At 48.6% G+C, this 57671-nt stretch carries 38 protein-coding genes and 4 tRNA genes (2 of these 42 running past the window's edge); 19 read left to right on the forward strand and 23 right to left on the reverse strand.

Features of this window, described 5'->3' with window-relative positions; genetic code table 11:
* Nucleotides 1-664: the 3' portion of an MFS transporter gene (locus JYB87_RS02020; RefSeq protein WP_207355258.1), read on the forward strand. 485 nt of this gene lie to the left of the window's left edge; 664 of the gene's 1149 nt are visible here — the last part of the coding sequence; its start codon lies beyond the left edge, outside the window; its stop codon occupies nt 662-664.
* Nucleotides 665-748: 84 nt separating this feature from the next.
* Here JYB87_RS02020 and ubiK read toward each other — a convergent pair whose 3' ends face one another.
* Complete coding sequence (gene ubiK / locus JYB87_RS02025; protein WP_207355259.1) at nt 749-1003, reverse strand: ubiquinone biosynthesis accessory factor UbiK; 255 nt, start codon at nt 1001-1003, stop codon at nt 749-751.
* Between the two features lie 207 nt (nt 1004-1210).
* Here ubiK and rep point away from each other — a divergent pair, with 207 nt between their 5' ends.
* On the forward strand, nt 1211-3226 hold the full coding sequence (gene rep / locus JYB87_RS02030) for a DNA helicase Rep (RefSeq protein ID WP_207356571.1): 2016 nt from the start codon (nt 1211-1213) through the stop codon (nt 3224-3226).
* Nucleotides 3227-3250: 24 nt separating this feature from the next.
* Here rep and JYB87_RS02035 read toward each other — a convergent pair whose 3' ends face one another.
* Entirely contained in the window at nt 3251-5791 is a 2541-nt protein-coding gene (locus JYB87_RS02035; protein WP_207355260.1) for a bifunctional diguanylate cyclase/phosphodiesterase, read from the reverse strand.
* A 304-nt stretch (nt 5792-6095) separates the two neighbouring features.
* Here JYB87_RS02035 and JYB87_RS02040 point away from each other — a divergent pair.
* From JYB87_RS02040 to JYB87_RS02055, 4 genes are all read left to right on the forward strand, one after another.
* Nucleotides 6096-6172, forward strand: a tRNA-Arg gene (locus JYB87_RS02040).
* A 42-nt stretch (nt 6173-6214) separates the two neighbouring features.
* A tRNA-His gene (locus tag JYB87_RS02045) sits at nt 6215-6290 on the forward strand.
* A 52-nt stretch (nt 6291-6342) separates the two neighbouring features.
* A tRNA-Pro gene (locus JYB87_RS02050) sits at nt 6343-6419 on the forward strand.
* 56 nt (nt 6420-6475) lie between these two features.
* A tRNA-Pro gene (locus JYB87_RS02055) sits at nt 6476-6552 on the forward strand.
* 168 nt (nt 6553-6720) lie between these two features.
* On the opposite strand, the gene JYB87_RS02060 is transcribed toward JYB87_RS02055, so the two are convergent.
* From JYB87_RS02060 to hemC, 11 genes are all read right to left on the reverse strand, one after another.
* Nucleotides 6721-8640, reverse strand: coding sequence for a bifunctional diguanylate cyclase/phosphodiesterase (locus tag JYB87_RS02060; RefSeq protein WP_207355261.1), 1920 nt, complete (start codon nt 8638-8640; stop codon nt 6721-6723).
* An 8-nt stretch (nt 8641-8648) separates the two neighbouring features.
* Entirely contained in the window at nt 8649-9293 is a 645-nt protein-coding gene (locus JYB87_RS02065) for a transglutaminase-like cysteine peptidase (protein ID WP_207356572.1), read from the reverse strand.
* 83 nt (nt 9294-9376) lie between these two features.
* Nucleotides 9377-9994, reverse strand: a complete 618-nt coding sequence (locus JYB87_RS02070; protein WP_207355262.1) for an OmpA family protein — start codon at nt 9992-9994, stop codon at nt 9377-9379.
* The gene (locus JYB87_RS02075; protein ID WP_207355263.1) at nt 9994-11385 is read right to left on the reverse strand and encodes a TolC family outer membrane protein; all 1392 of its coding nucleotides are present in this window, start codon (nt 11383-11385) and stop codon (nt 9994-9996) included. Before JYB87_RS02075 ends, JYB87_RS02070 begins: the two co-directional genes overlap by 1 nt.
* 32 nt (nt 11386-11417) lie before the next feature.
* Nucleotides 11418-12800: an HlyD family type I secretion periplasmic adaptor subunit gene (locus JYB87_RS02080; protein ID WP_207355264.1), complete on the reverse strand. Its 1383-nt coding sequence runs from the start codon at nt 12798-12800 to the stop codon at nt 11418-11420.
* On the reverse strand, nt 12793-14973 hold the full coding sequence (locus JYB87_RS02085) for a type I secretion system permease/ATPase (protein ID WP_228729927.1): 2181 nt from the start codon (nt 14971-14973) through the stop codon (nt 12793-12795). The genes JYB87_RS02080 and JYB87_RS02085 overlap by 8 nt, the downstream gene beginning before the upstream one ends.
* 108 nt (nt 14974-15081) lie before the next feature.
* The gene (locus JYB87_RS02090) at nt 15082-33417 is read right to left on the reverse strand and encodes a VCBS domain-containing protein (protein ID WP_207355265.1); all 18336 of its coding nucleotides are present in this window, start codon (nt 33415-33417) and stop codon (nt 15082-15084) included.
* A gap of 362 nt (nt 33418-33779) precedes the next feature.
* A complete protein-coding gene (locus JYB87_RS02095; protein ID WP_207355266.1) occupies nt 33780-34943 on the reverse strand; it encodes a heme biosynthesis HemY N-terminal domain-containing protein in 1164 nt (387 codons plus the stop codon).
* On the reverse strand, nt 34940-36103 hold the full coding sequence (locus JYB87_RS02100; protein WP_207355267.1) for a uroporphyrinogen-III C-methyltransferase: 1164 nt from the start codon (nt 36101-36103) through the stop codon (nt 34940-34942). Before JYB87_RS02100 ends, JYB87_RS02095 begins: the two co-directional genes overlap by 4 nt.
* A gap of 40 nt (nt 36104-36143) precedes the next feature.
* A complete protein-coding gene (locus JYB87_RS02105) occupies nt 36144-36863 on the reverse strand; it encodes a uroporphyrinogen-III synthase (RefSeq protein ID WP_207355268.1) in 720 nt (239 codons plus the stop codon).
* 12 nt (nt 36864-36875) lie between these two features.
* Nucleotides 36876-37805 (reverse strand): hydroxymethylbilane synthase, encoded by a 930-nt coding sequence (hemC, locus tag JYB87_RS02110; protein ID WP_207355269.1) that lies wholly within the window; start codon nt 37803-37805, stop codon nt 36876-36878.
* A 212-nt stretch (nt 37806-38017) separates the two neighbouring features.
* Between hemC and JYB87_RS02115 the strand changes: the two genes are divergently transcribed.
* A complete protein-coding gene (locus JYB87_RS02115) occupies nt 38018-40441 on the forward strand; it encodes a class I adenylate cyclase (RefSeq protein WP_207356574.1) in 2424 nt (807 codons plus the stop codon).
* A gap of 17 nt (nt 40442-40458) precedes the next feature.
* On the opposite strand, the gene cyaY is transcribed toward JYB87_RS02115, so the two are convergent.
* Complete coding sequence (gene cyaY, locus JYB87_RS02120; RefSeq protein WP_207355270.1) at nt 40459-40788, reverse strand: iron donor protein CyaY; 330 nt, start codon at nt 40786-40788, stop codon at nt 40459-40461.
* Nucleotides 40789-40868: 80 nt separating this feature from the next.
* Between cyaY and lptM the strand changes: the two genes are divergently transcribed.
* The 9 genes from lptM to JYB87_RS02165 all read left to right on the forward strand — a co-directional run bounded on the left by lptM (nt 40869) and on the right by JYB87_RS02165 (nt 49974).
* Complete coding sequence (gene lptM / locus JYB87_RS18855) at nt 40869-41009, forward strand: LPS translocon maturation chaperone LptM (protein ID WP_207355271.1); 141 nt, start codon at nt 40869-40871, stop codon at nt 41007-41009.
* A 10-nt stretch (nt 41010-41019) separates the two neighbouring features.
* Nucleotides 41020-42264: a diaminopimelate decarboxylase gene (lysA, locus tag JYB87_RS02130; RefSeq protein ID WP_207355272.1), complete on the forward strand. Its 1245-nt coding sequence runs from the start codon at nt 41020-41022 to the stop codon at nt 42262-42264.
* Between the two features lie 38 nt (nt 42265-42302).
* The gene (dapF, locus tag JYB87_RS02135) at nt 42303-43130 is read left to right on the forward strand and encodes a diaminopimelate epimerase (RefSeq protein WP_207355273.1); all 828 of its coding nucleotides are present in this window, start codon (nt 42303-42305) and stop codon (nt 43128-43130) included.
* The gene (locus JYB87_RS02140; protein WP_407695828.1) at nt 43127-43762 is read left to right on the forward strand and encodes a DUF484 family protein; all 636 of its coding nucleotides are present in this window, start codon (nt 43127-43129) and stop codon (nt 43760-43762) included. Before dapF ends, JYB87_RS02140 begins: the two co-directional genes overlap by 4 nt.
* Before the next feature lie 2 nt (nt 43763-43764).
* Nucleotides 43765-44667: a tyrosine recombinase XerC gene (gene xerC / locus JYB87_RS02145; RefSeq protein WP_324032431.1), complete on the forward strand. Its 903-nt coding sequence runs from the start codon at nt 43765-43767 to the stop codon at nt 44665-44667.
* The gene (locus JYB87_RS02150) at nt 44667-45386 is read left to right on the forward strand and encodes an HAD-IA family hydrolase (RefSeq protein ID WP_207355274.1); all 720 of its coding nucleotides are present in this window, start codon (nt 44667-44669) and stop codon (nt 45384-45386) included. The genes xerC and JYB87_RS02150 overlap by 1 nt, the downstream gene beginning before the upstream one ends.
* A 170-nt stretch (nt 45387-45556) precedes the next feature.
* Entirely contained in the window at nt 45557-46144 is a 588-nt protein-coding gene (locus tag JYB87_RS02155; protein ID WP_207355275.1) for a HupE/UreJ family protein, read from the forward strand.
* Nucleotides 46145-46438: 294 nt separating this feature from the next.
* Complete coding sequence (locus tag JYB87_RS02160; protein WP_207355276.1) at nt 46439-47086, forward strand: GntR family transcriptional regulator; 648 nt, start codon at nt 46439-46441, stop codon at nt 47084-47086.
* A gap of 164 nt (nt 47087-47250) precedes the next feature.
* Nucleotides 47251-49974 (forward strand): DUF5695 domain-containing protein, encoded by a 2724-nt coding sequence (locus tag JYB87_RS02165; RefSeq protein ID WP_207355277.1) that lies wholly within the window; start codon nt 47251-47253, stop codon nt 49972-49974.
* Nucleotides 49975-50057: 83 nt separating this feature from the next.
* Here the strand turns inward: JYB87_RS02165 and JYB87_RS02170 are convergent, their stop codons facing one another.
* Nucleotides 50058-50660 (reverse strand): class I SAM-dependent DNA methyltransferase, encoded by a 603-nt coding sequence (locus JYB87_RS02170; RefSeq protein ID WP_207355278.1) that lies wholly within the window; start codon nt 50658-50660, stop codon nt 50058-50060.
* Nucleotides 50661-50740: 80 nt separating this feature from the next.
* Complete coding sequence (locus JYB87_RS02175) at nt 50741-50923, reverse strand: hypothetical protein (protein WP_207355279.1); 183 nt, start codon at nt 50921-50923, stop codon at nt 50741-50743.
* A 253-nt stretch (nt 50924-51176) separates the two neighbouring features.
* On the opposite strand from JYB87_RS02175, the gene JYB87_RS02180 reads away from it, so the two are divergent.
* A complete protein-coding gene (locus tag JYB87_RS02180; RefSeq protein WP_207355280.1) occupies nt 51177-52322 on the forward strand; it encodes a 5-methyltetrahydropteroyltriglutamate--homocysteine S-methyltransferase in 1146 nt (381 codons plus the stop codon).
* 100 nt (nt 52323-52422) lie between these two features.
* Here JYB87_RS02180 and JYB87_RS02185 read toward each other — a convergent pair whose 3' ends face one another.
* On the reverse strand, nt 52423-52923 hold the full coding sequence (locus JYB87_RS02185; protein WP_207355281.1) for a phenolic acid decarboxylase: 501 nt from the start codon (nt 52921-52923) through the stop codon (nt 52423-52425).
* A gap of 106 nt (nt 52924-53029) precedes the next feature.
* On the opposite strand from JYB87_RS02185, the gene JYB87_RS02190 reads away from it, so the two are divergent.
* Nucleotides 53030-53911 (forward strand): LysR family transcriptional regulator, encoded by an 882-nt coding sequence (locus JYB87_RS02190; RefSeq protein ID WP_207355282.1) that lies wholly within the window; start codon nt 53030-53032, stop codon nt 53909-53911.
* A gap of 112 nt (nt 53912-54023) precedes the next feature.
* Here JYB87_RS02190 and rplI read toward each other — a convergent pair whose 3' ends face one another.
* The 4 genes from rplI to rpsF are packed head-to-tail and all read right to left on the reverse strand — an operon-like array spanning nt 54024 to nt 55471.
* Nucleotides 54024-54476, reverse strand: coding sequence for a 50S ribosomal protein L9 (rplI, locus tag JYB87_RS02195; RefSeq protein WP_207355283.1), 453 nt, complete (start codon nt 54474-54476; stop codon nt 54024-54026).
* A gap of 36 nt (nt 54477-54512) precedes the next feature.
* The gene (rpsR, locus tag JYB87_RS02200) at nt 54513-54740 is read right to left on the reverse strand and encodes a 30S ribosomal protein S18 (RefSeq protein WP_025009344.1); all 228 of its coding nucleotides are present in this window, start codon (nt 54738-54740) and stop codon (nt 54513-54515) included.
* A 12-nt stretch (nt 54741-54752) separates the two neighbouring features.
* Nucleotides 54753-55058, reverse strand: a complete 306-nt coding sequence (gene priB / locus JYB87_RS02205; RefSeq protein WP_207355284.1) for a primosomal replication protein N — start codon at nt 55056-55058, stop codon at nt 54753-54755.
* A gap of 8 nt (nt 55059-55066) precedes the next feature.
* Nucleotides 55067-55471, reverse strand: coding sequence for a 30S ribosomal protein S6 (gene rpsF / locus JYB87_RS02210; protein ID WP_207355285.1), 405 nt, complete (start codon nt 55469-55471; stop codon nt 55067-55069).
* A 200-nt stretch (nt 55472-55671) separates the two neighbouring features.
* On the opposite strand from rpsF, the gene JYB87_RS02215 reads away from it, so the two are divergent.
* Nucleotides 55672-56415 (forward strand): DUF481 domain-containing protein, encoded by a 744-nt coding sequence (locus JYB87_RS02215; protein ID WP_207355286.1) that lies wholly within the window; start codon nt 55672-55674, stop codon nt 56413-56415.
* Between the two features lie 59 nt (nt 56416-56474).
* Here JYB87_RS02215 and rlmB read toward each other — a convergent pair whose 3' ends face one another.
* Nucleotides 56475-57215: a 23S rRNA (guanosine(2251)-2'-O)-methyltransferase RlmB gene (gene rlmB / locus JYB87_RS02220; protein WP_207355287.1), complete on the reverse strand. Its 741-nt coding sequence runs from the start codon at nt 57213-57215 to the stop codon at nt 56475-56477.
* Between the two features lie 3 nt (nt 57216-57218).
* On the reverse strand, nt 57219-57671 hold the 3' portion of the coding sequence (gene rnr / locus JYB87_RS02225) for a ribonuclease R (protein ID WP_207355288.1). 1935 nt of this gene lie beyond the right edge of the window; only the last 453 of its 2388 coding nucleotides appear in the window; its start codon lies off the right edge, out of view — the gene reads right to left on this strand; it ends in the stop codon at nt 57219-57221.

Here is a 57671-nt window from a genome sequence, read left to right on the forward strand (position 1 = left end):
GTGGGCAGTAGCCTTGGTGCTGAGTTCTATGCTGCCACTGCTGTTTACTCGCATCGTCAACAATGAACCTGCAGCAGAGCAGCAAACCCACTTATGGTCGATGTTGCGCCTTCGCAAGGCGCGTTTAGGGGTTCATGGCTGTGTGATTTCGGGCATTGTGCTCGGGTCGATGTATGGTTTGATGCCGCTGTACCTCAATCATTTGCAAAAGGATGATGCAACAGTGGGGTTTTGGATGGCCTTGCTGGTCAGTGCTGGCATTTTTGGTCAGTGGCCTGTGGGTAAGCTGGCGGATCGCTTTGGTCGCTTGCTGGTACTGCGGGTGCAGGTGTTTATCGTTATTTTGGGATGTATCGCGATGTTGTCACATGTCGCGTTAACACCCGCGTTATTTGTTCTCGGTGCAGCTGGTTTTACGCTGTATCCGGTGGCGATGGCTTGGGCCTGTGAGAAGGTGGCGCAACATCAATTGGTGGCAATGAACCAAGCCTTGCTGTTGAGCTATACCGTAGGCAGTTTGGTTGGGCCAACATTAACTGGCGCGCTGATGGAAACCTTCTCTGATGGTTTGCTGTTTATCATGATTGCCAGCGTGTCAGTGGTGTATCTGTTGATGTTAATGCGTAACGCCGAGCAGCATCCGACGCCGGTGGCTCACGTCTAACTGAAATTCGCATATCAAAAAGGCCGCAATGGTAGTTAATCGTTGCGGCCTTTAGTTTTTCTAGAGCGTAAATCGCTGTGTCAATTACGCATCTTGGCTCAGCTTGGCTTCAAGTTCAGCGACTTTCGCTTGCAATGCTTCGAGCTTCTCGCGGGTTTTTAACAGTACATGTTGCTGTACTTCGAACTCTTCGCGAGAGACTAAATCCAGCTTCATCAGCTGTTGTTGCAGAATGCTTTTGCTGCGTTCTTCAAACTCACCGGCAAACTGTTTTACAGGAGCAGGCAGGTTGTCACTCAGTTGCTGAGCCAGTTCTTCAATCTTTTTTGCGTTAATCATTGTGATACTTCCATCGGTTACGCCATTGAGTGAATTGTAACCCAAGCCATAGGGTTATCCCAATAATTGCGCTGCTTTTGTGTTGGCGAAGTTATGCTGGTGCACTCTTGTGCGGCAGTGATGGATTCGATGCCGCGCCAATCTCGCCCATCGCGGCGGTTGTCTGCTATGATTGCGCGTCTGTTTAGTTGCTACCTAGTGTTATTGATGAAGTTAAATCCCGCGCAGAACGATGCCGTTCATTACATCTCTGGTCCCTGTTTAGTCCTTGCCGGCGCAGGCAGTGGTAAGACGCGCGTGATCGTCAATAAAATTGGCTATCTCATCCAAACCTGTGGTTATAAGGCGCGCCATATTGCTGCTGTGACCTTTACCAACAAAGCCGCGCGAGAGATGAAAGAGCGGGTGTCACAGTCGATTGGTCGCAAAGAAGCCCGTGGCTTGTGGATCTCGACTTTCCACACACTGGGCTTAGAAATCATCAAACGTGAACACAAAGCGCTGGGGTTAAAACCGGGGTTTTCCCTGTTTGATGATCAGGACTCGATGGCGCTGCTGAAAGAGCTGACTGAGAAAGAGCTACAAGAAGACAAAGATTTACTGCGCTTGTTGGCAACGACAATTTCAAACTGGAAAGGCGGACTGATCATTCCCGACCGCGCCCGCAAGATCGCCAAAGGCGAGCAAGAACAGCTGTTTGCATTGCTATACCAGCGTTATGCGCAGCACATGAAAGCCTACAATGCGCTCGATTTTGATGACCTGATCCTGTTGCCCACCTTGCTGCTGCAGTTCAACGAAGAGGTGCGCAAGCGGTGGCAGAAACGGATTCAATATCTGCTGGTGGACGAATATCAAGACACCAATACTAGCCAATACGAGTTGGTCAAACTGCTGGTGGGTGAGCGAGCACGTTTTACCGTGGTGGGCGATGACGACCAATCTATCTACTCATGGCGTGGCGCTAAGCCGCAAAACCTGGTGCTACTTGGCAAAGACTTCCCCGAGTTGAAGCTGATTAAACTGGAGCAGAATTATCGCTCCAGTCAACGGATTTTGCGTGCCGCTAACATATTGATTGCCAACAACCCGCACGTGTACGACAAGTCGCTGTTTAGTGAGTTGCCCTATGGCGAGCCGCTGCGGGTGCTCAATGCGGCCAACGAAGAGCAAGAAGCGGAGCGCGTTGTCGCAGAGATTATTCGGCACAAGTTTATGGGCAAAACCAACTTTGGTGATTATGCGGTGCTATATCGCGGTAATCACCAGTCGCGCTTGCTGGAGCGGGCGTTGATGACCAACCGTATTCCGTATCGATTAAGTGGCGGCACCTCATTTTTCTCGCGCGCAGAAATCAAAGACATCATGGCGTACCTGCGTTTGGTGGTGAACCCTGACGATGACAATGCCTTTTTGCGGGTAGTGAACTTGCCCAAACGTGGCATTGGCCCTGCAACCTTGGAAAAACTCGGCAATTTTGCCAACAGCAAACATATCTCTATGTTTGAGGCAATTTTTGATGCCGGCCTGCATCAGCATTTGAGTGCTGGCGCGATCGAGAGCTTATTTAAGTTTGGTCGATTTATTGTTGATACCGGCGAAATTGCTGAGCGTGGCGAAGGTGTGGATGCCATCAAGCAATTGATCCGCAATATTAACTACGAAGATTATCTTTACGAAACCAGCCCCAGCGCTAAAGCCGCTGAGATGCGGATGAAGAATATCTCTGAGTTGTATCGCTGGGTGACTGAGATGTTAGCTGGCGATGATCTTGATGAGCCAATGACCTTACCCGAAGTGGTTACGCGGCTGACGTTGCGCGACATGATGGAACGCAATAACGAAGATGAAGCGGGTGACCAAGTGCAGTTGATGACACTGCATGCTTCCAAAGGCTTGGAATTCCCCTACGTGTTTATCGTGGGTATGGAAGAAGGGTTACTGCCACACCAAAGCAGTATCGATGAAGATAACATCGAAGAGGAACGTCGCTTAGCCTATGTGGGGATCACGCGGGCGCAGCAGGAACTGTTCTTTGTGGTCACCCGTGAACGACGCCAGTTTGGCGAAACGATTCAAAGCCAAATCAGCCGGTTTATCGACGAGTTACCGCAAGACGATTTACATTGGGATAACCGCAAACCGGAAAAGAAAACCGAGCAGGAGCGGATGCAGACTGGCAAAGCCAATATTGCCAATTTACGCGAGATGTTTAAGAAATAGCGCATGCACCACGCCATGCAATGGTTAGGCTAATGCGATGCTTTCGCCGTTGTCGCTGGTCTGCGCGTATTGCACTGTGCTAAATCCCATTTGCCGTAAACAATCCAGTTGGGCTTGGCTATGAATGCCATCGACAATCAGGTTGATTTGCATCGATTCAGCACTGAGGCGAATCGCATTTAACAGCCGTTGATGGCGTTTGCTGCGGATCCCTTGCGCCAATTCTGGTTCCAACTTCAACTGACTAATGGGCAAGAAGCTCAAGGTAACCATCGAACTGTAGCCACTGCCATAGTGGCTAATGCCCAGATTAATATCCAGTTCCCTCAGTTCTTCGAAGCCGCTGGCGTGGCTTTCATTATCACGCGCCATGGCCAACTCACTAAAGAATAGACACAGGTGGTCAAGTGGGAATTGGCAATTCCGTAAGCAGTTTTTCAGATTGCGTAGAGCGTGTTTGTGGGTCAAATGTTGACTCGACACCGTCAAGTGTAGACTCGATACTCCCGACAGATTAAGCGCGGTGTAACTGCTGCTAATCATTTCAATCGTATAGCGGTCTAGATCAAGCAACATATTGGCTTGCTCGGCCAGTTGCTGTAGTTGCTCGTGGTTAATAATGCCATGTTCAGCATGATGCCACACCAGTCGGACATCGCGGGCAATCTCTTGCCTATCGGCTAACGACTCAACTCGAGCGAAGCTCAATTGGATTTGGCATTGTTCGATCGCGGCGCGTAACTCGTTTTCGAGGGTAATATTGCGTAGCAATTGCTCGTGGGAATGTTCATCAAACACCACATAGCAGCCTTTACCACGGGTTTTTGCCATATACATTGCAGTATCAGCATCGCGCAGCAGTGACTCGCTGGTTTCATTCTTATGGCGGCCATTCATCGCAATACCGATACTGGCACCAGAGTTGAACATCTTTCCGCTTAGATTAAAGGGTTTGGCTAACTCCGCCAAAATCCGCTCAGCAACGTCTTTTGCGTCTTCTATTTGATGAATGTGCGCCAGCAGAATCACAAACTCGTCACCACCGAGGCGTGCCAAGGTATCTTGCTCGCGAATACAAAGACCTAACCGGTGCGCTGTTTCGATCAGGAAATGATCACCTTCAAGGTGACCTAAGGTGTCGTTAACTAACTTAAAGCGGTCAAGGTCGATAAATAGCAGTGCGAATTGGCCGTTGTTAGCTGCGTGGTGAATATTAAAGGCGTCTTTGAGGCACGCCATAAACATCATCCGGTTGGGCAGGTCGGTTAATGCATCATGGCTAGCATCATGTTTAAGCTGAAGCTCCACCTTGCGCCGTTGCGAGATTTCGCGCTGTAAATCTTTGTTGGCTTGTGCCAGTTCGCGAGTACGTTCAACGACTTTTTCTTCTAACTCTTCTTTTGAGCGTTTTAGTGTGTCATTGGCGTACTTTCGTTCAATCGCAGTAGCGATGTGTTGCGAGACAAAAGTCAGCAAGTCCATATCTTTAAACTGATATTTTTGCTCATGACTAAAGGAGTAAACCGCCAGCGCACCACAAATCCTTCCTTGAAGCATCAACGGAATACCAATCCACTGTTTCATCAATTGGGTATGATTGAGATCGGGCGCGCGGTTGTAAATTTCCCCTTGGCTAATGAGCTTCTTCATTGCATTTTGGTCTAACAGCATCGGCCTTTGAGTGCGAAGCAGGTATTCCACTAAGCCATCTTTTAATGGACGCGTCTTCGGCGGTACATTGTTTTGCTGCGATACATAAAACGGAAATTCGAGTTGACTGCGATCGGATGTTAATAAGGCGATATAGCAGTTTTGTGCCGGCAACAAATGGCTTATGACTCGGTGTAATTCTGCATAAAACTCACCGTCTTCCAGATTCGAGGTGGCTAGATCGGCGATTTCAAATAGCGAGCGTTGCAACCGTTCGGCACGACGTCGTTCATACACTTCGAGTTTGAGCTTCTCGTAGGCCTGGCTAAGTTCTTGGGTGCGCTGCTCGATTGCCAATTCGAGCTGTTGCTGATGCCTTAATCGCTCAAGTACGCCAGCAATATGTTGGCTGATAAATTCCATCAACTCTTGATCACGGCGGTTATAGCAGATCTCAGGGCGGTAACTTTGCACGACCAAGACGCCAATCACCAAGCCATGATGTTTGATCGGCACACCAAACCATTGATGCGAGGGTGAACCGAGATCGTCGATCTCACCCAGTTCGGTGAGTTCTTGCGCCATATGTTCATCACACAATAGTGGTGTTTGATTACGTAAGACGTAACCAGTCAAACCGCGCTTAAGTGTGTCTGATAAATGTTCGTCAGAGTAGACTTCTGAAGGATGGGCGTCCTTTTCATCCGCAAAAAAGGGTAGCTCGATACGGTCTTGCTGTTTTAACGCAATATAGAAGTTATCTGCGGGGATAAGTTGCTTGAGATGCCGATGCAGACCAAAGTAAAACTCCTGCATCGTATTAACAGTATTGGCGAGTTCAGAGACACCAAGGAGTGCTTGTTGCGCCACTGTGATTCGCTTAAATTCAACTGCTAATGTGTCGTTGCTATTCAATTTATCGCCCGAGCCTAACGTTGGAACGTCACTCTAACGCGGATTTTTGAGTGGCATTTTGCACTGCCGTCGCGCTCGTTGTTAGTAACGTCTTGTAAATAAATTGTTGAATTATTAACTAAACTGCTTAGTAATATCATTAATGCATCTTAGTGCCAAGCCAAATTATTGGCGACTGTCATTTACCTGATTGCTGTCATATTGTGCTATTAAGCTAAAACTTGAACAACTAAACAAAAAATGCAAAATAACCGTAGACGCGGCGATGAAATACTCCTACTATATGCGGCGCTGACACGGCAGGGCGCCCATAGCTCAGTTGGATAGAGCGCACCCCTCCGGAGGGTGAGGCCGAGGGTTCGAATCCTTCTGGGCGCACCATCTAGGTAAGGGTAGCTCAGTCAAAGTTAGCAAAATTCAGTGGTGGCTGTAGCTCAGTTGGTAGAGCCCTGGATTGTGATTCCAGTTGTCGTGGGTTCGAGCCCCATCAGCCACCCCATTCTTTCTACTGTTTTAGGATGGTAGCAAGGTGTAAGAAAGTCAAAGTATGTCGGTGATTAGCGCAGCCCGGTAGCGCATCTGGTTTGGGACCAGAGGGTCAAAGGTTCGAATCCTTTATCACCGACCAATTTGATGATTTCAACGTTGGCAACGTATAAAGCCGTGTCGAGAGACAAAACCTTTCGGTGATTAGCGCAGCCCGGTAGCGCATCTGGTTTGGGACCAGAGGGTCAAAGGTTCGAATCCTTTATCACCGACCAAATTCTAAAAAAGCCTCTGCAATGCAGAGGCTTTTTGCTTTCTAGAGTCCCATCCTGAAGCCGCGAAGCTATCAGCAATAAGGCAACGCCAACGCTAGTAAGCTTTTGCACCCAACACGCAATGTTGTGCGGGCATCACTATCAAAGCTGATGCCTGCAGTTAGCTGTTTAGGCGATATTTTCTGGTGGCGCAATAAAGCCTTGGTAACCCTGAACTTTAAGGCTATCAAAGCGGGCTAATTGCGGCTCTTCCTGAATACCTGTGACAATAACGGTGATATCTAAGCCTTTGGCTACATTCACTAATGCGCGACACAATTCGACATTGTGTTGGTTATCTTCAAACTGGGCAAATGACTGATCAAGTTTCACATAGCTAGGGCGGAAACTTTGCAGATAGGTCATCGAGCCAAATTGACGTCCAAAGTGGTCAATCCCAAACGTAGCTCCATATTCCTTAATAATGTGGCATAAGGCTTCACAGGCTTTGTGGTCACCATAAATACTGGCTTCTTGGATTTCAAAGGTGAGTAGTCCTTGATGATTCACATCTTTTAAGAACTTAGCTAACCAATCATGGAATTTCGGATCGGTGATACTTTGATGGGTGATGTTGACCGCCAACGGTTGTTCAACTCGGTCGAGAATACCGTCTTCAAAAATCTTCTCGATAATACAGCGGTCCATCAAGCTACCTAACGACAATAACTCAACGTAAGGCATAAATTGGCCAGCGTGAACCACTTTGTCTTCAATCTGCAACTGACAGAAAAGTTCACGTTGCAGCAGTTTACTCTTACCTAACTGCTGAATAGGCTGCCAACGGAACATAAATTTCTTGTTGTTGATGGTTTCCGTCAGTTTGAACCGCCACTGTTCACGGGTAAACAGCTGTTGTTGCTTCGATTCATACCAATGGAAAATGCGGCTCTCTTTGAGTGCTTGCTGTAAGGCATTATCGGCTTGTGCCAGAATACTGGACACCGACGATTGGCCAATACGCTCTGCAATCCCTATTGCATAGCCCTCATTGGGTTTGCTACCAGCTTTGACCATCTCTTGGTTGATGGTGCGAATCAAGGTTTGCAGATATTTACTGGTTTGTTCACGTTCAACATTGGTGATCAAGAAAGCAAATTCATAGGCCGAAATACGGGCAATCACCGAATCAGTCACCTCTCTTAATTGGGTTTGCAGTGTTTCCGCCAATAGCTTGATGGTTTCATCGCGCACTTGATAGCCATATTTACTGTGAACATCTTCCAACCAAGCTAAGTTGGCCAGCAGCAAGGCACCACTGTCGGGCTCACTTAACCAACTATTGAGGCGACTGGTCATATATTGGCGATTGGGCAGGTTAGATACTGCATCAACCAAGTTCTTCTTACGCAGATCAGACACTTCTTGGTCGAGCGAATTAAACAGATGTTTTAACTGCGAAGACATGCTGTTGAAGGCCTCCACCACATCTTTCAGTTCGCGAGTTTTCGGAGGTACCATGTCGGGGCCAAATTCCCTTTTGGCGACGCTTTTGGCATGCTCTGCGATATCGTGCAGTGGTTTTAAAATCCAGCTTAATCCGACTCTAGCGGTTAGAATGGCGATCAAAAATAAGATGGAAAACACTATGATAGTATTACTCATAATGCGCCAAAGCTCGTTATAACCGTAACCTGGATGGGCGGTGATTTTCAGGTTTGCAAGTTGGATCCAGCCTGAGGTAATGGTGCTTTCTCTCGCCACGGTTGGGAACAGATTAAGATCGATAAACCACTGCGGCACACCTTTAACGCGAATGGCGTTATTCCATGTTTGCTGTTTTCCATCAACCATCCAAGTCAGTTGTACTTGTTGATAGTAGCCGCCTTCAAAAATCACGTTGACCATTGTTTCTACTGTGGCCATGTCACCCGCTTCTAGTGCGGGGACTAGCATCAACCCCAGCGAATGACTGGTGTTGTTAAGATCAGATTCCATTTGTGTCGATAGAAAGTTGCGGGTCTCGTTAAACTGCACGTAACCCAAGCTTGCTACCACTAACAAAAATAGCCCAAAGAGCAATGAATATAACTGTCTGAACAAGGTCATTGTTATAGCTACTCCAGTACCATTAGTGGCTGACGTAAGCGGTCAACCCCTAATCTGTATTTAAGATCATTCCATTTTTCGAGACGTGATGAGGAACCTGCTAGTTCACCCCGTCCTCTTTCTTTGTTCAGCCACAACTGTTTACCGTTAAAGCTGTAAACAGGGATCAAGTCGTTACGTTGCGTTGCAGGCTTTAGCATGGGGTCGAGATTATCCAAGATCAGCGGAATGGAGGAGGGCTTTTCGTAATAGGCTAATACCATATGGTATTGGTTTACGCTGGTGGCCTTTACCATGGTGATCCGCATCTTTTCATCCGCTACGCCTAGCTGTAGCAAAGTAAAGTATTTGGCGATTGAAAAGTCTTCGCAATCGCCACCGTTGGCGCCAATAAACTCTAACGGCGTGGCCCAGTAGTTACTGTCGCCCCAGAGTTTGATGTCATCAACAAATCTAAATAGGTTAAAAAAACTATTGACTGCTTTAAGCTTGTCTAACTCACTAAGTTGTTGGCTTTTATCCAAAATTTTGAACCAAGCTTGAGCTCGAAGCCCCGCGCGTTGGCCATATTTATCAGATAGCACTGAAACAATGCGCCCTTCATCCAGTGGTTTTACATCGTCTGCTTGGGGAGCTATAACGATGACCAACATAGCAACAATGGCGCAATGGCAAACCCGCCTAAAAAAGGCGTAAAGCGACAGTTTGCCAAAAGCCAATGTGGTCAATGCGTTTCCTATTTAACAACTTCATCTACGGTGTAAATGGTCCACTTCATATCAGCCATTGTATCTTCACCGGTAACTTCTGCAATCACGCGGCGGTTACGACGTTGTGCTTCTTTGGTACCACTTAAATCTACAGGTCTATCGAAACTATAGCCCACTGCAGATAGTCGGCTTTGTTCGATACCAAACTCACGGTTAAGCACTTCTGTCACCGCATTGGCACGATTTTGTGACAGCTCTAAGTTGTGCTCGTAGCTACCCGTACGGCTACAGTGACCTTCAATGGTCACTTTAGTGTGTGGGTATTGCTTCATAACGTCCGCAATGGTTTGGATCTGGCTGTAGTACATAGGGTCAATGTAATAAGAATCGTTCGGGAACAATACCTTAAGTTCAGAACGCTCTTTAATTGGTTTCACCGTGCCACAACCATAATTATTGATATTGGCGCCCGTTACAGTGCCCGAGCATTTTTCACGAGCTTCAATAACGCCATCACGATCGTCATCGTTGAGGTTATACACTTGCGTGGTTTCGCCTTCCATTGCGACGGTATCACGCATTGATGAGATCGACGAACATCCAGACATCAAGACGACCGTCAGTAGTGTCAATAAGAGTTTCATTACTGTACTCCTTCCTCGTTATTGCCTTGTCCTTGCCAAACGGCTGGGCGAGTGACTCTTAGTGAATCAAGCAATTTCCCTGTTGCATTGAGCACGCGATATTTTGCGATAATTTCATCGAACTCAGCAGTGAGATAATCTCGTCTTGCTTCAAACAGCTCGTTTTCGGTATCCAATAAGTCGAGCAAGGTGCGTTGACCTAGGTTGAACTGTTGCGAGTAGGCGACTTGCGTTTCTTTTGCTGCTACAACGTGGTCACGAATGAATTGCTTTTGTGGAGCCAAGTATTGATAGGCGTTCCACGCGAGATCGACTCCTTCAACGACTTCACGATAAGCGCGTTCACGGATCTCTTTCGCTTCACCCAATTTGTACGCGCTTTCTTTTTCGCGCGCGAGATCGCGGCCACCATTAGCGATGTTATAGCGCATGCGCACCATGGCTTGAACGTCGTTGTAGTAACCACCGACATCTTGGCTGGCAATGGCACTGTACCCATCTTCACCATTGAGGTCATTGTTCCAGTTGGCTGACAACTCTAATGTGAATGTTGGGTAGTAAGTCGATTGTGCTGTCTCACGTTCAGAGACTGCGGCCAAAATATCGCTACCTGCTGATTTCAATACCGGATGGTTTTGCTGTGCCATTGCGAGGCCTTCAGTAAGGTCTTTTGGTAGCATGTCAGCATCAGGCACTGGAATAATCAGACTGTCGGGCTGTTGGTGGGTGATGCGATAAAATTGGCTTTTAGCATCCATAAAGTTGTTGCGCGCAGACATCACGTTGGCATTAGCTCGTGCTAAACGGCCGCTGATTTGTGATAGATCCGCAGTAGAGCCTAAACCTGAGTCAGTGCGTTGTTTAATCTGCTCGTAGATGTCTTGGTGAGTTTTGAGGTTCTTCTCCGCCAAGGTTAAAACCTGTTCGGCGCGGATATAACCCACGTAAACGCGTGCCACATCTAGTGCGGTATCTTCCGCGGTAGCAAACAGGGTCCACTGTTCAGCAGTCGCTTCGTGGCGGGTACGAGCAACTTCGCTCGAAGTATAGAAGCCATCAAACAGCATCTGTCGAATACTTACCCCAAACTCACCCCGACCGAGTTCCATATCATTCACGCCACGGCGGCGTGTTGACGGTGAGTCGGTTCTCTCGTATCCATAGCCAGCAGTGATGCTTGTCGATGGCAAGTAACCAGAAAATGCCTGATTCACTTGTTCTTCTCGCTGCTTAAAACGATTGAATGCAACTCGAATATCAGGGTTGGTGTCCAGAGTAGAAGCCACCGCTTGCTCCAGTGTTTGCGCTAACGCAGCACCTGGAAGTATCAACGCTGAAATAGTCAGCGCAAGTGCACTGGCTTTCAACCGCTGATTTGTTAGTGTGATCATAGTAAACCCCTCCAAGGTTTATAACTTTGGGCCTAGCGTTCCCTTAACGCGTTTTCTTTGGCTCTAAGTATTGGATTGAGAATGTACTCAAGGACTGTTCGTTTCCCAGTTATTACATCTACGCTGGTTAGCATACCGGGTATTATCGGCATCTTTGTGCCATCTTTTTTGGTTAGGCTGGACTCGTCTGTCCTCACTTTCACCAGATAAAAACTATTACCTTCCTCGTCCTGAGTGGTATCTGCGCTAATCTGTTCCACGGTGCCAGTTAAACCACCGTACCGAGTAAAATCGTAAGCGGTCACTTTGACAACCGCAGGTAAGCCCGGGTGTAAAAAGGCGATATCTTTCGGCAGTATTTTGGTCTCAATCAGCAGTTGGTCTTCTGACGGGACGATTTCCATAATATTGATGGCGGGTTGCACTACACCACCAAGCGTATTGATCTCAATCGATTTTACTGTGCCATTAACGGGTGAAGTAATAATCGCTTTGTCCACTTTATCCATGGCGCCCACTTGCGCTTCATTCATGCGCGACAATCTGGCTTGCATCTCGTTGAGTTGCGCACGGGCATCGGCGGCGTAGCTCAACACGGCATCGCGCCGTTTGAAAATCGCTTCATCCATCGCAGCCTTCACTTTGGGGCGATTAAGACGTACACCTGAAAGCTCACCCTTAATATCGTTGACATTACGCTCAAGTTTTAACAGTTCTACTTCTGGCACAATGCCTTTCGCTGCCAAAGGGCGCGTCAGTTCCAGTTCGCGCGTTACTAACTGGAAACTGGTGGATAGCGTAGTAATTTTTGAGGCCAACTCTTCGTTTTCTTGCTGACGTTGTTGGATTTGCCGCGCCAGAATTTCCAGTTGGTTAACCAAGTTATCTAAGCGACCGTCAAATTCCTCTTGCTGACGGGCGACTAACTCAGGTTGAGAGGTTTGCAATCCTTCGGGAAACTCAGGTGGCGTTTTAACGATTTGGATCTGCTCACGCCAATCTTGGGCAATATTGGAGATTTGAATACTGCTAAGCTCAGCGTTGAGGCGGATAACGTTTGCCCGTAATGAATCTACTTCCTGCTGTTGCTGTGCCGCATCTGAACGAAAGCGAGTGTCATCAATACGCACCAGTGGCTGACCTTTGGTCACTACCATGCCTTCTTGCACGTACATCTCTTTCAAAATACCGCCATCAAGGCTTTGGATCACCTGCACTTGGCTGGATGGAATGACTTTGCCCGTGCCAGTGGTAACGCGGTCAAGTTTCGATACTGCTGCCCACACCAGAAAACAGAGCAGCATAGTGGCGATGCCCCAGATGATGTGTTTGTGGGTTGATGGTGCTTCGGTCAGCATTGCGCCATAAAGGTCGTCAACCATTTCGAGATCTTCAGGTGTGAGGTACTTAGCCACGATTACCTCCTGCCATCAGCCCCTGATTTAACATCTCCAATACCTTATTTTTCGGACCATCGGCTAGGATACGGCCGCGATCCAACACAATAATCCGATTTACCAACTGCAGCAGATCCATCTTATGCGTGATAATGATGAGGGTGCGGTCTTTGCTAACATGTCCCATTGAGCGCATAAATTGTTTTTCAGCGCGGGCATCGAGACTGGCGGTTGGTTCATCCATCAATAACACCGGCGGGTCGTTCAAAATCGCTCGGGCTAATGCGACGGTCTGACGTTGGCCACGAGACAACGATTCGCCTTTTTCACCGACTTGACGGTCTAGGCCTTCCGCTTCCATATCGGTGAACAGGTTCACGCCCGACAGCTGTACTGCGCGCATCAATTGGTGTTCCGTCACCGAGCGTGTACCAAATAGAATGTTATCGCGTACTGTTCCGTGAAACAGGGTCACGTCTTGGGCGAGATAACCAAAGTTGCGCCGTAAGTCGCTTGGATGGATCTGCGCTGAGTCGACACCGTCATAGCGCAGACTTCCGCTGGCGGGCTGGTAAAGACCCACTAACAATTTTGCTAAGGTACTCTTACCGCTACCATTTCTACCAATAATTGCAATTTTTTCGCCGGGCTGAATATGCAACGACAGCGGATGTAACACCGGTTGCTCGGTGCCTGGGTAGCTGAAGGTGATGTTATCAGCTTCAATTTTCCCCATCAGCCGTTGTTTAGTGACCAGATGGCCTTTATTTTCAAACTCATCTTCTTGGGTCATGATGCCGTCTAACTGACGTAAGGCGCTAATCATCTGGTTGGCGCGTGTCATTAGGTTCGCCAATTGCGCCATCGGTGACACTGCACGGCTTGAAAGCATCACCGCTGCAATGATGCCGCCCATAGAGATTGCGTTATCAGCAACGCGATAAACCCCGAGTATCACCACAAATACTGTCGTTGCTTGCACAATAAAGGTAGCAAAGTGCGATACAGCATTTGATAGCTTTTTGGTCTTCAGCTGCCAGTTTGCGGTGTGGCCAATCATCTGTTGCCACGCTTTTTGGATCAGGCCTTCGGCGCCATAGCTTTTTATCGATTCAAGCGCTGACAAACTCTCAATCAAATGGCCATGCTTCAAGCTGGCGAACTTATTACTCTCTTCAATAGCGCGTTTGAGGCGCGGTTGAATAATGAGGGTAAATATAAGAATTGTTACCCCAGCGATCACCGGAATTACCGCCAGATCACCAGCAACCAAATAGATAATGACCACAAATAGCATCGCAAACGGTAAGTCGACTAATGTGGTAATCGTCGTTGAGGTTAAAAAGTCACGAATGCTGTCAAATTCACTCAACTGCCTTGCCATGCCGCCGACACTGCTAGAACGTTTCTCTAACGGCAGACCAATGGCTTTATAAAACAGCCGTGATGACACAATAATGTCGATTTTCTTACCTGCAATATCAATCAGATAAGCACGCAGTTGTCGCATGACAAAATCGAAAAAGTAGGCAATGCCAGCGCCAGCAGCCAGTACCCATAAAGATTCAAATGCTAGATTGGGCACCACTTTGTCGTACACATTCATCACAAATAATGGCGACACAAGCGCAAAGATATTAACTAGCACCGAGGCAATTAACGCATCCCGATAGATGGGCGCGGCATCTCGTAATGTCTGTAAAAGCCAATGGGAGCTATGGTCATGTTGGTAGACATCAAAGCCCATATCACCGCGGTACTGCTGCTTAACCAAAAACAGATAGCCGACATAGATGGCTTCAAGTTCTTCAATTGATAGCCGTTGTTCACCACCCGTTTCTGGAAGTTGAATCACTGCCGTATGCTTATCAAAATCCAGCTCACGTAAGATGCAGGCTTTCTTATCTTTCAGCAACAACACGCAGGGTAGTTGAATCGCTAAGATTTCATTGAGCCCTTTACGCATCAGTTTAGCGGCTAAACCTGCCCGAGACGCGGCTTGCGGAAACAGTTCGGCTGGCAATACGGCTGTTGATAATGGCAGGCCTGCTACCAAAGATTCAACGGAGCATGGACTACCGTAATACTCTGTCATGAGCACTAAGCAATCCAGTAATGGATCAACTGTAACCCGCTGTGACGCAGGTATTGTCCATTGCTCTGTTTTCGGCGAGGCAGAGTTACTACTCACGAATTCGTTAATCCTTTAAACATGAACTGATAGGTAAAGTATTTACCAAAGATGCTCCGGTAGCAAAGATGCTACCGGAGTTTTCTTGGATATTTAATAAGTTACCAATTATGGATGATGAGTGATTCGGCTACTTAGATCATCGAAGCTATCAGTAGTTGCATATGAGTTGCTTTCGCCTGATGCGTCAGTTTGCACAATAAGCGGTCCATCGCTCGATAATAAACTATTAATAACATCATTATCTGTGCCACTCATATTAACGCCGTTAAGTACTATTGATTGGTCAACGTGCCCATCAGCATCTGCATCAATTTCAATAGTTACGGTACTATTGGCCTGATCGACAATAAAGCCGAGATAACTTCCCAAGTCATCGCTACCATTCCATTGCAACAGATCACTTATATCGAGCTTATCACCTTCACTGATAGAGAAGTCAGTAATGACGTCTGTTCCTGTATCACCAGCTACCCAAACGAAAGTATCTATACCGCTGCCACCGGTAAGAATGTCATTACCTTGGCCTCCATATAGTAAGTCATTGCCTTCGCCACCGAGCAATACATCACTATTGGCTCCACCATCAATAATGTCGTTTCCACCTTGTCCAAAGATGACATCACTTCCTGAGCCGCCATTGAGAACATCCCCTTGATCATTGACTCCAGAAATATCAAATTCCGCGGTGTGACCAAGAATATACTGTTGGATGTCCAAATCTGACACGCTGGCCTGGTTCAGAGCATTTGCGACATAATCATGAATGGCGCTGAAACCTTGTCCGGCTATACCACTTAAATGAATAGCATCACCAAAAATGATGTCATTGCCATTGTTACCATTGATGGCATCAGAGCCAGGCAACAGTGTTTCAGATGACCCCATAATGGCTTGAGCGAGTGCGTGCGTATCAACACCTGTCTGGACCGTTCCTCCATTCGCAACAAAACTGTTAAGCAGGCTATTGTTAATTTGGCTACCTAGGCCAATAGCGTTAACAGTGATTCCATTCTCTTTGAAATAGTCAAATGCATCAATAGCTTGGTTTAATGCTTTTGTATTGTCTTGGGCTGTTGAACCGTTATTTTTAGTATAAGTATTCGGGCTGCCATCAGTAATAAAATAAGCAAGATTACTGTAACTAGCATTTTGGTCATTAAACCAATGTGCAGCACTGTCAAACACACTCTCGTAGTTGGTTCTACCACCGCTCTGCATACTTAATAGTTCGGCCGATAATTTGTCTAACGCATCGGGAATACCGTTCTTATCAACATCTTCGCTAGTTAAGGTAACTGAAACTTGGCTGCGAGATTGAGTATCAAAATCGACCAGTAATAGATTTACAACGCCACCATTCTGAACTGCACTTGACAGTAGTGATTCAAAAACTAATGTGAGTTGCGCTTTCATTTGTGAAAGTGACTGTGAGCTGATACTAGCGGATGTATCCACCATAAAGGCGATGTTGTAGCTTTGCCCTGGAACAACGGTCAGTCCGTCTAGATCGCCAATAATAATATCTTCATCGCTATTACCGCTGATTTCATTATCACCATGAGTTCCTTCAATGACATTCAGATTAATCGCCGGCGTAACAGAAATGTCAGCGATAGCAGTGTCACCGTCAGCATCAGTGATACCAACATTGAAATCTATAGTGTGGTCACCTATTCCTGTAATCAGTTGATATTGGTAGAAATCCCAATGTCCGGTACTTGGGGTGAATTGTAAGGTGAATACCAAATCGCTAGGGTCTCCAGCCGTTGTAGCTGTAATGGTATTCCCATTTTGTGAAACCTCTACCTTTACCTCTACGCCATTTGTTGTGAATAGTTGCGACTCATCGATACCCAGCAATTTTAGAGTACCGGCACCATCGGCACCCCAAGCGAAGTCCACATCACCAGAGGCATAGCCTATTGCAGTGTCTTCTGTACCAGTAAATTCTATGTTGCTTACGGTAAAGTCACTGTTGTCACCTGTACCAGTATTGCCGTTGCTGGCGGCCTTAATAATAACGGTGTCAAATCCTCCTGTGATGGCGCTGAAGCTTGCATTGTCATTGCCAGTAGAGTTAGCGGCAGTAACTGTTTGAGTCTCAACTAATTCACCATCGCGCCAGAACTCAATGATGGCAACTTCGCCTTCATTGGTTCCTTCTTTGACGTAAAACTTGGTGAAGTCGATGTCTAGACCATAGGCGATTGTCCCTTCATCTAATGTGATGATGAGTTGTTCAGATACTCCGCTGGTATCAGTATCGCTAGTGTAGCGAAAATCAACTTCGTTTGAGAATCCGCTGCTAGAACCACCGATACTGTTAACACCAATACCGTCGTTAGTGCCATATATAGACGCACTTGCTAATGATGCTTCATCAGTTGTTGAATCTGTAAAACCTTTCGCCGTAATAGTAAAACCATCAAAATCAATGAGCGATCTTGAACCAGCAAAATTAGTTAAGGCATAACTGCCGTTGAGAACTGTCGGAATATCGGTACCCGTTACTACAACAGATTCATCACTACTAATGACTGGTGAGTCATCTTCAACAGTAACGCTGAAACTACTATTGATAGCTTCTCGGTTGTTATCAATACCGCTTATCAAGAATTGCAGATCTAAACTGTCTTCGACGTTGATTTCTGGGTGGTCAATGGCGCTGAGCAATGTCACAGTGTAAGTCCACTCGTCACTGCCGTCAGTAGGTGCAATGAGTTGTATGGTAATCACCGCATCACCATCGACTGAGCCAGTAAGGGTGAGATTGTCAGAATCCCATCCGTCGTCCCAGTTAACAGTTTCGTTGCCAACAGCAATTCTCCCACCAATATACTGGACTGTGAGGCCGTTAGTTTGAACGTCCATTAATGTTATTACACCAGAAGATACAGCGCTCACAGCGCTTGAGTCGTCAACAACACCTTCCGGCAGAGCTTCTTCAGACACAACTGTGGTATTTGCTGGCAACACAGCAACATCCATTGATGACGCTACAGTGTATGTACCATCAGAGCCCAATACTGAAATGTCGGTAATGACTAGGTCAGAAACATCAAGATTGCCTGGTAAGTTACCTATCAATTTAACATTGACCGAGATGTTACCTTCACTGCCAGCGGCGATGGCACTACCGGATAACGTGAGTTCGATAACAGGGTTGCCATTACCATTTCCCATGCTGCCGTATAATGTTTGGCCGTCGGAACTTACAGTCCAATTCAAATTGAGTTCTTTACCGGATGTACTTTCAATATGAATCGTGTCGGTATGACCAAAGGTAAAATTCTCTAACGTGCTACTACCCGCTTTGAATCTCAAGGATTGCGTATCTAATTCGCTAGTATCCTCGCTAACTTCCAATCCAGTTGCAGAAACGGTGGCAAGTGCATATGAGGTAATCGCCGTTGGTATTACCGTGGATGGTGCGGCAAGTGTGATATCAATTGTACCTTCATTAGCATCGCCATCACTATCAGTTACATCAACATTAAATGCTAGATCTACAGCTTCTGTAGTGCTGACAATTTCTTGTGCAGATGTGCCCCGCAGTTGGAAAGACTGCCCATCCACAGCACTTAATTCAATGTAGGAAATAGCCCCCAAATCGCTAATTACATGTCCTGACTCAATATAGCCATAGCCCAAAAGAACACCGTTACTATCATAAGCTTCGTAATAAATAGCTGTTGGGTCATTATTGCCTACTATGAAGTTAAAGCTCGCTGACGCAACATGTTGCGTATAATCAACGACAAGAACTTCGTCACCAGAAACCCATGGATTTGACACACCAAAACCGTTGTCCGTGCCATTGACCTCTTCATAATGTCGATCAGCTCCTGCGAGACCTGAAAGTACGAATGAAACCTCTTGGTCAGAAGGCACCTTGACGGGATCGTTATAAATGGCATAGGTTGCTGTGTCCGAATCGTAGGTCACATAAACAGTTCCACTGATACCACCTTTACCACCTTCCAAGTCAGCAATATCAATAGTACTTAACTTATCAATGCTATGAACGAGATCTAACGTATAAGAGCCAATACTTCCGTCAGCATTTGCTGCCGTTGGGTCAGTTGTTAAGGTAAAAATCAGAATCTGACTTGCATTTTTACTTGAGAACTCAGTTACGGTGTCTTCGTTAGATGTATACGCGTATAGGATATTTGGATTAGATTCATCAACAAAGTAATAAACAACTTTACCGTTCGCTGTGAGTTCAGATGCCGCAAAACTATTCGTGGCTGACCAACTAGCAATATTATCCGTCAAACTTGATGAATATGGGCCGTCCGCACCGATGATATTAAGAGTATTTGTATAGCTAGAATCCGCAGCATTCGTGCCTGTAGAAGCTTCAGGTGTAGTAAATACAACATCGTCGGTAATGTTGATAACCAAGTTGCCAGCTGGTGATAGGTCACCATCGGCATCTGTCACCACAACAGCGAACGAGACCGAAGTGTTATCACCACTGGTGTTATCTTTCAGCGTGTAGCTGTAGGTAATGGTGCCAGCACCGGTTGCGGCGTCATAGCTGTAGCTTGCTGTCAGTCCATCAGCGAAGGTTTGCGGACTGGTTGTCAGTACGTGACCTCCCAACGACACTGCGCTGAGGCCATCGACAGAGGTAAAGCTAATGGTGCCCGAAGTGGTTTCGCTATTGCTGCTAGCATTGGAGCCTGCAGGTTCACCATCGCGTGCCGGTAAGCCAGCTTCATTCACCGTCGTAGTGCTGCCGCCTGCGTCAGGGATGACGACCGTCGGTGTGCTATCGCCAACCGCAATGGTGAGGGTGGCTGTGTCGGTATCACCATCGCCATCGGTTAAGGTGTAGGTAAAGACATCATTTTGACCACCGGCTGAGCCTGCAGTGCGGACATAGGTATAGTCGCCATCAGCATCAATAGTTAATTGACCATATTGTCCTTGGATCACTAATGCACCATCACTGTTGGTGGTGGCGATATTAGTGCTGATGTTATTGCTCGTGATGGCGGTTAATGTCGCATCATCAGCGCCGAGTGTATCGGCGCCACTATTGGTAGTGCCAGTTGCGGTGATGACGTTACCGCTGACGCTGTCTTCATTGCTCGCAATGGTGTCAGTGTCATTGACAGCAGTGACAACATCGTCGGTGATGTTGATAACCAAGTTGCCAGCTGGTGATAGGTCACCATCGGCATCTGTCACCACAACAGCGAACGAGACCGAAGTGTTATCACCACTGGTGTTATCTTGCAGCGTGTAGCTGTAGGTAATGGTGCCAGCACCGGTTGCGGCGTCATAGCTGTAGCTTGCTGTCAGTCCATCAGCGAAGGTTTGCGGACTGGTTGTCAGTACGTGACCTCCCAACGACACTGCGCTGAGGCCATCGACAGAGGTAAAGCTAATGGTGCCCGAAGTGGTTTCGCTATTGCTGCTAGCATTGGAGCCTGCAGGTTCACCATCGCGTGCCGGTAAGCCAGCTTCATTCACCGTCGTAGTGCTGCCGCCTGCGTCAGGGATGACGACCGTCGGTGTGCTATCGCCAACCGCAATGGTGAGGGTGGCTGTGTCGGTATCACCATCGCCATCGGTTAAGGTGTAGGTAAAGACATCATTTTGACCACCGGCTGAGCCTGCAGTGCGGACATAGGTATAGTCGCCATCAGCATCAATAGTTAATTGACCATATTGTCCTTGGATCACTAATGCACCATCACTGTTGGTGGTGGCGATATTAGTGCTGATGTTATTGCTCGTGATGGCGGTTAATGTCGCATCATCAGCGCCGAGTGTATCGGCGCCACTATTGGTAGTGCCAGTTGCGGTGATGACGTTACCGCTGACGCTGTCTTCATTGCTCGCAATGGTGTCAGTGTCATTGACGGCAGTGACAACATCGTCGGTGATGTTGATAACCAAGTTGCCAGCTGGTGATAGGTCACCATCGGCATCTGTCACCACAACAGCGAACGAGACCGAAGTGTTATCACCACTGGTGTTATCTTGCAGCGTGTAGCTGTAGGTAATGGTGCCAGCACCGGTTGCGGCGTCATAGCTGTAGCTTGCTGTCAGTCCATCAGCGAAGGTTTGCGGACTGGTTGTCAGTACGTGACCTCCCAACGACACTGCGCTGAGGCCATCGACAGAGGTAAAGCTAATGGTGCCCGAAGTGGTTTCGCTATTGCTGCTAGCATTGGAGCCTGCAGGTTCACCATCGCGTGCCGGTAAGCCAGCTTCATTCACCGTCGTAGTGCTGCCGCCTGCGTCAGGGATGACGACCGTCGGTGTGCTATCGCCAACCGCAATGGTGAGGGTGGCTGTGTCGGTATCACCATCGCCATCGGTTAAGGTGTAGGTAAAGACATCATTTTGACCACCGGCTGAGCCTGCAGTGCGGACATAGGTATAGTCGCCATCAGCATCAATAGTTAATTGACCATATTGTCCTTGGATCACTAATGCACCATCACTGTTGGTGGTGGCGATATTAGTGCTGATGTTATTGCTCGTGATGGCGGTTAATGTCGCATCATCAGCGCCGAGTGTATCGGCGCCACTATTGGTAGTGCCAGTTGCGGTGATGACGTTACCGCTGACGCTGTCTTCATTGCTCGCAATGGTGTCAGTGTCATTGACGGCAGTGACAACATCGTCGGTGATGTTGATAACCAAGTTGCCAGCTGGTGATAGGTCACCATCGGCATCTGTCACCACAACAGCGAACGAGACCGAAGTGTTATCACCACTGGTGTTATCTTGCAGCGTGTAGCTGTAGGTAATGGTGCCAGCACCGGTTGCGGCGTCATAGCTGTAGCTTGCTGTCAGTCCATCAGCGAAGGTTTGCGGACTGGTTGTCAGTACGTGACCTCCCAACGACACTGCGCTGAGGCCATCGACAGAGGTAAAGCTAATGGTGCCCGAAGTGGTTTCGCTATTGCTGCTAGCATTGGAGCCTGCAGGTTCACCATCGCGTGCCGGTAAGCCAGCTTCATTCACCGTCGTAGTGCTGCCGCCTGCGTCAGGGATGACGACCGTCGGTGTGCTATCGCCAACCGCAATGGTGAGGGTGGCTGTGTCGGTATCACCATCGCCATCGGTTAAGGTGTAGGTAAAGACATCATTTTGACCACCGGCTGAGCCTGCAGTGCGGACATAGGTATAGTCGCCATCAGCATCAATAGTTAATTGACCATATTGTCCTTGGATCACTAATGCACCATCACTGTTGGTGGTGGCGATATTAGTGCTGATGTTATTGCTCGTGATGGCGGTTAATGTCGCATCATCAGCGCCGAGTGTATCGGCGCCACTATTGGTAGTGCCAGTTGCGGTGATGACGTTACCGCTGACGCTGGCTTCATTGCTCGCAATGGTGTCAGTGTCATTGACAGCAGTGACAACATCGTCGGTGATGTTGATAACCAAGTTGCCAGCTGGTGATAGGTCACCATCGGCATCTGTCACCACAACAGCGAACGAGACCGAAGTGTTATCACCACTGGTGTTATCTTGCAGCGTGTAGCTGTAGGTAATGGTGCCAGCACCGGTTGCGGCGTCATAGCTGTAGCTTGCTGTCAGTCCATCAGCGAAGGTTTGCGGACTGGTTGTCAGTACGTGACCTCCCAACGACACTGCGCTGAGGCCATCGACAGAGGTAAAGCTAATGGTGCCCGAAGTGGTTTCGCTATTGCTGCTAGCATTGGAGCCTGCAGGTTCACCATCGCGTGCCGGTAAGCCAGCTTCATTCACCGTCGTAGTGCTGCCGCCTGCGTCAGGGATGACGACCGTCGGTGTGCTATCGCCAACCGCAATGGTGAGGGTGGCTGTGTCGGTATCACCATCGCCATCGGTTAAGGTGTAGGTAAAGACATCATTTTGACCACCGGCTGAGCCTGCAGTGCGGACATAGGTATAGTCGCCATCAGCATCAATAGTTAATTGACCATATTGTCCTTGGATCACTAATGCACCATCACTGTTGGTGGTGGCGATATTAGTGCTGATGTTATTGCTCGTGATGGCGGTTAATGTCGCATCATCAGCGCCGAGTGTATCGGCGCCACTATTGGTAGTGCCAGTTGCGGTGATGACGTTACCGCTGACGCTGTCTTCATTGCTCGCAATGGTGTCAGTGTCATTGACGGCAGTGACAACATCGTCGGTGATGTTGATAACCAAGTTGCCAGCTGGTGATAGGTCACCATCGGCATCTGTCACCACAACAGCGAACGAGACCGAAGTGTTATCACCACTGGTGTTATCTTTCAGCGTGTAGCTGTAGGTAATGGTGCCAGCACCGGTTGCGGCGTCATAGCTGTAGCTTGCTGTCAGTCCATCAGCGAAGGTTTGCGGACTGGTTGTCAGTACGTGACCTCCCAACGACACTGCGCTGAGGCCATCGACAGAGGTAAAGCTAATGGTGCCCGAAGTGGTTTCGCTATTGCTGCTAGCATTGGAGCCTGCAGGTTCACCATCGCGTGCCGGTAAGCCAGCTTCATTCACCGTCGTAGTGCTGCCGCCTGCGTCAGGGATGACGACCGTCGGTGTGCTATCGCCAACCGCAATGGTGAGGGTGGCTGTGTCGGTATCACCATCGCCATCGGTTAAGGTGTAGGTAAAGACATCATTTTGACCACCGGCTGAGCCTGCAGTGCGGACATAGGTATAGTCGCCATCAGCATCAATAGTTAATTGACCATATTGTCCTTGGATCACTAATGCACCATCACTGTTGGTGGTGGCGATATTAGTGCTGATGTTATTGCTCGTGATGGCGGTTAATGTCGCATCATCAGCGCCGAGTGTATCGGCGCCACTATTGGTAGTGCCAGTTGCGGTGATGACGTTACCGCTGACGCTGTCTTCATTGCTCGCAATGGTGTCAGTGTCATTGACGGCAGTGACAACATCGTCGGTGATGTTGATAACCAAGTTGCCAGCTGGTGATAGGTCACCATCGGCATCTGTCACCACAACAGCGAACGAGACCGAAGTGTTATCACCACTGGTGTTATCTTGCAGCGTGTAGCTGTAGGTAATGGTGCCAGCACCGGTTGCGGCGTCATAGCTGTAGCTTGCTGTCAGTCCATCAGCGAAGGTTTGCGGACTGGTTGTCAGTACGTGACCTCCCAACGACACTGCGCTGAGGCCATCGACAGAGGTAAAGCTAATGGTGCCCGAAGTGGTTTCGCTATTGCTGCTAGCATTGGAGCCTGCAGGTTCACCATCGCGTGCCGGTAAGCCAGCTTCATTCACCGTCGTAGTGCTGCCGCCTGCGTCAGGGATGACGACCGTCGGTGTGCTATCGCCAACCGCAATGGTGAGGGTGGCTGTGTCGGTATCACCATCGCCATCGGTTAAGGTGTAGGTAAAGACATCATTTTGACCACCGGCTGAGCCTGCAGTGCGGACATAGGTATAGTCGCCATCAGCATCAATAGTTAATTGACCATATTGTCCTTGGATCACTAATGCACCATCACTGTTGGTGGTGGCGATATTAGTGCTGATGTTATTGCTCGTGATGGCGGTTAATGTCGCATCATCAGCGCCGAGTGTATCGGCGCCACTATTGGTAGTGCCAGTTGCGGTGATGACGTTACCGCTGACGCTGTCTTCATTGCTCGCAATGGTGTCAGTGTCATTGACGGCAGTGACAACATCGTCGGTGATGTTGATAACCAAGTTGCCAGCTGGTGATAGGTCACCATCGGCATCTGTCACCACAACAGCGAACGAGACCGAAGTGTTATCACCACTGGTGTTATCTTGCAGCGTGTAGCTGTAGGTAATGGTGCCAGCACCGGTTGCGGCGTCATAGCTGTAGCTTGCTGTCAGTCCATCAGCGAAGGTTTGCGGACTGGTTGTCAGTACGTGACCTCCCAACGACACTGCGCTGAGGCCATCGACAGAGGTAAAGCTAATGGTGCCCGAAGTGGTTTCGCTATTGCTGCTAGCATTGGAGCCTGCAGGTTCACCATCGCGTGCCGGTAAGCCAGCTTCATTCACCGTCGTAGTGCTGCCGCCTGCGTCAGGGATGACGACCGTCGGTGTGCTATCGCCAACCGCAATGGTGAGGGTGGCTGTGTCGGTATCACCATCGCCATCGGTTAAGGTGTAGGTAAAGACATCATTTTGACCACCGGCTGAGCCTGCAGTGCGGACATAGGTATAGTCGCCATCAGCATCAATAGTTAATTGACCATATTGTCCTTGGATCACTAATGCACCATCACTGTTGGTGGTGGCGATATTAGTGCTGATGTTATTGCTCGTGATGGCGGTTAATGTCGCATCATCAGCGCCGAGTGTATCGGCGCCACTATTGGTAGTGCCAGTTGCGGTGATGACGTTACCGCTGACGCTGGCTTCATTGCTCGCAATGGTGTCAGTGTCATTGACAGCAGTGACAACATCGTCGGTGATGTTGATAACCAAGTTGCCAGCTGGTGATAGGTCACCATCGGCATCTGTCACCACAACAGCGAACGAGACCGAAGTGTTATCACCACTGGTGTTATCTTGCAGCGTGTAGCTGTAGGTAATGGTGCCAGCACCGGTTGCGGCGTCATAGCTGTAGCTTGCTGTCAGTCCATCAGCGAAGGTTTGCGGACTGGTTGTCAGTACGTGACCTCCCAACGACACTGCGCTGAGGCCATCGACAGAGGTAAAGCTAATGGTGCCCGAAGTGGTTTCGCTATTGCTGCTAGCATTGGAGCCTGCAGGTTCACCATCGCGTGCCGGTAAGCCAGCTTCATTCACCGTCGTAGTGCTGCCGCCTGCGTCAGGGATGACGACCGTCGGTGTGCTATCGCCAACCGCAATGGTGAGGGTGGCTGTGTCGGTATCACCATCGCCATCGGTTAAGGTGTAGGTAAAGACATCATTTTGACCACCGGCTGAGCCTGCAGTGCGGACATAGGTATAGTCGCCATCAGCATCAATAGTTAATTGACCATATTGTCCTTGGATCACTAATGCACCATCACTGTTGGTGGTGGCGATATTAGTGCTGATGTTATTGCTCGTGATGGCGGTTAATGTCGCATCATCAGCGCCGAGTGTATCGGCGCCACTATTGGTAGTGCCAGTTGCGGTGATGACGTTACCGCTGACGCTGTCTTCATTGCTCGCAATGGTGTCAGTGTCATTGACGGCAGTGACAACATCGTCGGTGATGTTGATAACCAAGTTGCCAGCTGGTGATAGGTCACCATCGGCATCTGTCACCACAACAGCGAACGAGACCGAAGTGTTATCACCACTGGTGTTATCTTTCAGCGTGTAGCTGTAGGTAATGGTGCCAGCACCGGTTGCGGCGTCATAGCTGTAGCTTGCTGTCAGTCCATCAGCGAAGGTTTGCGGACTGGTTGTCAGTACGTGACCTCCCAACGACACTGCGCTGAGGCCATCGACAGAGGTAAAGCTAATGGTGCCCGAAGTGGTTTCGCTATTGCTGCTAGCATTGGAGCCTGCAGGTTCACCATCGCGTGCCGGTAAGCCAGCTTCATTCACCGTCGTAGTGCTGCCGCCTGCGTCAGGGATGACGACCGTCGGTGTGCTATCGCCAACCGCAATGGTGAGGGTGGCTGTGTCGGTATCACCATCGCCATCGGTTAAGGTGTAGGTAAAGACATCATTTTGACCACCGGCTGAGCCTGCAGTGCGGACATAGGTATAGTCGCCATCAGCATCAATAGTTAATTGACCATATTGTCCTTGGATCACTAATGCACCATCACTGTTGGTGGTGGCGATATTAGTGCTGATGTTATTGCTCGTGATGGCGGTTAATGTCGCATCATCAGCGCCGAGTGTATCGGCGCCACTATTGGTAGTGCCAGTTGCGGTGATGACGTTACCGCTGACGCTGTCTTCATTGCTCGCAATGGTGTCAGTGTCATTGACAGCAGTGACAACATCGTCGGTGATGTTGATAACCAAGTTGCCAGCTGGTGATAGGTCACCATCGGCATCTGTCACCACAACAGCGAACGAGACCGAAGTGTTATCACCACTGGTGTTATCTTGCAGCGTGTAGCTGTAGGTAATGGTGCCAGCACCGGTTGCGGCGTCATAGCTGTAGCTTGCTGTCAGTCCATCAGCGAAGGTTTGCGGACTGGTTGTCAGTACGTGACCTCCCAACGACACTGCGCTGAGGCCATCGACAGAGGTAAAGCTAATGGTGCCCGAAGTGGTTTCGCTATTGCTGCTAGCATTGGAGCCTGCAGGTTCACCATCGCGTGCCGGTAAGCCAGCTTCATTCACCGTCGTAGTGCTGCCGCCTGCGTCAGGGATGACGACCGTCGGTGTGCTATCGCCAACCGCAATGGTGAGGGTGGCTGTGTCGGTATCACCATCGCCATCGGTTAAGGTGTAGGTAAAGACATCATTTTGACCACCGGCTGAGCCTGCAGTGCGGACATAGGTATAGTCGCCATCAGCATCAATAGTTAATTGACCATATTGTCCTTGGATCACTAATGCACCATCACTGTTGGTGGTGGCGATATTAGTGCTGATGTTATTGCTCGTGATGGCGGTTAATGTCGCATCATCAGCGCCGAGTGTATCGGCGCCACTATTGGTAGTGCCAGTTGCGGTGATGACGTTACCGCTGACGCTGTCTTCATTGCTCGCAATGGTGTCAGTGTCATTGACGGCAGTGACAACATCGTCGGTGATGTTGATAACCAAGTTGCCAGCTGGTGATAGGTCACCATCGGCATCTGTCACCACAACAGCGAACGAGACCGAAGTGTTATCACCACTGGTGTTATCTTGCAGCGTGTAGCTGTAGGTAATGGTGCCAGCACCGGTTGCGGCGTCATAGCTGTAGCTTGCTGTCAGTCCATCAGCGAAGGTTTGCGGACTGGTTGTCAGTACGTGACCTCCCAACGACACTGCGCTGAGGCCATCGACAGAGGTAAAGCTAATGGTGCCCGAAGTGGTTTCGCTATTGCTGCTAGCATTGGAGCCTGCAGGTTCACCATCGCGTGCCGGTAAGCCAGCTTCATTCACCGTCGTAGTGCTGCCGCCTGCGTCAGGGATGACGACCGTCGGTGTGCTATCGCCAACCGCAATGGTGAGGGTGGCTGTGTCGGTATCACCATCGCCATCGGTTAAGGTGTAGGTAAAGACATCATTTTGACCACCGGCTGAGCCTGCAGTGCGGACATAGGTATAGTCGCCATCAGCATCAATAGTTAATTGACCATATTGTCCTTGGATCACTAATGCACCATCACTGTTGGTGGTGGCGATATTAGTGCTGATGTTATTGCTCGTGATGGCGGTTAATGTCGCATCATCAGCGCCGAGTGTATCGGCGCCACTATTGGTAGTGCCAGTTGCGGTGATGACGTTACCGCTGACGCTGTCTTCATTGCTCGCAATGGTGTCAGTGTCATTGACGGCAGTGACAACATCGTCGGTGATGTTGATAACCAAGTTGCCAGCTGGTGATAGGTCACCATCGGCATCTGTCACCACAACAGCGAACGAGACCGAAGTGTTATCACCACTGGTGTTATCTTGCAGCGTGTAGCTGTAGGTAATGGTGCCAGCACCGGTTGCGGCGTCATAGCTGTAGCTTGCTGTCAGTCCATCAGCGAAGGTTTGCGGACTGGTTGTCAGTACGTGACCTCCCAACGACACTGCGCTGAGGCCATCGACAGAGGTAAAGCTAATGGTGCCCGAAGTGGTTTCGCTATTGCTGCTAGCATTGGAGCCTGCAGGTTCACCATCGCGTGCCGGTAAGCCAGCTTCATTCACCGTCGTAGTGCTGCCGCCTGCGTCAGGGATGACGACCGTCGGTGTGCTATCGCCAACCGCAATGGTGAGGGTGGCTGTGTCGGTATCACCATCGCCATCGGTTAAGGTGTAGGTAAAGACATCATTTTGACCACCGGCTGAGCCTGCAGTGCGGACATAGGTATAGTCGCCATCAGCATCAATAGTTAATTGACCATATTGTCCTTGGATCACTAATGCACCATCACTGTTGGTGGTGGCGATATTAGTGCTGATGTTATTGCTCGTGATGGCGGTTAATGTCGCATCATCAGCGCCGAGTGTATCGGCGCCACTATTGGTAGTGCCAGTTGCGGTGATGACGTTACCGCTGACGCTGGCTTCATTGTTCGCAATGGTGTCAGTGTCATTGACAGCAGTGACAACATCGTCGGTGATGTTGATAACCAAGTTGCCAGCTGGTGATAGGTCACCATCGGCATCTGTCACCACAACAGCGAACGAGACCGAAGTGTTATCACCACTGGTGTTATCTTTCAGCGTGTAGCTGTAGGTAATGGTGCCAGCACCGGTTGCGGCGTCATAGCTGTAGCTTGCTGTCAGTCCATCAGCGAAGGTTTGCGGACTGGTTGTCAGTACGTGACCTCCCAACGACACTGCGCTGAGGCCATCGACAGAGGTAAAGCTAATGGTGCCCGAAGTGGTTTCGCTATTGCTGCTAGCATTGGAGCCTGCAGGTTCACCATCGCGTGCCGGTAAGCCAGCTTCATTCACCGTCGTAGTGCTGCCGCCTGCGTCAGGGATGACGACCGTCGGTGTGCTATCGCCAACCGCAATGGTGAGGGTGGCTGTGTCGGTATCACCATCGCCATCGGTTAAGGTGTAGGTAAAGACATCATTTTGACCACCGGCTGAGCCTGCAGTGCGGACATAGGTATAGTCGCCATCAGCATCAATAGTTAATTGACCATATTGTCCTTGGATCACTAATGCACCATCACTGTTGGTGGTGGCGATATTAGTGCTGATGTTATTGCTCGTGATGGCGGTTAATGTCGCATCATCAGCGCCGAGTGTATCGGCGCCACTATTGGTAGTGCCAGTTGCGGTGATGACGTTACCGCTGACGCTGTCTTCATTGCTCGCAATGGTGTCAGTGTCATTGACAGCAGTGACAACATCGTCGGTGATGTTGATAACCAAGTTGCCAGCTGGTGATAGGTCACCATCGGCATCTGTCACCACAACAGCGAACGAGACCGAAGTGTTATCACCACTGGTGTTATCTTGCAGCGTGTAGCTGTAGGTAATGGTGCCAGCACCGGTTGCGGCGTCATAGCTGTAGCTTGCTGTCAGTCCATCAGCGAAGGTTTGCGGACTGGTTGTCAGTACGTGACCTCCCAACGACACTGCGCTGAGGCCATCGACAGAGGTAAAGCTAATGGTGCCCGAAGTGGTTTCGCTATTGCTGCTAGCATTGGAGCCTGCAGGTTCACCATCGCGTGCCGGTAAGCCAGCTTCATTCACCGTCGTAGTGCTGCCGCCTGCGTCAGGGATGACGACCGTCGGTGTGCTATCGCCAACCGCAATGGTGAGGGTGGCTGTGTCGGTATCACCATCGCCATCGGTTAAGGTGTAGGTAAAGACATCATTTTGACCACCGGCTGAGCCTGCAGTGCGGACATAGGTATAGTCGCCATCAGCATCAATAGTTAATTGACCATATTGTCCTTGGATCACTAATGCACCATCACTGTTGGTGGTGGCGATATTAGTGCTGATGTTATTGCTCGTGATGGCGGTTAATGTCGCATCATCAGCGCCGAGTGTATCGGCGCCACTATTGGTAGTGCCAGTTGCGGTGATGACGTTACCGCTGACGCTGGCTTCATTGCTCGCAATGGTGTCAGTGTCATTGACGGCAGTGGCAACATCGTCGGTAATCACAACATCTAAGGTGTTGCTAATCGAGCTGTTGTCTTCATCTGTAACAACAACATTGATGCTGTCTGTAAAGGCAGAGTTTGTCGCGCCAGCAGCACTGTCATTGTCGACTGTAGCGTTCAAAGTATAACTGTAGTTGACGGTGCCGCCTGCGGCATCACCAGTAAACCCGGTGAGCGTCAAGGTGCCATAGAGCGTTGTGATAGTCACAGGTGTGCTTGCGCTTAGCCCTTGTAACTGAGTCAAAGTCAGTGGCGTACCTCCCACTGAAAGTGTCTGCAGTCCATCGACACTTTCAAAGCTAAAGCTGCCCGAGTTGGTAAGTGCTGCGAAGTCAGGTGAAGAGCCAGTTTCAAGATTGGCTTCTGCTACCGTTAATTCGCTGCTTTCTGCATCAAGGCCTGTGAGAGTTACACCATCATCGACACCAGTAATAGTGACATCTACAGTGGTGGTGGAACCATCGGACAGTGAGACCGTAAATGTTTGTGGTATCACTTCACCATCATTTAATGCCTGCACAATGTCTGCATCGTTGTTGAGAACGTAAGTCCAAACACCGTTTGTACCAACAGTAAAGGTACCGTACTGATCGGTAACGCTGTTAGCCACGAAAACTAGATCCGGATTGTCGGCGTCAGTAGCCGTTAAGGTGCCTCCGGCACTGAGAACAGTATCTTCAATAACAGCACCCGAATCTTCAGAAATGATCGGAAGATCGTTGGTACCGGTAATGGTGACAGTCACATCTTGGGTGTCGGTTGCCCCAAACTCATCGGTAACCGTGACCGTGAAGGTTTCCGTTCTGGTTTCGCCTTCGGCTAAGAACTGCACTGCATCATTGTTGAGGGTGTAGATCCACGCGCCAGTGGTTGGGTTGACACTGAAACCACCATAGGTGCCGGTGTCATCGCCAGAGAAAGTGAGCACTGCGCCATTATCCACATCGCCAGCAGTGATGGTACCGGTGGCTGTCAATGCGCCGTCTTCTTGTACGTCGCCCGTATCAACGGCCGCGCTAATCACGGGTGCATCGTTCGTGCCTGTAACGGTAATCACCACTTCTTGGGTTGCTACGCCGCCGAACTCGTCGGTGACAGTGACAGTAAAGGTGTCAGTGTGAGATTCACCTTGCGCCAGCGCTTGTTGGTTGGCGTTATCAAGGGTGTAAGTCCATTCACCGGTGGTTGGGTCAATCGCAAAGCTACCGTAGGTGCCGGTGTCATCACCGGAGAAGGTCAGGACTGCACCAGTATCGGCATCGTTTGCTGTAATGGTGCCGGATGCGGTGAGCACCAGGTCTTCTTGAACAGAACCGCTGTCATCGGAGGCTTCAAGGTCAATCACTGGCACGTCGTTGGTGCCGGTGATAGTAATATCGACAGTGGTGGTTGAGCCGTCAGAAAGGGTTACGGTGAAAGTTTGGGGTACAACTTCACCCGCCGTCAGAGCTTGCACAATTTCTGCGTCGTTATCGAGGACATAGCTCCATACGCCATTGGTATCAACAGTAAAGGTACCGTAAGTATCGGTGACTGTGTTGGGCACGAAGGTTAAATCCGGGTTATCTACGTCAGTGGCGGTTAAGGTCCCGCCCGCACTGAGCACAGTGTCTTCAATTACAGCGCCTGAATCATCTGAAATGACAGGAAGGTCATCCGTGCCGTTGATGGTGATATCAACAGTGGTGTTCGAACCGTCAGACAGGGTTACGGTGAAGGTTTGTGGAACGGTTTCACCAGAACCTAGAGCTTGTACTGCGTCGGCATCATTGTTAAGGGTATAGCTCCACTCGCCATTCGCATCCACGGTGAAGGTACCGTAGTCATCGGTGACAGTGTTAGGCAAGAAAGTTAGGTCTGGATTATCTATGTCGGTGGCGGTTAGCGTGCCCCCAGTTGTAATCACTACATCTTCTTGCACACTGCCTGTATCGGTTGAAATAACGCTGTCATCAGGTACTGCGTTAACAACAATTGTCAGGGTAGCGCTATCACCCGCATTGGTGGTGTAGGTGATAGTTGGAACGGTGCCATTCCAGTTTTCATTTGGGGTAAATGTGTAACTACCATCTGCGTTGATGGTGAGTGTCCCATTTTCTAAAGTAGCTGTACTGCCAGCGTCGTAATTACCGCCTTCTACTTCGAACGTCGTGACTGATAATGTAATGCCTGCTGCGGTGTCGTTATCGAGCACATTACCGGTCGCAACAGTGTCTTCGTCGATAGTATTGACGTCATCTACCGCAGTAGCAGCAACATCATAAGTTGGCAGCGTTGTATCTGTGGTGGTAGCGCTAACACTGAAAGTCCCAGTGTCATAACCAGAACTTGCAATGACTTCTGAACCATCACGATCGAGGGCGACATAACCTGAGTCACCTTGATTGGCTAGGTTACCACCAGCGGCGGTTTCTGGCAGATTTGCAGTTGGATCTTCACCCGCAGCAATTAAGTCTTGAAGCTGTTGGATTTCGGCATCTAGTGTATTTGCACCTGTTGAGCCACCTTCAGTTGAGGGTACTGTGTCAGGGGCTTCGGCGAGTGGCGACGTACCGGCATCATTTAACGCCATGGTAGTACCTGAATCGGTAACGATCTGAGCGGATGCGTTATTGGCAATAACTAACTGTGCTCCTGCTGGCACGATTTCTCCTTCCTGGAGAGCACGTGTTGAGCCATTGACAACAATTGAAATTTGGCCTTGCAGACCAGTGATTTTGCCGCCTTGCGAGATTGTTACAGTATTCATACGAGCCCCTGCTTACTCTTAGTCATCCGTGATGCAAAAGAGTGTTATTTACATTGGTGTTTGGAATGTAAAAATATGCCGTTTAGTCTAACAATTTTAGGTGAATTCATTGTGTTGGTCAAATTTTTGACACCATATAAAGTTCAATCAAAACATAGCGATAAAGTTAGATGTGATTATTTTTTGTTTCAACTTTGTGTAAAAACTGACGTTTTGAAGTTTTTGAAATATAAAGGCGAGATTTTATAACGATGAGTGATAATAGTCACAAAATTGTGTAAAGCATATTTCTAAATGTAGCTGGGGTTGCTAGGAACATAGGGCCTATGTTCCTAGCTTTGTTGTTAACTGATTGATTCTAATTATATAGTAGTAGCTGCTGCTCTATATGCATCTGCAGCGGCTTGATGGTTTGCGAGTTGCTCATGAATTTTGGCCAATGCCAAAAAGTGAGCGTGGGTAGGATCAAGCTCGGTTAATTTTTTCACAGCGGCAAGTTGTGCGGTGAAATCTCGTTTTTGCGCATAAGCCGCCGAAATGCAGCGTTGATAAGCAATTCGATTGTCACATTTTAACTGTTGAGACTGAAGTTGCTTTAATAGGCTGTCATCATCTGTGGTAATGATTTTGGCAATTGCATGGTAAACGCTATCACTGGTGTCATGCTTTAATTGTTTAGCTAACACTTTTATTGCTTCGGCGTGTTGTTCTAACGTATTTAGCATCAATGCATAACAAGCGATGACATCATCAAGCGCCTTTTCTTGGCGGCTTAACCAACCCCAGCAGTTATTGAGCTCTTCAACGGTTTTGGTTGTTTTGAGTTGGTTGGTACAACAGGTAATTGTCAGTTGAAGCTGCTGTTTTTCATCGATGATTTGACGCTTTAATAACGCTGGCAACAAGGTTCTAAGTGATGTCCAGTCCGGTTGTGCTAAATAAACATCTTTAGCGAGCTTGAGCAGTGGAGCCTTGCTTTTACTGGTCGGCTTCAGCTTATTCAACTCAGCGCGAGCGGCTTCAACGTCACCACTGCGTAACAAATAGCGAGTGCGTGCTGCTGTGACCGCTTCAAAAGCAACTGGTACCTCTGCTGCTTTATCGAGATATTCATCGCGTTCTTCGGTTTTCAACTGATGCTGTGCCGCACGTGCAGCTGCGAGATAGTTGAGCACCGGAATTTCGCCTTGCTCGGCCCCTTTGCGCATGGCCCGTTCGGCGGCACTCCAGTTTTCTTCAGCCATTGCTAACGCGCCAACGAGTGTATGTTTGCGCGCAGCTTTACGGCGCCATCGTTGCGGAAGATAGCGGCTATTCAAAACCAATCTTAATAGCGCCACAATTAGCCACTCAACGAGCTGCAACGCACCGTAAAAGACCACCATCGCGATGACGGCGAAGATAACACTGGTTTCCAGCTGCCAGCCTAGAAAGGAGATGTAAACATACCCCTTGTTGCCGACAATGAGTGGACTCAGCAGCGCGCCCGCTAAGATAACGAGCAGATAAAAAAGTACCCGTATCATTCAGTTACCTCCCCATTTGGCATGAGGTTGCCGTAGGTGACTAACTGTTTGAGCAATTTACTGCACTGAAATTGTTGCACGCTTATGGCATCAAGTTTGAGGCTTGCCAGCGCTTCGAGACTCTTCAACACCTCTTGAGTATTGTCATTATCTAAGTCGTAATATTGCTGGATCCACTTGCGCGCCATGGTGATTGATTGACGGTAGTTCAACTCATTGTATTGATAGAGGGCGAGCTGTGCTTGCAGTAATTTATTGCGGATATTTTCTTCGAGGTACCACTCTTGTTTAGCCGACAGCAATGGCGTGACATCGGTACTCACTTTACGGATGGTAAAGAAATCCTCTTTTAATGCCTCCCAGGTTTTGGCGAGGTTAGTACGCCAATCACTGAACGAATTAGACACTCGTTGATCATCAGCTGCGGGTTCATCGGCTTGCTGAAGTTTATTAAGCGGCATTTTTTCCAGTTTGCTAATGATCCCATCGAGGGTAAATACGGTGCCAGCAATATCCGCATTTTTAATTTCACTGACCGCATTAATATCGGCGGCAATCGCTTTACGCAATGGCACTAATGACGGTTCTTGCATCGCTGCGATACGTTCATCAGCGGCTTGCAGTAAACTGGTTGCTGTTTGCGGATCTTTTTCTAGCCACAATTTACGCCCTGCGATGCGCACCAAGTATTCAGCTTCGGCTGCCATCCAATGATCCGGGTGACGTTGTGCTAACGTGGCAACTTTACTGTTCAGTTGTGCTTGTGATTCACTGATTTTTTCCAACTCATTTCGGGATTGACTCAGCTGTTGCTCGGCACCATGTAAGGCGTTATTTAACGCGGAAAATTTAGCTTCTGGCGCTAACTTTGCTTGATTAATATCGGCAGCCAACTGCACATTTTGCTGCTGTTGCACGGTGATTTGTTGGTACAGATAATAGCTAACACCGAGCCCAGTGAATGCGAGTAATGCAACCAGAAACAGGCAGAATTTGAGAAGCCATGAGCTGTGAGATTGCGTTGTGGACTCAGATTTAACCAAAGGGGTTTCAGTGATATTTGCTTGTGGCTCATCATGGGTGAGCGTTGGCTCGGCAGCATGTTCGAGCAGTTGCTCTTCAGTGTTGGAACGTTCCAGCTGAGATTTCTCGTTGTCCATATAACTGTCCTAGGTATTAGAAGGCCAGAGGCAACAGCGATTACAGCGATAGTGCCTTTAACATTGCGGCATCATTGGCTGCACCAGCGTTGACGACGAAGCTTAGTCCTGCTTCGTGAGCTTGCTGTTGTACTCGAATACTGGGCACTATGATATGACATGCTTGCAGCCAAGAAAAATTTTCTTCGCTGGTCAGTGAAATAAGATTAGTTAGGGCCTCACCGCTGGTGAGCATTATGGTATCAATACCGAACTGTTGCCATTCATTGATAATGGCGAGGCGGTCATATTCTGGGCAGTGACGACGGTAAACTTCGTAGTAGCTGACCTTTGCCCCAAAACTACTGAGCTGTTCGGCAAGCGTTTCTCGACCACCAACCCCGCGAACGATCACGATGTTTTTATGTGTTACCGCATCAGGTTGCAGTCCAGCGAGCGTGAGCAAGCCTTCTGTTTGTTGGTTATCTGCGGGCGTACCAAACGCTTTGATGTCACGTTTTTGCAATGCGTGTAAGGTTGCATCACCCACGGCATACACTTGGCAATTAGCAGATAACACATCAGCCGAACATGTAAGGTATTGGACTGCGTTTGTACTGATAAAGATCAGAATGTCGGCAGATTCAAGCAGTGCAGTTGATGGTTGCGGCAGGGCGGACACGGCCAATAATGGCGTGACTAAAAACGGAATCCCTTGTTCTGTCAGGGATTCCGCCATCGACTGGTTTCGGCCATCAGGCCGAGTCAGCAAGATTTTCATCTTATGGATGAATTAGTTACCGTAAACGGCTTGCAGAATTGTTTTGGCACCTTTGCCTAACAGTTCATCTGCCAGTGCGATACCAAGCGCTTCTGCATCAACTGTTTTACCTGTGATTTCACCACGGATCACTTCAGAACCATCTGGGTTGCCCACTAAACCGCGCAGCAGCATTTCATCGCCAGTGATTTCGGCAAATGCTCCGATAGGCACTTGGCAACCACCTTCCAGGCGGGTGTTCATTGCGCGCTCAGCCAGCACACGGTAACGCGTTTCTTTATGTTCAAGTGGTGCGAGCAAAGCTTTTACTCGTTCGTCATCAGTGCGGCATTCGATACCTACTGCGCCTTGGCCGTTTGCTGGCAAAGATTCAGAGGTCTCGATGTAGCTGGTGATGCGCTCTTTCAGCTCCAAACGGATAAGACCCGCTGCCGCGAGGATAATCGCATCGTAATCACCAGCATCCAGTTTGCTCAAACGGGTGCCCACGTTCCCCCGCAGATCTTTGATCACTAAGTCAGGACGGCTTTCACGCAGTTGGCATTGACGACGCAGACTTGACGTACCAACAACAGCGCCTTGTGGTAATTCGGCGAGTGATTTGTAAGTGTTTGAAACAAAGGCATCACGCGGATCTTCACGTTTGCAAATCACTTGTAAACCTAAGCCTTCTGGAAACTCAACAGGTACATCTTTCATTGAGTGTACCGCGATATCCGCTTGGCCTTCGAGCATGGCCACTTCCAGCTCTTTTACGAATAAGCCCTTACCGCCAACTTTCGCCAAAGGAGTATCAAGAATGATGTCACCTTTGGTGCTCATTGGTAACAACTCAACCTGCAAGCCCGGATGGATGCGCTCCAATTCTGCTTTGACAAATTCTGCCTGCCACATGGCGAGCGGACTTTTACGAGTTGCAATGCGAATAAGATTGTCAGACATGCTCGAAATGTTCCGTTAGTTATGTAATGTAAGTAATTGCGGCAATGCTAACATTGCCAATCGCGTATTAGCACGAGCCAACCCGCAATCTTTGCATTTCCCTATTAGGTTAATTAGTTGAAAATGTGATCGTCATCCCAATTGCTTGCTCGATGTGATAGACGTGTTAACATTAGTGATTACTGAATCAAGGGAGTGAGTATCAATAGATGATCAAGCGCCAACTGCAGTTTTTTGATACTGCGGAGCGACTCAACAGAGTGCGCTTGGCGCGCGCGCAGGCAATTTTATCGCCGCAGCAACAACAGCTGTTCAGCCTGCTGCCTGTGCTTATCCATTGCCACGATGTTAATTTACCGGGTTATAACCATCCGTCCACTCCATCTGGCATCGCCGACTTTTCGCTTCAACCCAAACACACCAAAGCGTTAGCACGATTTAAGTTGGCCTATATTGAGCCGACATCAGACCTGGTGCTAATTGAAGGTGTGTACGTCATGGGCAGTACCGCCAGCTTTGGTCAAAATCCAAAAAGCGATGTGGATGTGTGGTTGGTGCACAAGGCTGATTTGAGCGCTGACCAAGTGCAGTTATTACGGCAAAAAGCTCAACAGTTAACCCGCTGGTTTGCTGGTTTTGATTTTGAAGTGAATTTCTATCTGCTGGAACCTGAGCATTTCAAATTGCAGCAACAGCAGCGAACCTGCACTGAGTGGGAAGTGCTGGGCCATGAAAACAGTGGCAGCGCCCAGCATTGGTTATTGTTGGATGAATTTTATCGCAGCCATATTCGCTTGGCGGGTAAACCCGTAGTGTGGTGGCCAGAAGGTGTGGCGGATCCAGAACGCTTACTTTATTTAGGTGATATGCGAGAGCTGCCTGCCAGTGAGTACTTTGGGGCATCGTTGTGGCAGTTGTACAAAGGGATTGAAAAACCACACAAGGCATTGTTGAAAGTACTGCTGTTGGAAGCCTACGCCAGTGATTATCCCGACACTCGTTTAGTCTCTGAGGAAATTTGGCATCTGACTGAGCAGGAAAATTTTTCTACCGAGAATGATCCCTACCTGCAGCTTTATCTCGCGATTGAACGCTACCTACTCAGGCTAGGTGATTTACGGCGATTGGAGATCGCTCGTCGCTGTTTTTATCTCAAGTGTGGCATTCGCTTAAGTGATGCGCACACCCACCAAGATTGGCGCTTTCACTATTTGCGCAAGTTAGTGCGGGATTGGGAATGGCCTTATAGTCTAGTGGTGACCTTGGATAACTGTAACCATTGGCATAGCGGTGAGTTGCAATGGTTTAACGAACAGATCAACCAACTGATGCTCGCCAGTTATCAAACCTTATTGAGATTCGCATCTAATCAACGTTTGAGTGAGTCGTTTAAAGTTGAAGACTTGGGGTTGTTAACTCGCAAACTGCACACCTATTTCAGTGAAGATAAACAGCAGATTTTAAGACTCAATTCGTTATGGAGCCGCTCTATTGCCGAGCCGAATTTAACGATTGTGCACAGTAAAACCCAAGGCTGTTACTACTTGTATCGATTAGCACCAGAGCCAAAAAATTTTTGGGGTGAAGTAGCGATCTATCAAGCCGAAAGTATTGCCGCCATTCTGGCTTGGACCAGTCTTAACGGTATCGCCAATGAAAAAACCCAGTGGTATTTGTTTGGCAATAGCCGTCGACGGAGTCGGCGTCTAACCCGAGCTGCACATCGATTACTGCCGAGTTTATCCAGTTGTGATTGGCGCGTATCGAAACTCGAACTGTGTCAGCCGTGGCATTATCGTAAGATTATCCTATTGCTCAATCTGGAAGATGACCCGTCACAGCTGTGGCTGGGGCAGGACATCATGGTGGATCTGCTAGGCATTAATCCTTTGTCAGTGGGGATGCGGCGTATTTCTCTTATGGGCAGCTTGCAACTTCTGACTCAGAATTCCTGGGGCGAATGGCATAGCTATAACTTTAGCCGTGAGCTGGGGTTGCTTGAGGCGATCCAGCATATTGCTGCCGGTGTAAAACGAACTAATGACGTAATTGACATCGAAGTATTCAGCGCGTCCGCCAAAGCACGGCCACAGCTAGAATCCAATTTACGGCAATTACTCATTCAAGTCGTTACTTTGATTCGCCGCGCAGATAATGAGCGTACTTTAGTGCAGCCGTTGCAACTGCGGCACAAACGGTATGGGGTATTTTTCGATAATAAAGGCGTTAGCTATCGCGATTTAAGCGATGTCCGCTCGCTCTATCAGCAGGTAATGCGTGGGTCCTTAAATGATGCTGACACTAGAGATACGCCGTTACCTCGGCTGGATGCTTTACCACAATCTATTCGAGATGTGGCTGTGAAGGGCGTGGTGCAATATTTTTTGAAACCAGACGACACGCAAGTTGATGTGTATGTGTTGGATGAGCTAAACCAACTTCAGCATTATGTACAAAACTCTCAAGATATTAATGAGTTAGTTAATCAGGTGTCGCAGCATTATGCGTTTGCTGATGTACATAGCATTCGCGGCCGTTTTAACTTTCCCCAGTTTTTCTTGTTGCAAGGTACAAGGCAAAACCTAAAGGTTGTGCCTTTTGGGATGACATCAACTACGGCGCAATCCGATTTTTAATTGCGCCGTTATTGGCATCAAAGCGCGAGTTCAATGCCGCTTTGTTTGGCGATCGATTCACGCACAAATGGCATAAATTCACCGCCATTACGTTGATCCAACCATTTACCGTCCACATACGCAAAGTGGTAACCGCCAAAGCGAGACGCAACCCAGAGCTCCTGCAGTGGTTCTTGTTTATTAATCACAATCTTAGAGCCGTCACCGAATTCTAATTGCAGCACGTTACCTGAGGCATCAATGTCTACATCTGCGCCTTGTTCATCAATGGCGTGCTCGATGGCTTGCTCAATGCGTTCAAACATATCATCGGCGAGTTGATGATATTGTGTATCTGTCATAGCCATGCAATATCTGTCCTTTGCTTTCATCAAGATGAATGCGATTATAAGGCTAATGTATTTTCCGTGCACAGATGTTGAGTGAAATGAAATTACTTTTATCTTTAAGTTTGGCCTGCATACTAGTTGCTGGCTGCGGTCAAAAAGGGCCGCTCTATAAGACGCCGGCAAACGCAGCAAATCAGGCGCAACAACCTGTAAACAATGCCCCAAAACCTTCATTGTGAGGACGAGAGAGTGGATCATTTCCAATATCAAAATAAGCACCTTTTTGCCGAAGAATGTGATGTTGCTGAATTAGCAGCTCAGTACGGCACTCCACTTTATATTTACTCGCGCGCCACACTTGAACGTCACTGGCATGCGTTTGACTCAGCGGTTGCTGAGCATCCGCATATGATCTGTTATGCAGTCAAAGCCAACTCCAATTTGGCGGTACTCAATCTGCTGGCCAGAATGGGCAGCGGTTTTGATATTGTGTCTGGTGGTGAATTGGCGCGGGTAATTGCCGCCGGTGGCGATCCAGCCAAAGTGGTGTTTTCTGGCGTCGGTAAAACGCCCACAGAGATGAAAATGGCGCTGGAGTTGGGCATCTATTGCTTCAACGTTGAGTCGCTGGCAGAGCTTGAAATCCTCAATGATGTCGCCGCAGGTTTAGGCACCATCGCGCCAGTATCATTGCGAATCAACCCTGACGTGGATGCGGGCACTCACCCATATATTTCTACTGGCTTGAAAGAGAACAAGTTTGGTATCGCCATGGATGATGCAGAAGAAGCATACGTCCGTGCGATGGAATTGCCCTACCTAGAAGTGAAAGGTGCTGATTGCCATATTGGCTCACAACTGACTGAAATTCAGCCATTTTTAGATGCGATGGATCGTATGTTGGCGCTGATCGATCGCTTAGCCGAACGTGGCATTAAGATTTCCCATCTGGATGTGGGTGGTGGATTAGGCGTGCCCTACGACAAAGAAACACCACCACAACCTTACGAATATGCTGCAGCCTTGTTAGCGCGCATCGGCGAACGTGATCTGAAGTTGATTTTTGAACCGGGTCGCGCTATTGCGGCGAATGCGGGCATTTTCGTTACTGAAGTGCTATTCCTCAAAGAAAATGCCGGTAAGAACTTTGCCATTGTTGATGGCGCAATGAACGATTTGATCCGTCCATCGCTGTACAGTGCTTGGCAGCAGATTATTCCGGTACGCAAACACAGCCGAGCGCCACAGCTGTACGATATTGTCGGCCCAGTCTGCGAAACGGGAGACTTTTTGGGTAAATCTCGTGAGCTGACCATTCGTCCAGGGGATTTACTGGCTGTTCGTTCCAGCGGTGCATATGGCTTTGCGATGTCATCAAACTACAATACGCGTCCTCGTGCGGCAGAGATTATGGTCGATGGCACTCAACACTATGTGGTGCGTGAACGTGAAAAGTTACAACAGTTGTGGCAAGGCGAGTCCTTATTACCATAAGCTAAACGATTAATAATATTGGTGTGCAAGGAGTCATCTTGATTCAGTTCACTAAAATGCATGGGTTAGGCAACGACTTTATGGTTGTAGATGCCGTCACCCAAAATGTGTTTTTTTCACCAGAGCAGATCCGTCGCTTGGCGGACCGCAATTTTGGCGTGGGCTTTGATCAGTTATTGTTGGTCGAGCCGCCGTACGATCCTGAACTCGATTTTCACTATCGTATTTTTAATGCCGATGGCAGCGAAGTCGAGCAGTGCGGCAATGGTGCCCGTTGTTTTGCGCGCTTTGTGAAAAACAAAGGCTTAACCCAAAAGTACAAGATTCGCGTGAGTACTTCTGCGGGAAAAATGCTGTTAAAACTGGAAAAAGATGGCACCGTAACCGTGAATATGGGCGTGCCAATCTTAGAACCAAATTCTGTGCCGTTTAAAGCCAAAAAAGCGGAGAAGACCTACCTGCTGCAGGCGGGCAGTCAAAACTTTCTCTGTGGTGTGGTTTCCATGGGAAATCCTCATTGTGTGATTCAAGTAGACGACGTTGGCAATACAGATGTAGATACTTTGGGGTCGCTGCTGACTAACCACGAGCGTTTTCCAAATGGTGTCAACGTCGGCTTTATGCAAGTGGTGTCGCCAGAGCATGTCAAACTGCGCGTCTATGAACGTGGCGCGGCGGAAACCTTAGCGTGTGGCAGTGGCGCATGCGCCGCCGCAGCCGTTGGCCAATTACAAGGTAAGTTGGCGGGGACAGTGAAGGTAGATTTACCCGGTGGTTCGTTGACGATTTCGTGGGAAGGGGAAGGAAAACCGCTTTACATGACCGGCCCAGCTGAGCATGTATATGATGGCCAAATACAACTATGACAGACCTGATTTCACGTGCCATGCCGCCGTTTGATGAGCAGATTATTCGCGAATATCTGCTCGATAACCCGGACTTTTTTAGCCGTTTCCCTGAGCTACTTATTGCCATGAAAGTGCCGCATGCTGAACGTGGTGCGGTGTCACTGGTTGAACGTCGTCAAGAGTTATTGCGGCAACGGGTTGGACAGCTTGAAGAAGAGATCACCGCGTTGATGTCGATGGCGACGAATAACGAACGTATCTTTAGATTCAACCTGCAGCTGTGTCAACAGCTGCTCGATTGCGAAGATATGGGCGAGTTGCGCCAAGTGCTTACCCATGAATTGAAAAGCGGATTTGGCTTTAGCCATGTGCGCTTAATTACGGTGCATGACCTTGACTCTGAGTTATCAACTATCTGGCACAACCGCTTGGTGGATGGTTATTACTTTGGGCGCTTAACCCGTCATGAAGCGCATCGTTTGTTCGGCGCGGATGTGGGTTCGGTGTCGTTGGCGCGGTTGTCTGAAGAAAATGGTCAGGTGATTTTTGCCATTGCCAGCGCTGATGCGGCGCATTTTCACCCCGAGATGGACAGCATGTTGCTTGAGCAAGTGCGCCAATTGTTAGATCATCTTTTGCCAAAGTTGTAATCGTGATAGCAGGATTAGCAGACTCACCTTGGATTGCTAAATTTGAGCGATTTTTGAGTGCTGAGCGCCAGCTCTCTGCTTACACTGTTCGCAACTATCTCAATGAATTACAGCGTGTGGCCTCCTTGCTACCAGATGATTGTCAGTGGCAGCAGGTAACCCATGAGCAACTCAAAGCCGTACTGGCCAAGTTGCACCGCCGCGGCTTAAGCCCGCGTAGCCTGTCGCTGTGCTTGTCGGCACAGAAACAATTTTTCAGCTACTTATTACGTGAGCAACAAATAGTTGCCAACCCTGCCGCGCAATTGTCTGCCCCCAAGCAAGGTAAACCACTGCCAAAGAACCTAGATGCTGATAGCGTAAATCATCTGCTTGATATTGAAGTCACCGATGCGATTTCAGCCCGCGATAAGGCGCTAATGGAGTTGTTTTACTCGTCAGGATTACGTTTAGCTGAATTGGCGGGACTCGACCTCAACGACATCGATTTGGTTGAAGCACAAGTGAAGGTGGTGGGAAAGGGCAGTAAAGAACGACTATTGCCAGTCGGCGCAATGGCGGTGAACGCGATTAAGCAATGGCTCAACTATCGTAAGTTGTTGCCGTGCCAAGATGCCGCGCTCTTTGTCAGTAATCGTGGCTCGCGCTTGTCGCATCGCAGTATTCAGGCGCGTTTAAGCTATTGGGCGCAACAACAGCTTTTGTCGGCCAAGGTTCATCCGCATAAATTACGTCACTCATTTGCCACGCATTTGTTAGAAGCCAGTGGTGATTTACGCGCAGTGCAGGAACTACTGGGGCACGCCAACCTCTCCACCACGCAAATTTATACCAGCCTTGATTTTCAACATCTGGCTAAGGTTTATGACGGGGCGCATCCGCGGGCGCGCAAAGGTAAAAACTGATGCTGTGCTTTCAGCGACTCGCAACAGTTAAAGCGATTAGCTTTGATTTAGACGATACCCTTTATAACAACCAGCCGATCATTCACGCGGCAGAAGCTGCGATGCAACAGTGGTTATTGAAGCAATATCCGCGAGCGTCCCAATGGGGGCTAGCCGATTGGCGCCAGTGTAAGTTGCAGCAGTTTGCGCTTAATCCAGCATTGCAGCACGATACGACGGCAGCACGTAAAGCCATGCTATTCGCCGGGCTGATGACATTGGGATATTCGCACGCAGAGGCAGAGGTGGGCGCCGAGCAAGGGTTGGCTTACTTCTATGATTGTCGCAGTGATTTTCGTGTCAGTGATGCGATCATTGAGTTATTGATGCAGCTTAAGCAGCGTTACCGCTTAATTGGCATCACCAATGGCAATGTGGATCATCAACGCATTGGCTTGGGAGAAGCGTTGGAGTGGGTGCTGCATCCTGGGAATGGTGTGCGTATGAAACCCTACCCAGATATGTTTCTTCAAGCGCAGTCAGCGCTTGGTTTACCCTTGTCGCAACTGTTGCACGTGGGCGATCATCCGATTACCGATGTTGAGGGCGCTCGCCGAGCTGGTGCGCAAGCCGTGTGGCTTGCTCCCGCCTTTGAACAGGCAACGCTCAGACCATTAGGTCGGTTATTGCCGCATTGGCGAATCTCGCATCCTACTGAATTAGCGTTATTATTATCTTAAATTCATATCTCTAGTTATCGTCAGCTGCTTGGCGACGTCGTTGCCGTTTGGGCATTGTTCCATTTTTTTAACCGTTATTAGCGATTATTATCCTCCTTTTCTATTATCATTTTGATAACAAATGGTAGTATAATTTAACTATTGTTTTACCAGGTTTTCTTCAGAGGCGAATGGAATTGATGCTGCGCGTACTGGTTTTACTGCTGGTATTTTTGGGCATGCCTGTTTATGCGGGCTCATCTACGCCTGTTGCAAGCTTTACTAGTGGTTTCCTGCATCCACTGTTGGCGATGGATCATATTGTCGTTGCGGTGAGCGTTGGCATGCTGTGTCGCATGATGCTAAATCGAGTGGTGTGTCTGGTGCCGCTGGCATTTCTATTCTTTATGATGCTTGGCGGCATTGCCGGCATGCTGCAAATTTCAATGCCGTTCGTTAGCTTTAGTGTCGCTGCATCAGTAATTGCCATTGGCATTTTGATGGCGGTTGATCATCAATGGCCACTGTCCTTTATTATGGCCTTTGTTGGCGCCTTGGCGGTCTTTCATGGATACGCACATGGAGCGGACATGCCTGAACGCGGCCAAGCAATTGATTATGCCATTGGCTTTATCGCCGGCACCGCATTACTGCAGTTGATTGGGGTTGGTTTAGGTTTTTGTTTAAATCAGTTTGCTGCGCCTACTCGTCTACTACGTTATACCGGCGGTGCTGTTGCTGCTTTTGGTGGCTATTTAGTGCTCGCGCTCATGCTATAACTCTGCCGTAGAAAATTTCTTTTTTATGATATCCATCTACCTAGTTAGAGGTGTTTTGAGGTTTTTAGCGGGTGATAAAATAGAGCTTTTGCACTATAGTTGTGCATGCTACAACCGATCGGAATTTTACGATTAATCGCGTTTTTTAAACATATATTAGAAATGCTAGAAATATTCAGCTCCAAATAATAGGAGTATAATATTTATCTAATTTCATACTTACTTAGTTAAATCGTCGGCGTTGTCAGTATATTTTAGCAATAACTGTTATTTGTCCGTACGTGGAAGCGCGTTATGTCAATCGTCGTAAAAACCCTCTCTGAACATGCCTATGAGATTATTCGAGAGCGAATTCTGTCCAACGACCTGCTGCCGTTAAAACCATTAAGGCAAGATGTACTCTCCAAAGAGTTGGGGATCAGTAAAATTCCGCTGCGGGAAGCATTAGCGCGTTTAGAAAATGACCGACTATTAATCTCTCATCCCAATCGAGGCTATTTGGTGCCTCAATTAACGATGGAAGATGCGGAAGATATCTTTCACTTGCGAGCATTAGTGGAGTCAGATCTTGCGGCTAGAGCTTGTGTCGCTGCTAGCGAAGCTGATAAACAGCTGGTAAGAGATGCGTTAGCGGAATTTAATAAGCTGGAAAATCCCGACGCTTATCAACTGATCCGCGCCAATCGTGCTTTCCACATTGCCTTAATTGGCCCGTTGCAGCGCAGTACCTCGCATTATGTGTTGGGGCGCTTGCTGTATATGTCAGATCGCTATTTGCAAATCTTTCTCACTGCGGCAACGCGCCGAGAAAGGGCCATTCCGACCCACAATGAATTAGCAGAGGCTTGGCTGGCGGGGGAAACCGAGCGAGTTCACCGCTTACTCCAAGTCCATAATCTGGAAGTGATTGAAGTGCTGCGTGAGGAAGTTTTTCCTAGCTAATCTGATATCCCGCTCAACCATGGTTGTCGTTGTATCGGCGCGTCATGGTTGGGCAGCAATCCTTCAACGCTTGTTTTGTCTAAAAAGCGGAATTTTTCGCAAAATCATGTTATTAGTGCATTATTATTAGTGCCTTAATCTGAATGCTAGGGATTGCGCTCACTATGCCCAGAATGTCTGTTTTCGCCCAATTTCAGCAGGTTAAACATCAATGGCTTCTGTGCCTGAGTGGATGTTTGCCGTGGTTATTTGTTGCAGCAACGCATGCTGCAGAAGCCTTACCTGATTTGGCGCTGCAGTTTGATACTGTGTCGCAAACGTTAGTCTCGATGCGGCCAACCTCGGTCAAAGATAGCTTTGATTTTTTACCGTCTGCCCACACCAACACTCGCCAAGGCGATGGTTATTATCAGCTGGGAGACATTGATATTCGCTTGCGGCTCAAAGGCGCTGACCGTTGGCACGACTTCTCAACTGCGCTGCAATACAAACAGATCAATACCTTAGTGGCTACTGGCAATACGCTGGCATCGGCCGAAATTAGTGGTGATTTGCCCGGTATTCCATTGCGAGTGCAGCGCGATTGGATTAATCATCAGGGCCAGCTCGTGCTTAAGTTCACGCTGCGTAACCCAACCAATGACACCATTGAGATTGGCGGACTCGGCTTGGCGATGGTGTTTGACAATATCCTCAGCGGGCGCGAATTGGATGAGGCACATCAGCGTGCCAGCTATGCCGAGCCCTATATGGGGCTCGACGCTGGTTATCTGCAAGTGGTGCGTTTAAATGGCCAAGGTCCAGCGTTGTTAGTGTTACCGCAGCAAAATGCTCAGTTTGAAAACTGGATGCCACTGCTCGACCGTACGGAATCCAATGGTCGCCCACTCATTTACAATGACCCGACCAAGCGCACCCATACTTTTGAAGGCTTTTATGATTGGATGGTGTTTAGCAAAGGCTTTGCAGACACCGAATGGCTGCATGCTGAGCAGTGGAACACCCCGCAGTCGCTAATGCTGGCACCGGGTGATAGCTACATTACCTCGGTCAAGTTTGTGTTAACGCCTAAGGTTCGTCAGCTTGAATCCACCTTAGTGGCCAATCAACGGCCTGTTGCGGTTGGTGTGCCGGGATATGTTGTCCCTACCGATCTCCCTGCCGACCTTTTTCTCAATGCCGCGTCAGGTGTGCATTCAATTACGGTTACGCCTAAAGAGTCTCTGGCGGTGTTTCCCGCAGTGAGCAAAGGCGATTGGCGCCATTTCAAGGTACAAGGTAAAGCTTGGGGCAGGGCGCGGATCAATATCTACTATGATGATGGCCAGCAGCAAACCCTTCATTATTTTGTGACTGATCCGATGCGCACCGCGGTAGACAAACTCGGTGAATTTTCCTTTACTCAGCAATGGGTTGATGATCCTAATGACCCGTTTAAGCGCTCCCCTGCGATCTTGGGTTACGACAAGGCCGCGGGCAGCGTAGTGACGCAAGATCAGCGCGTTTGGCTCGCAGGTTTGAGTGATGAAGCGGGCGCAGGCCCCTGGCTGGCGGCCATTATGAAGCAGTTGGGTGCTGCCGATGCAGAGCAAGTGGCCAAGTTTGAGCAATTTTATACCCAAGTGGTGGATGGTCGGCTGCAATATAACAGTGGCGACAAGCAATACGGTGTGGTCAAAAGTCTATTTTATTATGCGCCCAAATCCTTGCCCGATTTCAGTTACGATCCTAAGCGTGATTGGAGTACCTGGGCGTCATGGAATGCACAGCAAGCAGCCTCTCCCGAGCGCTCATATAACTATCCGCATGTGGCAGCAGCACAGTGGGTGCTGTATCGCTTAGCCCGTTTTAAGCAAGGTTTAGTCAATGCGCATGACTGGCGCTGGTACCTTGAACATGCCTATCACACCAGCATGGCGATGGTACAACTTGCACCTGACTACGCCCAGTTTGGGCAAATGGAAGGGGATGTATTTGTGGCTATTCTGCAAGACTTAAAAGCGGAAGGCATGAATGCTGAAGCCAAAAAGCTCACCCAAGCCATGAGTAAGCGTGCCGAACATTGGGCGAGCTTAGCTTATCCCTTTGGCAGTGAAATGCCGTGGGATTCGACCGGTCAAGAGGAGGTGTATGCGTGGATGCGCTACTTTGGCAAAACCGCGCAGGCGACCAAAACCCGCGATGTTATCCTCGGTTACGACTTTACCGTGCCACATTGGGGTTACAACGGCAGTGCGCGTCGCTTTTGGGACTTTCTTTATGCTGGCAAATTAAGCCGGATCGAGCGGCAACTGCATCATTACGGCTCCACCATCAACGCCTTGCCTTTGCTCGATAGCTATCGCCGCGACCCGAGAGATCTGTATCTACTTCGAGTGGCTTACGGCGGAATGATGGGCGCCATGACCAATATCGATCAGCAAGGGTTTGCTTCGGCAGCCTTTCACAGCTTTCCAGATAGTCGCAAGTTTGATGACTATAGCGGTGACTATGGTACCAATTTCTTTGGCTATGCCTTTGGTAGCAGTAGTTATTTGGTCAATGATGCCAAGTTTGGCTGGCTAGGCTTTGGCGGCACAGTAACCCAAGACGAGGAGCAAATAACACTCCTGCCCAAAGATGCGTTTCGCAATCGCATCTATATTGCGCCAGCCAAATTGTGGTTAACCTTGGATGCTGGGGAATTTATTTCTGCCAGTTACAGTGCAAAAACTGGCCAAATTGAGTTAACTCTTGCCGAGGCGACAGCTCATACGCCCAAGGCGATGTTAAAAATAGCCTCATTTGGTAAACCGTATCGGCTGACAAGCCCGAACAAGCCGTTCGTGGGGCGTCACGCAATCACCCTGAAACCGCATCCAATGACGGTTGAGTTGATGCCGAAATAGCGTCCTTAGCAACGTTATTACGGCAGAGTGTGGCAGGGTGTTTGGCGTTTTTGAGTAAGGTCACAGCGCCTTGAAGCGTGACCTTATCGCCGCGCACTCAGCAAAAATACCGGATATTGCCCGTGGGGCTTTTGCACTACGCTGGCGTCACTTACTACCACTTGGCTAAATCCCGCGTTAGTGGCCTGTGCCGCTAAACTTGCGCGGTCAAAACCAAAATGCTGTACTCCCGTATCATCGCTATGAAAGCTGCCATCTTCACTATCAAGATCGGCTATTGCGATAAAGCCGCCTTCATTCAGCATTTGATAAAACTTGGTCAGCATCGCATCAACGTCTTTAATGTGGTGCAAGGTCATGGACGAAATAATTCCATCAAACCGCTGGGCTAAATCGGCGACTTCAAGGTTGACGGCTTGCATCTCCAATGCGCAAGCGAGCTTGTCTTGTTTGGCGAGTAACTGCTGGTTCATCGATTCTGATACGTCGACCGCGGTGATCTTTGCCACATGCGGAGCAATCCGCTCCAGCAACAGCCCAGTGCCAGAACCAAAATCCATCAGCTGCATGTCGGCTGATAATGGACAATGGTTGATGATCGCATTGGCGATATTGCCAACGTTATCCACGCGATGTGAGTCTTGTTCGTAACTATCGGCTTTGTGCTGGAAGAAATCTTTAGACATGATGTGAACGTTAGCGAAGAAGTTATCTTGCCATCATCTGCCGTTATCGCATCAGGTACAAGTCAACTAAAGGCTAGCGACTATTGCTCGTCATCATCAACATTGTCACGCCACGGCAACAGCCCGACAACTGCCCCAAGCAACATGCCCAAGCTGATCCCCAAGGGGATATGGCCGATTTCGAGACCTAAAATAACTCCAACAAATAGCCCAATCGCCACATTTAGGGTTAAGCGATCTTCTGCTGTGCTTCTTTGTCCCATAGTCACCTTCTTAAAACCAAGCGATCAGCAAGTTCCTTGGAAAGCGATACACTGCACTGCTTATCTTGCATCAGTGTTGACTGATGAGCATCCCTGTTACGCTGCATTCATTGATAAGTGTAGCAACAGATCATCATTGCAATCGTCCAACATGAATTTCATTCAAGTAAGTAATGAGGATTTTTCGCTTATAAATAGACGTCTAGAAGTCTACAATCTCAGGCATTGAATTGTTCATTCGTTGAGGCTTTCTATGACTACTGCATTAATCCCACCATTTCGCGCTGACGTTGTTGGCAGTTACTTACGCCCTGATTACCTCCAGCAAGCTCGCCGCCAATTTGCCGCTGGCGAGATTTCTCAAGCTGAGCTGACCGCTGTTGAAGATAAAGCCATTACCGAATTGGTTGAACAGCAAAAAGCCGCCGGTTTGCAAGTGATTACTGATGGTGAATTCCGTCGCAGCTGGTGGCATCTCGACTTTATGTGGGGCCTTAACGGTGTAGAAAAGTCTTCGATAGAGCAAGGTTATACCTTCAATGGCATTCAAACTCGCCCAGAAAGCTGCCAACTAACTGGCAAAATCAGCGGTGAAAACCATCCGTTTATTGAACACTTTAAATTTATCGCCAAATTGGCTGGTGAAGGTTTTGTTCCGCGTTTGACCATTCCGGCACCTGCGCAGTTTCTGCGTGAGCTGCAACGCCCGGTAAACCTTGAGCAAACTCAGCGTATCTATCCAGAACTGAGCGAGCTAATCGCCGATATTGCTAAAGCCTATAAAACGGTGATCCAAGAGGTGTACGCCGCCGGTTGCCGTAACCTGCAACTGGACGACTGCACCTGGGGTATTTTGACTGATCCGAATATTGGCGCCCACACCACAGGCTGTGGTTGTGGCAGCGATCATCAAGCCTATAAAACGGAACTTGATGGCCTGCTCAACACTCTGCTGGAAGTAAACAACGCCGCTTTTGAAAATGCGCCGAAAGATTTGGTGTTGGCAACCCACGTTTGCCGCGGTAACTACCGTTCGACCTGGAGCGCCAGCGGCGGCTATGCACCTGTGGCTGATACCCTGTTCGCTAAAGAAAATGTTGATGCATTCTATCTTGAATACGATACCGACCGCGCCGGTGATTTCGCGCCGTTGGCCAAACTCGCAGCGGGTAAAAAAGTGGTGCTCGGATTAATTACCTCAAAATCTGCCGAGTTGGAAACTGTCGATGAAGTCGTCGCCCGCATTCATGAAGCGGCGCAATACGTGCCACTGGAAAACTTATATCTGAGCACCCAATGCGGTTTCGCCTCCACCGAAGAGGGCAACAGCCTAACTGCGGAAGAGCAATGGGCCAAAATCGCGCTAGTAAAACAGGTCGCGGATAAAGTGTGGGGTTAAGCGCCGAGCCTTAAATTTTAAGCATAAAAAAACGCCTCTGGGGAGGCGTTTTTGCTTGCTGGGTTATCATTCACCGGAATGATCTATTTCTAACAATCTGTTACTTCAGATTATTTGGAAAATCATTTGGTAATTCGCTGGCCGGGCAGTTGATTACGTCTTCATTGTTTTCACCGCAATCACGTACAAAGGTGATGGTGGCAAATTCGTCGATCACTTCTGTTGGATAGGCTGGGCCTGCATCGCGGTAAGCGTTCATCAGTGGGATGTGATCGTTTTGGAAGCACACGGTTTTTTTCGGGTCGTTGATGATCCAACGTGGGAAGAAAATAGTGCCGTGGAATACTTTGTCGCCCAAGTTGATGATCAAGCTGACGTCTGTGCCGGTGGGTTCGGTCCAAGAAATCTTATATACGCTGTTGGCAACGCGTACTACATAGACATGTTGGTGTTTTACCCAACGGTTGCCTACGATGCCGCTATGAATGCGATAGTCGATGGTTTCAGCGTTCTTAACGTAAATTTCGTAGTTCCAGCCATTGTCATAGGTATATACCAGATGTTTGCCTACCAGACCGCTTAAATCATTTTTATCAAACATAATCTTTACCTCGTATGAGCTGTTCTTTTAACTTGTACTCAGCTTAATCATTTTATATTTTTATAAAAAACGTATTTTTTGAATCAAAAATATAAAGAAATTTTATATGTTTAAAACCAGTATTGAGCAGTGGCAATTGTTAGCAGCGGTGGTCGAGCATGGCAGTATCGCCAGTGCGGCGGAGTCTCATTACCGCAGCCAACCAGCAGTGAGTTATCAGTTAACCCAGTTACAACAACGACTTGGAGTGGAACTGCTTGAACTGCGAGGGCGGCGATTAGTGCTGACCGAGGCAGGTAAAGCGTTGCTCGAACAAGCCAAATTGCTGTTAGATGGCTTTCAAGATTTGGAACTGCGTGCAGAGGCTATTCGACATGGTCGCAAGTTGGTGGTGACCTTAGTCGTGGATAGTATGTTTCCGCAGTCTTGGCTCTTTGCTGGGTTAAAGGCGTTTCATCAGCGATTTAGTCAAACACAGGTACACGTCAAAGAGTCGATTAAGGATGAAGGTGTGGTGCAGCTGCAGCAGCAACAAGGGGACTTATATCTTATTAGTTTGCCGCCAACAGCGGCAGTAGAGAAGCAGTTGGTGATGGATGTGCAGTTTGTGTGTGTGGCACATCGGGAGCATCCGCTGTTGCAGTTACCTGCGGAGCTGCGACGTTCACAGTTGGCCAGTTATCCCATGATTCAAATCGTTGATAAGCAGAGTCAGCAGCTGTTGAATCATCATCCATCAGCGCAAGAGTGTTGGTATTTTACCTCGATTGACGCGGCGATTGGTGCGGTAGTCAATCAACTGGGGTTCGGCTGGTTGCCGCAGCAACAGGTTGCTCCGCTGTTGGCTGATGGCACTTTAGCCAGCATTGGTGTCAACAGCCGTACCACGCAGCTGTATTTTGTGCGGGGTGAACATAGCCGTCATGATGACTCGGTTAAGGCATTGAGTGAGGCATTACTCGCGCAGATTCACTCAAACGGGCGTTAAAAGATTTAGCAGCGGAGTTGTGTAGTTAAAAAAATACCCTCATACGTATAAGACGTTGAGGGTATTTTTAAACCACCCTAGAGCGGTTTACGGTAAAAACTTAATTTAAAAATTAAGCTTCAGCAACGATAGTTACTTTAACGATCGCGTTAACTTCACCGTGCAGTTGAACTTCAACTTCGAAGTCACCAGTGTTGCGCAGAGCGCCCAGTGGCAAACGAACTTCTGATTTAGCCAATTCAACGCCAGCAGCAGTTACAGCATCAGCGATGTCACGAGTACCTACTGAACCGAACAGTTTGCCTTCATCACCAGCTTTAGAAGCGATAACAACAGCTTCCAGAGCAGAGATTTTAGCAGCACGTTCAGTAGCAGCAGCCAGCTCAGCAGCAACTTTAGCTTCCAGTTCAGCGCGACGAGCTTCGAAAACTTTTACGTTTTCAGCGTTAGCTACAACTGCTTTGCCTTGAGGCAGCAGGTAGTTACGAGCGTAGCCAGCTTTAACTGAAACTTGATCACCCAGGTTGCCCAGGTTCGCAATTTTATCAAGCAGAATAACGTTCATTATCAATTCCTCTTAATTCAATGAATTCAGTGCCGATTACTGATGCAAATCAGTGTATGGCAGCAGAGACAGATAACGAGCGCGTTTGATAGCGCGAGCCAGTTGGCGCTGATATTTAGCGCTAGTACCGGTAATACGGCTAGGAACAATTTTACCGCTTTCTGTGATGTAGTTTTTCAGAGTAGCGATATCTTTGTAATCGATCTCCGTTACACCTTCAGCAGTGAAACGGCAGAATTTACGACGACGGAAATAACGTGCCATGTTGACAGTCTCCTAATTTTTCAATTCGACATTTTCAGCGTGTAATACCAAGCGGTTCTGACCATTGCGGCTTTGCTGCAATGCGATAAATCCTGAAACTTGTATATCCACACCTGCCTTCAGCTTGTCTGTTAAGCGTTCAAAACGCTCACCACTCAAAATCACTTGCATGACACAGTAAACAGGTCTTTGCATGTCCGCCTCTGTTTTCAGAGACTTATGCTCAAGTTGCAACACTGTGTGATGGATACCCGCTGGACTATCAAATCTTCGGCTACGAAGAATGCGCCCTGCTAGCACCAAATGATTGGTGGTCACAGCAAAACTTACTCGGCGATCTCTTCAGCTTGATCTTCGATAGCTTCTTCGGCAGCGCGGTCGCTAGCAGCAGCACGACGTGAATCACGTTCGTCTTTTGCTTTTGCCATTGGAGAAGCTTCAGTGATAGCAGCTTTAGTGCGCATAACCAGGTTACGCAACACAGCGTCGTTGAAGCGGAAAGCTGTTTCCAGCTCTTCGATAGACTCAGCAGTTGCTTCTACGTTCATCAGAACATAGTGAGCTTTGTGCAGGTCTTGGATAGGATATGCCAGTTGGCGACGGCCCCAGTCTTCCAGACGATGGATTTGACCACCCGCTTCGGTGATAACACCGGTATAGCGTTCGATCATACCTGGTACCTGTTCACTCTGATCAGGGTGAACCATAAATACGATTTCGTAATGACGCATTTAGTGCTCCTTACGGTTTGTTAGCCTCGTATTGGCTCAGTCAGACCCGTAGAGGCAAGGAACGAATTAAAGTGACTGATTTAGGCGCGGAATAGTACATAAAGGCGGCAGTAAACTCAAGCAATAACTTTGCCTTAGCCCACATGACAGGTATCATGTGGCGCAACCATGATGCAGTTAACATGAAGAAACTTGGAATAATGACAAAAAATCCATTTTGGGCACTGTTATCGCTGGTTTCGCTACCAGTGTTTGCCTTAGTGCCGCCTGATTACCATGAGCCGCAAAACAACTTACGCGCTGAAGTTGAAGCGGGTTTCCAACTCAACACAGGTAATACGGATTCCACCAGTTTCAACGGAAGAACTAAGCTGGTATATGACGCAGCTAAGACCAAACAGGAAGGTACGGTAAAGGCCTATTACGCGGCAGATGACCAAGGCACAACTAACGAACGTTACGACTTAGAAATGCAGTCGAACTATAAGTTATCCAGAGGTTATATTCTGGCGAGTGGTAACTTTACTTGGGATAAGTTTGGTTCGTACACCAACAGGTATACCTTTGTAAGTGGTTATGGTTTTGACATCGTCAGCACTGGCAGAACCAAGCTGAGTATCGAAGTTGGCCCCGGTTACCGATACAGCATGCCGCAGGAAACCGACGATGAGCCAAATCCCGAAGCCGATAGAGAGCCTATCTTGCGTACTAAAGCTAAGTTTGAACAGTTGATCCATGAATACACTACGTTCAACGCTGACTTAAGTACTGAAATCGGTGCGACCAACAACACGGTGATTTTGGATTTGAACTATAAGAATACGCTGTTTCAAGATTGGGCGTTTAAAGTGGGGTTCAAGATGGAATACAACCAAAACGTGGGTGAGGGCAGTGAACAAACTGATACCATCACCACCTTCAATCTGCTGTATACCTTTCAATAAACACAATATTTAAACGAAAAGGGATGGCAATTTGCCATCCCTTTTTGATTGAGCAATGGTTAACCCAAGCGTTGTCGCACCGCTTCAAACAAGCAGATGCCAGTCGCTACTGATACGTTGAGGCTTGATACAGAACCCGCCATAGGGATCGAGATTAAGGTATCGCAGCCTTCACGACTCAAACGTCGTAAACCTTTACCCTCAGCACCCATTGCAATAGCTAAAGGCCCTTTTAAGTCGGCTTGGTACAGGGTGCTGGTGGCTTCACCTGCTGTGCCGGCAATCCATACGCCGCGTTCTTGCAAACGCTTCATGGTGCGTGCGAGGTTGGTCACTTGAAATAAAGGCACGGTTTCTGCGGCTCCACAGGCAACTTTGCTCACCACAGGTGTGATACCGACAGAGTTATCTTTCGGCACAATCAAACCATGGACACCTGCGGCATCAGCGTTTCGCAAACACGCACCGAGATTATGAGGATCAGTGACACCGTCCAAAATCAGCAGAAACGGCACATCTGTCTTATCTAATAAGGCCTCTAAATCATTTTCGGTCAGCACTTTTGCAGGACGTACGCGCACAACCACCCCTTGATGTTGGCCACCTTCGGTTTTTTCATCCAAGGTTTTGCGCGATGCTTGCTGAGCGCGAACCCCAACCGATGCTGCTTTTTCTAGCAAAGGTTGTACGCGTTCATCAACACGGCCGCTGAGCAGCCACATCTCTAACACACGCTCTGGGGCATGGTCTAATAGCGAAGATACGGCGTGAATGCCGAAAACCAATTCCTGCTTTTTCATCAATTATTTCTTTCTCTTTGGACGTTTAACCGCTTTTGCTTTTGCGGGCTTATCTTGTTTCTCGGCTGACTTACGCCCGCCTTTATCACTCTTTTTCGCAACCCGACCTTTCTTGGCGCTCACCTTCGCACCTTCAAGGTTGACACGCTCTCTGGCGGTCAGTGGACGCTTTTTGCTGCCACCGCGTGAGCGATTACCTTGCTTTTCATCCACCATCAACAGATCAATTTGGCGATCATCCAAATTTACTGCCGCCACTTTCACTGTAACGGCATCACCAATTTGGTAGGTTTTACCACTGTTTTCGCCAATCAGACGTTGCCGCGCGGGGTCAAACTGATAATAGTCGCTGCCCAAGGTTGAGATATGCACCAAACCATCGATAAACAGTGATTTTAGTCTAACGAATAGGCCAAAGCTGGTTACGGATGCCACGACGGCATCAAACACGTCGCC

Source organism: Shewanella avicenniae (assembly GCF_017354945.1).
Taxonomy (GTDB): Bacteria; Pseudomonadota; Gammaproteobacteria; order Enterobacterales; family Shewanellaceae; genus Shewanella; species Shewanella avicenniae.

Excerpts from the sequence above, each read along its gene's own strand:
- ubiK (WP_207355259.1), bottom strand. The coding sequence starts at position 1,003 with ATGATTAACGCAAAAAAGATTGAAGAACTGGCTCAGCAACTGAGTGAC.
- rep (WP_207356571.1), top strand. The coding sequence starts at position 1,211 with ATGAAGTTAAATCCCGCGCAGAACGATGCCGTTCATTACATCTCTGGT.
- JYB87_RS02060 (WP_207355261.1), bottom strand. The coding sequence starts at position 8,640 with ATGACCTTGTTCAGACAGTTATATTCATTGCTCTTTGGGCTATTTTTG.
- JYB87_RS02065 (WP_207356572.1), bottom strand. The coding sequence starts at position 9,293 with ATGTTGGTCATCGTTATAGCTCCCCAAGCAGACGATGTAAAACCACTG.
- JYB87_RS02070 (WP_207355262.1), bottom strand. The coding sequence starts at position 9,994 with ATGAAACTCTTATTGACACTACTGACGGTCGTCTTGATGTCTGGATGT.
- JYB87_RS02075 (WP_207355263.1), bottom strand. The coding sequence starts at position 11,385 with ATGATCACACTAACAAATCAGCGGTTGAAAGCCAGTGCACTTGCGCTG.
- JYB87_RS02090 (WP_207355265.1), bottom strand. The coding sequence starts at position 33,417 with ATGAATACTGTAACAATCTCGCAAGGCGGCAAAATCACTGGTCTGCAA.
- JYB87_RS02095 (WP_207355266.1), bottom strand. The coding sequence starts at position 34,943 with ATGATACGGGTACTTTTTTATCTGCTCGTTATCTTAGCGGGCGCGCTG.
- JYB87_RS02100 (WP_207355267.1), bottom strand. The coding sequence starts at position 36,103 with ATGGACAACGAGAAATCTCAGCTGGAACGTTCCAACACTGAAGAGCAA.
- JYB87_RS02105 (WP_207355268.1), bottom strand. The coding sequence starts at position 36,863 with ATGAAAATCTTGCTGACTCGGCCTGATGGCCGAAACCAGTCGATGGCG.
- hemC (WP_207355269.1), bottom strand. The coding sequence starts at position 37,805 with ATGTCTGACAATCTTATTCGCATTGCAACTCGTAAAAGTCCGCTCGCC.
- cyaY (WP_207355270.1), bottom strand. The coding sequence starts at position 40,788 with ATGGCTATGACAGATACACAATATCATCAACTCGCCGATGATATGTTT.
- lptM (WP_207355271.1), top strand. The coding sequence starts at position 40,869 with ATGAAATTACTTTTATCTTTAAGTTTGGCCTGCATACTAGTTGCTGGC.
- JYB87_RS02140 (WP_407695828.1), top strand. The coding sequence starts at position 43,127 with ATGACAGACCTGATTTCACGTGCCATGCCGCCGTTTGATGAGCAGATT.
- JYB87_RS02150 (WP_207355274.1), top strand. The coding sequence starts at position 44,667 with ATGCTGTGCTTTCAGCGACTCGCAACAGTTAAAGCGATTAGCTTTGAT.
- JYB87_RS02155 (WP_207355275.1), top strand. The coding sequence starts at position 45,557 with ATGGAATTGATGCTGCGCGTACTGGTTTTACTGCTGGTATTTTTGGGC.
- JYB87_RS02160 (WP_207355276.1), top strand. The coding sequence starts at position 46,439 with ATGTCAATCGTCGTAAAAACCCTCTCTGAACATGCCTATGAGATTATT.
- JYB87_RS02165 (WP_207355277.1), top strand. The coding sequence starts at position 47,251 with ATGCCCAGAATGTCTGTTTTCGCCCAATTTCAGCAGGTTAAACATCAA.
- JYB87_RS02170 (WP_207355278.1), bottom strand. The coding sequence starts at position 50,660 with ATGTCTAAAGATTTCTTCCAGCACAAAGCCGATAGTTACGAACAAGAC.
- JYB87_RS02175 (WP_207355279.1), bottom strand. The coding sequence starts at position 50,923 with ATGGGACAAAGAAGCACAGCAGAAGATCGCTTAACCCTAAATGTGGCG.
- JYB87_RS02180 (WP_207355280.1), top strand. The coding sequence starts at position 51,177 with ATGACTACTGCATTAATCCCACCATTTCGCGCTGACGTTGTTGGCAGT.
- JYB87_RS02185 (WP_207355281.1), bottom strand. The coding sequence starts at position 52,923 with ATGTTTGATAAAAATGATTTAAGCGGTCTGGTAGGCAAACATCTGGTA.
- JYB87_RS02190 (WP_207355282.1), top strand. The coding sequence starts at position 53,030 with ATGTTTAAAACCAGTATTGAGCAGTGGCAATTGTTAGCAGCGGTGGTC.
- rplI (WP_207355283.1), bottom strand. The coding sequence starts at position 54,476 with ATGAACGTTATTCTGCTTGATAAAATTGCGAACCTGGGCAACCTGGGT.
- rpsR (WP_025009344.1), bottom strand. The coding sequence starts at position 54,740 with ATGGCACGTTATTTCCGTCGTCGTAAATTCTGCCGTTTCACTGCTGAA.
- rpsF (WP_207355285.1), bottom strand. The coding sequence starts at position 55,471 with ATGCGTCATTACGAAATCGTATTTATGGTTCACCCTGATCAGAGTGAA.
- JYB87_RS02215 (WP_207355286.1), top strand. The coding sequence starts at position 55,672 with ATGACAAAAAATCCATTTTGGGCACTGTTATCGCTGGTTTCGCTACCA.
- rlmB (WP_207355287.1), bottom strand. The coding sequence starts at position 57,215 with ATGAAAAAGCAGGAATTGGTTTTCGGCATTCACGCCGTATCTTCGCTA.